Here is a 57,671-nt window from a genome sequence, read left to right as displayed (position 1 = left end):
CGTCGGGGAAGGCACCCGCGCTCAACCCGAGCTTCGCGTACGCCGCGCGGGTGGGCTCGTCGAGGCGGGTGTTGGGGTGGTCCAGGAAGAGAAGGTCCTCACCCTTGACGTTGAAGATCAGCGCCTTGGCGTTGACCGCGTCGCCGCCCAGCACCCCGGAGCGGAACACCGAGTAGAGCAGGAAGGTGGCGAAGCTGGTCTTGGTGGCCACCCCGGAGATGCCGGAGATGGAGACGTGCGCGCCCCGGCTGCCGTCGAGGAAGTCGGCGTTGAGGTAGACCGGCACCCCGTCGCGACCCATGCCCATCGGGATGCGCCGCTCCATCCGGTCGAAGTGCAGCGCGCGCGCCCGCGCGTCGCCCTCGGCCCGGTGCACAACGGCCCCCGGCGTGGGCGGCACGTAGAGCTCCGGGTCGACCCGGGTGGTGGTGATTTCGGCCGCCTCCTGCACCATCGCCGGCAGTGTGCCGTCGGCGATGGCGAACACGTCGGAGTCGAACTGGGCGCCCTCGTGCCGGGCGCGGACCTGGGTGACCACCCCGGCGATCGTCACCGGCTCGCGGTCGGGCAGGTCGCGTCGGGTGACCACCACGTCGTCGAGCTGCAGGTAGCTGCCGGGCGCCACGGCCGTCCAGAACTGCAACGGGGTGGCGTCGGCGGTGCCCAGCACCCGCCCGACCGCCTCGCCCGGGCTGTCGAGGTCGGCGTCGGTCATCGGGCGACCCCTGTCGCTCGGGCATCACGGTCGGCGCGCATGACGTGCATAGTGCCCGAGGAGTACGACAGGTCGCCACGCGACGCGGCGGACGACACCATGCCCCGTCACACTCATGACGCTGGGTGTTCGACCGAGCGCACCAGGTGGGCGCGAGCGTGTCGGGTGCCGCGCGAGTCCTGGCCGCCGGTGTAGGGAGCTACTGGCGGGCGTGGCGGAGCATCAGGACGCCGTCCTCGGTGGCGAGCACGTGCCGCAACGGTAGGTGCCGGGGCGCGGTGACGTCGCCGGCGGTGATCCGGCCGGGGCCGGGCCCGGCGAGCAGCGGCGAGACGGTGAGGCACAGTTCGTCGACCAGGTCGGCGGCGGTGAGCGCGCCGAACAGGTGTGGGCCGCCCTCGCAGAGCAGTTGGGTGAGCCCGCGTCCGTGCAGCTCGGCGAGGCCGGCGGCCAGGTCGACGCGCCCGGTGCCGCAGCGCAGCACGTCGGCGACGTCGGTCAGCCCGGGCGGCGGGTCGGCGTCGGCGTGGGTGAGCACCACCGGACGGGTCGGTGCGTCGGCGAACGCGGCCTGCGCCGGGTCCAGGTCCAGCGATCCGGAGACGACCACCAGCGTCGGGTACGCGGCCAGACCGTTGGCCTGACGCCAGGCGCGGCGGCGTTCGTCGAGGCGGACCGCCCGGTATCCCTCGTGGCGCAGCGTGCCGGCGGCCACCACCAGGGCGTCGCAGGCCATCCGCAGCAGGCCGAACACCCGCTTGTCCGGCTCGCCGGAGAGCCCGGCGGAGTAGCCGTCCACGCTGACCGCACCGTCCAGGCTGGTCACGAAGTTCACTCGCAGCCGGGGCTGGTCGGCGCGGCCGTAGAGGGCGGTCAGCTCGGTGTCGTCGAGTGGCTGCGTCGACGGCTCGGGCCAGAGCCGTCGGATCGGAATTCTGACGGTCATTCGCCGGCCGGACCGGTGACCGGAGGGGTCGGTTCGGCGGTACGGTGCTGGCAGTCGCACCAGTTCCGGCCCGGGCACTCATCGTGTCGCCGGGCCCGGCACGCTCGGCAGATCATGCTGGCAGCCTAAGCCGCGGGAGGACAGGACAGCATGCCGCGTCAGATCTTCCAGCTGAAGATGTCCCTCGCCGGGACCCGGCCGCCGGTGTGGCGCCGGGTGCTCGTGCCGGCCGGTTACACGCTGGACCGGCTGCACCGGGTGGCGCAGCACGCGATGGGTTGGCGGGACTGCCACCTGCACTCGTTCGAGATCGACGCGATGCAGTACGGCGAGCCCGACCCGGACGGTGAGTTGGCGCTGCACGACGAGTTGGACGTGCGGCTCGACGCGGTGCTCGGCAAGGGCAGCCGGTTCTCCTACACGTACGACTTCGGCGACTGGTGGGAGCACGACCTGGTCGTGGAGGACGCGCTGACCGCCGACCCGGACGAGCGGTACCCGGTCTGCCTGGCCGGCGAGCGGGCCTGCCCGCCGGAGGGCATCGGCGGGCCGGTGGGCTATCAGGCGCTTCTGGAGGCGCTGGACGCCCAGGCCGACCCGGGTGACCTGGTCAGTTCCCGGCACGCGATGCTGCGCGACTGGGCGGGTGCCGCCTTCGACCCGTCGGGCTTCGACCCGGACCGGGCAACCACGCTGCTGCGCCGCTTCTGCTGAACCGCCAGTTGCGGGAGGTGTCGCTGGGGCTCCTGTTACCCGAGTGATCAGCGGTAACGATCTGGGAACGCTCCCATCGCCCTATTGACACTCCCGTTACCCGCCGGCAATCTCATGGGAGCGCTCCCGGAGGTGGCGTGGCTCACTCACGAATCCCCGGCCTGGCGCGACGGGCACCCCCCACCACACCCATCCAGCCTCACCACCGGAAAGAGGGGTCAGCGCATGAGTGTCACCACGCGGCGTACCCGCCTGGCAGCCGCCGCCCTGGCCGCGATCACCGCAATCAGCGGTCTCGCGGCCTGTGGCAAGGACGACGAGAAGCCGGCGGCCGGCGAGAAGCCGGCCAAGCTGGTCGTCGACACGTTCGGCGAGATGGGCTACGACGAGCTTGTCAAGCAGTACGAGAAGGACACCGGCATCAAGGTCGAGCTGCGCAAGACCGCGCAGCTCGGTGAGTACCGGCCGAAGCTGGTCCGCTACCTGGCCACCGGCAAGGGCGCGGCGGACGTCACCGCGCTGGAAGAGGGCATCCTCAACGAGTTCAAGCCCAACGCGCGCAACTGGGAGGACCTCGCGCCGCTGGTGGGGGACCACTCGAAGGAGTACCTGCCCTGGAAGTGGGAGCTCGGCAAGGCGCCGGACGGTCGGCTGATCGGCCTGCCGACCGACGTCGGCAGCCTCGCCGTCTGCTACCGCAAGGACCTGTTCCAGGCGGCCGGCCTGCCCACCGAGCGCGACCAGGTGTCGGCGCTCTGGCCGGACTGGAAGGGTTTCCACGACGCCGGTCTGAAGTACAAGCAGGGCAGCGGCGGCAAGGCGTTCATCGACTCGATCACCGCCGTCTCCAACGGTGTGCTCTTCCAGGGCAACGGTGATCTGTTCTACGACAAGGAAGACAACATCATCGCGGACACCAGCCCCGCGGTGAAGAACGCCTGGGACACCGCCACGTCGATGGCCGACATCTCCGCCAAGGCGTCCACCTGGTCGCCGGAGTGGTCGGGTGGCTTCAAGCAGGGCACCTTCGCGGCGACCTTCTGCCCGTCCTGGATGCTCGGCATCGTCTCGGACAACTCCGGTCCGGCCAACAAGGGCAAGTGGGACGTCGCGTCCGTGCCGGGCGGCGGCGGTAACTGGGGTGGCTCGTGGCTCGCGGTTCCGGCGCAGAGCAAGTACCCGAAGGAGGCGGCGAAGCTCGCCGAGTACCTCACCAACGCCAAGAGCCAGGTGGATGCCTTCAAGCTCAAGGGCCCGCTGCCGACCAACCTGGAGGCGCTGAAGGACCAGGCGTTCCTCGGTTACACCAACGAGTACTTCAGCAACGCGCCGACCGGCAAGATCTTCGGTGAGAGCGTCGCCAAGATCCAGCCGATCCACCTGGGCCCGAAGCACCAGGCGGTCAAGGAGAACGCGCTCGAGCCGGCTCTGCGGGCGTTCGAGAACGGGCAGGCCGACAAGGCGAAGGCCTGGGAGCAGTTCACGAAGGACGCAAAGACTCAGGGTGCCTTCTGAGTGATTCCCTGCCGGTGGCGTTCGGGGCTTCCCGGACGCCACCGGCCGGTCCCCTCCGCGTAGCGCCCTGCGCGAGGGCCCCCGGGCCTCGCCGGAAAAGGAAATTCGCATGAGCCTGTCGGCCACGACGGCACGGCCGTCGCCAGCAGCACCGCCTTCTCCCGACGTCTCTCGGCGACGTCGCCGGGGGAGATTACTCAACCGCCTCGATGTCAAGTACTCGCCGTACCTCTACATCGCTCCGTTCTTCCTGATCTTCGGCATCTTCGGGCTGTACCCGATGCTGCGCACCGCCTGGATGTCACTGCACGACTGGGACATGATCGGCGAGCACACGTTCATCGGCTTCGACAACTACACCCGGCTGGTGTCCGACGAGTACTTCTGGAACGCGCTGGTCAACACGTTCGGCATCTTCGCCCTGTCGACCATCCCGCAGTTGTTGCTCGCCCTCTTCCTGGCGAACCTGCTCAACCGGACCTTCCTGCGCGCCAAGACCTTCTTCCGGATGGCCATCTTCATGCCGAACGTGGTGTCGGTGGCAGCGGTCGCGATCGTCTTCGGGATGCTGTTCCAGCGGGAGTTCGGCCTGTTCAACTGGCTGCTCAGCTTCGTCGGTGTCGACCCGGTCGACTGGGACGGGCACAGGTGGAGCTCCTGGACGGCCATCTCCTCCATGGTCAACTGGCGGTGGACCGGGTACAACACCCTGATCCTGCTCGCCGGCATGCAGGCGATCCCGAAGGACCTCTACGAGGCCGCGGAGATCGACGGCGCCAGTCCGTGGCGACAGTTCTGGCAGATCACCCTGCCCATGCTCAAGCCCACCTTCATCTTCGTGGTCATCCTGTCCACGATCGGCGGGATGCAGCTCTTCACCGAGCCGCTGCTCTTCGGCAACGGCAACATCATCGGCGGCAACCAGCGGGAGTTCCAGACGCTGGCAATGTACATGTACGAGATGGGCATCGTGAACCTGAACAGCGCCGGCTACGGAGCCGCGGTGGCCTGGGCGATCTTCATGATCATCATCGTGGTGTCGCTGTTCAACTTCCTACTCGTCCGCCGCTCGGCGAAGTGAGGAGAGATCGATGATCTCGGCTTCCCAGCGCCTGTGGCGCACCAGCCCGCTGACCTACGTGGCGCTCGTCCTGGCGGCGCTGCTGTCGATCTACCCGTTCTACTACATGCTGGTGATCGGCACCCGCAGCCTGGACAACATCAACGACGTGCCACCCCCGCTGACTCCCGGCGGCGCGTTCGGTGACAACTTCGGGCGGGTGCTCGACAACGACGCCGCCAACTTCCTCACCGGCATGATGAACTCGATCATCGTCTCCTCGGTGGTCACCGTCTCGGTGGTGCTCACCGGTTCGCTGGCCGGGTTCGCCTTCGCCAAGCTGAAGTTCCGCGGCAGCAACATCCTCCTGCTGGCGATCATCGTCACCATGATGATCCCGACCCAGATGGGGCTCATCCCGCTCTGGGGCATGATGCAGGACCTCGGGTGGTACGACACCCTCTACGCGGTCACCGTGCCGTTCCTGGTCACCGCCTTCGGCGTGTTCATGATGCGGCAGTACGCCAGCCAGGCGATCTCCGACGAGCTGATCGAGGCCGGCCGGGTCGACGGGGCGAGCACGTTCCGGATCTACTGGAGCATCGTGCTGCCGGCGCTGCGGCCCGCCGCCGGCGTCCTCGGTCTGCTGACCTTCATGGAGACCTGGAACTCGTTCCTCTGGCCGTACGCCATCCTCACCCCGGAGAACCCGACCCTGCAGGTCTCGCTCTCCTTCCTCTCGTACGCCTACTACACCGACTACTCCCAGGTGTTCGCCGCCACGGCGATCGGCACCATCCCCCTGGTGATCGTTTTCCTCGTGTTCGGCCGCCAGATCATTGGCGGGATCATGGAAGGTGCCGTCAAGTCGTGAGCAACCCCGCCAGCCCACCCGCCGTCGACGTCCTCGACGAGCGCCCGGGGCTGACCTTTCCACCCGGATTCCTCTGGGGGGCCGCGACGGCGGCGTACCAGATCGAGGGGGCGGCGGCCGAGGACGGCCGCGCCCCGTCGATCTGGGACACCTTCAGCCACACCGAGGGCCGGGTCGTCGCCGGGCACACCGGTGACGTGGCGTGCGACCACTACCACCGCCTCGGTGAGGACGTCGCGCTGATGGCCGAGCTGGGCCTGAAGTCGTACCGTTTCTCGGTCTCCTGGTCGCGGGTGCAGCCCGCCGGCAGCGGCGCGGTCAACCCGCAGGGGTTGGACTTCTACCGCCGGCTGGTCGACGAGCTGTTGGCCAACGGCATCGAGCCGTGGCTCACCCTCTACCACTGGGATCTGCCGCAGCCGTTGGAGGACGCCGGCGGCTGGCCGGCCCGGGACACCGCGGCCCGCTTCGCCGACTACACGACGGTGATGGCCGACGCGCTCGGCGACCGGGTGCGCTACTGGACCACGCTGAACGAGCCGTGGTGCTCGGCGTTCCTCGGCTACGGCTCCGGGGTGCACGCCCCCGGCCGCACCAACGGAGCGGACGCGGTGCGCGCCGGTCACCACCTGATGCTCGGGCACGGCTTGGCCGTGCAGGCGCTGCGGGCCGCCCGGCCGACCGCCGAGGTGGGCGTGACCGTCAACCTCTACCCGGTCGACCCGGCCAGCGACACCCCCGCCGACCGCGACGCCGCCCGGCGGATCGACGGGTTGGCCAACCGGTTCTTCCTGGACCCGCTGCTGCGCGGGTCGTACCCGGAGGACCTGGTTGCCGACCTCAGCACGGTGACCGACTTCGACCACGTGCGCGACGGCGACCTGGCGACCATCTCCACGCCGTTGGACCTGGTCGGGGTCAACTACTACAGCCGGCACGTCGTCGCCGCGCCGGTCGAGGGCGTCCCGGCCGACCCGGCCCCCTCGTGCTGGCCGGGCAGCGAGGACGTCCGGTTCGTCAGCCGCGGCGTCCCGGTCACCGACATGGGCTGGGAGATCGACGCCCCGGGCCTGACCGAGACGCTGCGTCGGGTGCACGGCTACACCGAGCTGCCGTTGTACGTCACCGAGAACGGTTCCGCGTTCGTCGACTCGGTGGTCGACGGGCAGGTCGACGACGTCGATCGGTTGGCCTACTTCGACGCCCACCTGCGCGCCGCCCACGAGGCGATCGACGCCGGGGTGCCGCTGCGGGGATACTTTGCCTGGTCGTTGATGGATAATTTCGAATGGGCCTGGGGTTACACCAAGCGGTTTGGCATGATCCACGTCGACTACGACAGCCAGGTCCGCACCCCCAAGTCCAGCGCCAAGTGGTACGCCTCGGTGATCCGGCGCAACGGTCTGGCCGCACAATAGGCTCGGGCCAGCCATCAGGACGGCCCCGGCGTCCACCTCCCGCAGGTGGCGCCGGGTCCGCCCGCCGTCGGAGGAGCAGACGATGACAACGCAGCGCACCCGGTCGCTCGGGCGCCCGACCCTCGACGCGGTCGCGGCGCGTGCCGGCGTCGGTCGGGGCACGGTCTCCCGCGTGGTCAACGGCTCGCCCCAGGTCAGCCCGGAGGCCCGGGCCGCGGTCCAACAGGCCATCGCCGAGCTGGGGTACGTGCCGAACCGGGCCGCCCGCGCGCTCGTCACCCAGCGGACCGACTCGGTCGCGCTGGTGGTCTCCGAATCCGGCGAGCGGGTCTTCACCGAGCCGTTCTTCGCCTCGATCGTGCGGGGGATCAGCTCCGGGCTGCTGGAGACGCCGATGCAGCTCTGGCTGGCCATGGCCCAGTCGCCGGTGGAGCGGGAGCGGGTCGAGCACCACCTCACCAACCAACACGTCGACGGCGTCCTGCTGCTGTCGTTGCACGACTCCGACCCGCTGCAGACGCTGCTGGAGGAGCGCGGCCTGCCCGCCGTGCTCGGCGGTCGGCCCGCCCGGATGCTCCAACCCGGCGCCCAACCGGCCTGGTTCGTCGACGTGGACAACGTTGGCGGGGCCCGGCAGGCGGTGGAGTACCTGACGGGGCAGGGGCGGCGACGCGTCGCCACCATCGCCGGTCCGCAGGACATGGGCGCCGGTCTGGCCCGGTTGGCCGGCTACACCGAGGCGGTCAAGGCCACCGGGGCCAGCGTCAACCCCGACCTGATCGCGTACGGCGACTTCAGCGAGGGCAGCGGCGCGGCCGGCATGCGTCGGCTGCTGGACGTCTGCCCGGACCTGGACGCGGTGTTCGTCGCCTCCGACCTGATGGCGTTCGGCGCGCTGCGGACCCTGCGCGAGGCCGGCCGGCGGGTGCCACGGGACGTCGCGGTGATCGGCTTCGACGACGCGACGATCGCCCGTCAGGCGGAGCCGCCGCTGACCACCGTTTTCCAGCCGGTGGAGGAGATGGGCCGGCAGATGGCCCGCCTGCTGGTGGCCCGGATCCGTGGCGAGGAGCTACCCGCCTCCCACATCCTCCTGGACACTCAACTGGTCCACCGAGCCTCCGCCTAACCCCACGCCCCCAGGACCCCGCACAGCGCGCACCCCGCGCCCCGCGCGCACCCCGCGCCCCGCACAGCGCGCACCCCGCACAGCGCCCCCCGCGTCGATCATGAGGTTGGCCTGGACATTCCCGGCATCTCGACTCGCCAACCTCATGATCAAGAAGGCCGACAGGGCAAGATCGTGCTCGATCCTGGATCGAGTGGCCTCCCGGCGACCGCACACCACTACATCCAGGATCGAGCGCGATCTTCAGGTGTCGGGGCGTGCGGCGCGTGCGGGCGGGTTGCGCGGGGCGTGCGGGCGGGTTGGGCGGGGCGTGCGGGCGGGGCGTGCGGCGTGCGGGGCCGCGGTGGGCGTGCGCGGGGCGGGTGAGTGGGGCAGGGTTGGTGCCCGGCGGTCAGGCGGAGGTGGGGGCCCAGCGGCGGAGTTCGCGCTTGGCCAGGGAGTTGCGGTGGACCTCGTCGGGGCCGTCGGCGAGGCGCAGGGTGCGGGTCTGCGCCCAGAGGGCGGCCAGTGGGGTGTCCTGGCTGACGCCGGCGCCGCCGTACCCCTGGATGGCCTTGTCGATCACCCACTCCGCCATCGCCGGAGTGCCGATCTTGATGGCCTGGATCTCGGTGTGCGCGCCCTTGTTGCCGACGGTGTCCATCAGCCACGCCGTCTTGAGCACCAGCAGCCGGGCCTGCTCGATGCGGACCCGGGACTCGGCGATCCACTCCCGCACGACGCCCTGCTCCGCCAGGGGCCGGCCGAACGCGATCCGGTCGTTGGCCCGGCGGCAGAGCAGCTCCAGTGCCCGTTCGGCCATCCCGATCAGTCGCATGCAGTGGTGGATGCGGCCCGGGCCGAGGCGGGCCTGCGCGATGGCGAAGCCGGTGCCCTCGGCGCCGATCAGGTTCTCCGCCGGCACCCGGACGTCGGTGAAGTCGATCTCGGCGTGCCCGCCGTGGGAGCCGTCGGTGTAGCCGAAGACGGTCATCCCCCGGCGCACCGTCACACCGGGGGTGTCCCGGGGGACCAGCACCATGCTCTGCTGGCGGTGCCGGTCCGCGGTGGGGTCGGTCTTGCCCATCACGATGAAGATCTCGCAGCGCGGGTCCATCGCGCCCGACGACCACCACTTCCGTCCGTTGATCACGTACTCGTCGCCGTCGCGGGTGATCCGGGTGGCGATGTTGGTGGCGTCGGAGGAGGCGACGTCCGGCTCGGTCATGCAGAACGCCGAGCGGATCTCACCCTCCAGCAGCGGCATCAGCCAGCGCTGCCGCTGCGTCTCCGAGCCGAACTCGGCCAGCAACTCCATGTTGCCGGTGTCCGGTGCCGCGCAGTTGACCGCCTCGGGCGCGAGGTGCGGGCTGCGCCCGGTCAGCTCGGCCAGGGGAGCGTACTGGAGGTTGGTCAGGCCGGCGCCGTAGCGCGGGTCGGGCAGGAAGAGGTTCCACAGGCCGCGCTTGCGGGCCTCCGCCTTCAGCTCGGCCAACACCGGGGTACGCGACCACGGGTCCCCGGCGGCCACCTGCTCGGCGTGCACGGGCTCGGCCGGGTAGACGTGTTCGGTCAGGAACCGGGTCAGCTCGTCGCGCAGCTCCTCGGTCCGGCTGTCGTATGAGAAGTCCATCACCGCTCCCTGGCGGCGGTCAGCCCGTGTGCGACCAGCGGTGCCACCATCTCGCCGATCCGGTCGAAGCCCTCGCCGAGCGTCTGCCCGAGCGTGTGGCGGTAGTGGATGCCCTCGCAGATGACAGCGAGTTTGAAACAGCCCAGCGCCACGTGCCAGTGCAGTGGTCCGACGTCGACGTCGCTGCGCCCGGCGTACCGGTCGATCAGCTCGCTGCCGGTGGGGAAGCCGGCGCGCGGGCCGAGCCCGTCCGCGACGGGGTTGCCCTCGGCGGTGTCGCTGCCGCCGAGCACGTCCCAGTACGTCAGCAGCAGCCCCAGGTCGGCGAGGGGGTCGCCGAGGGTGGCCATCTCCCAGTCGAGCACCGCGTGCACGGCGACGGGGTCGGCCGAGGCGAGGAGGTTGTCGAGGCGGTAGTCGCCGTGCACGATCCGGCCGGCGTTCGCACCCTCCGGGGCGGTCGCCGCGAGCAGGTCACGCAGCTCGTCGATGCCGGCCAGCGGGCGGCTGCGGGAGCGGTCGAGCTGACCGGCCCACCGGCGCACCTGCCGGGCCAGGTAGCCCTCGGGGCGGCCGAAGTCAGCCAACCCGACGGCGGACGGTTCGACGCTGTGCAGCGCGGCGAGGGTGTCCATCATCGCCATGGCGAGGTGGTGGCGTCGTTCGTCGCCCAGCGGGTCGGTCTGCGCGCGGGTGCGGAACACCTCGCCGGGCATCCGTTCCATCAGGTAGAACGGTGCGCCGATGACGTCCGGGTCGGTGCAGAGCAGCAGCGCGCCCGGCACCGGCACCTCGGTCGGCGCGAGCGCCGAGATGACCCGGAACTCGCGCCCCATGTCGTGCGCGGTGGCCAGCACGTGCCCCAGCGGGGGGCGGCGCAGCACTACCTCGCGGTCGCCGAGGCGCAGCAGGTAGGTGAGGTTGGACTTGCCGCCGGCGATCAGCTGGGCGCGCAACGGCCCGACGAGCAGCTCGGGTCGGTGCTTGGCCAGGTGGTCGGCGAGACGGTCCAGGGGCAGACCCGCGGGTGAGGTGGGGACGGCCTCCGGCCGCGACGCATCGACGGCCGGATCACTCATCCGACCAGTTGATGGCAGCCCGTTCACGTTGTCAAGGTCAGATTCACCGCACGTCTCGTCGGGAGGGCTTCGGCCAAGCGGGCCAGCGCCGCCGCCGGGGCGCGTCTCAAGGGGAACAACCCACGCCTTTCATGGCAATTGCCCCGATATGGTCTTGATGGTGGGCTGCGGAGGCGGCCCCCGGAGCGACGGGGGTCAATCGTGGTGAAGGCGAGCGGGGGCACGACGACGGTGGGTGAGCTGTTGCTCAGCCGGCTCTACGACCTCGGGGTGCGCCATGTCTTTGGGTTGCCAGGCGACTACAACATGGATTTCCTCGACCAGATCGAGGCGTTCGACGGGATCGAGTGGGTCGGCAGCTGCAACGAGCTCAACGCCGGCTTCAGCGCCGACGGGTATGCCCGCCTCGCCGGCGTCGGAGCGATCCTCACGACGTTCGGTCCCGGTGAGCTGTCGGCGGTCAACGCGCTGGCCGGGGCCATGGCGGAGTCGGTACCCATCGTCTCGATCGTCGGCGGTCCGACCGAGGAGATCATGCGACAGCACACCTCCATGCACCACTCGCTCGCCGACGGCGATTTCGACCACTGGGTACGGGTGGCGCGAGAGGTGACTGTCGCCCAGACCTCGCTGACCCCGCAGAACGCCCTGGGGGAGGTCGACCGGGTGCTCACCGAGTGCTGGTCGCAGCAGCGTCCGGTCTACGTCCGGATGCCCGGCGACGTGGCCCACGCCGAAATCGCCCGGCCGGGGCGACGGTTCACCCGCCCCGAGCCGGTCGTGGCGGCCGGGCAGCTCGACGCCTTCGCCACGGCCGCCCGGCGGCTGCTCGACGGTGTCGAGCGGCCCGCCATGCTCGTCGGGAACCTGCCGATCCGCTTCCACCTCGGCGCCGCCGTCACGGCTATGGCCGCCGAACGGAACTGGCCGGTCGCCGCACAGTCGCTGGGACGTGGACTGCTCGACGAGTCCGACCCCCACTACGTGGGCGTCTACAACGGCGGTGACAGCGTCGACGAGGTCCGCGCGGTCGTGGAGGGCGCGGACGCGCTCGTCTGTCTGGGCACCACGTTCTTCGACTGGGACGGCCTGTTCACCGCCGACATCACGGTGGACCGGGTCATCAGCCTGCACCGGGACGCCGCAGTCGTCGCGGGCACCCGCTTCGCCCCGGTGGCCCTGCCGGCGGCGCTGCGCTGCCTGCACGAGATCGCCCCGAACCGTACGGCGCAGTGGTCACGCGCGCCGCTGCTGGCGGCCGATCCGCCCGCACTCGACCCGTCGAACAACGAACCGATCCGACAGGCCCGGCTCTGGCCGGCGATCCAGAGCATGCTGCGTGAGGGGGACATCTTCGTTCCGGAGACCGGCACCCCGTCCTTCGGCGCGGCGACGATGCGACTGCCCGCCGACGTCACGGTCGTGTGGCCGCCCATCTGGGGCTCGATCGGCTACGCCACCCCGGCCGCCTTCGGTGCCGGGGTGGCGGCACCGGATCGACGGACGGTGCTCGTGACCGGCGACGGATCTCTCCAACTGACAGTGCAGGAGATCAGCCGGATGCTCGCCACGAACCAACGTCCGGTCATCATCGTGGTCAACAACGGCGGTTACACGGTCGAACGGGCCGTCGACGGGCGGCACCAGCCGTACAACGACATCGACAACTGGCGGTACACCGAACTGCCCGCCGTGTTCGCACGGGAGCAGGGCTTCACCGCCCACGTGGCCCGTACCGAGGGTGAACTCGCGACCATCCTGGCCGGCATCGACGGACGGCCGGCCCAGCTGACACTCATCGAGGTGGAGACCGACCCACTGGACCTGCCCACCGGAATGCCGCAGTGGGGTCGGGAGACGTCCGCCGCCGACTACCACGCGCAGCTCGCCTCCACGCCGGTCCTGCCCCTGGGTGGGCTGCCGTAGCGCCCCGGCCGGGCCCTTCGCCGGCCGTCAACCCGCAAATTTCCGCTCGGGACATGCCCCTGCAACAGGGACGAAATGGTCAACGACCAGGCTGTGACCAGCCTGCCGGCCGCCGCCGGCCGCCGAGCGGAGGGACAGACATGTTGCTGCGAGTTCGGGTCACCCTGCCGGACCGTCCGGGCACCCTCGGCCAGGTCGCCCGCACGCTCGGCGTCTCCGGCGCGGACATCGTCCAGGTGGTGGTCCTGGAGCGGCTCGGCGGGCGCGCGGTGGACGACTTCACTGTGGTCTGGCCTGGCGCCGCCCGGGTGGAGGGACTGTTGGCAGGGCTGGCGGCGATCCCCGGCGTCCGCGTGGACGGGGTGTGGCGGGCGATCGGCGCGCCCACCACCACCGGCCAGGACGCCGAGCTGCTGGCCCAGGTGGCGGCCAACCCGGCCGACGGGCTGGCCACCCTTGTCGACGCGGTGCCCGGTCTGCTGGCGGCCGACTGGGCGGTGGCGGCGGTGGTCCCGCTGGACTGGGCCTCGCGGTCCGGGGGTGGCCCCGGGGCGACCGTGGGGCACGCCAGTTGGCGGGCACCCGTACCGCTGCGGTTGCCCGAGGTGACGCCGCTGCGCGGCCGGTCCCTGACCACGGCGGACGGCACCCACCACGCGGTCGCGCCGTTCGGACGGGCCGGCCTGGTCCTGGTGGTGGCCCGGGAGCACAGCGACACGCTCAGCGCCGCCGCGTTCCACACCACCGAGGTGGACCGGCTCTCCCAGCTCGTCCGGGCCTGCGCGGTGATCCTCGGGGACCGGCTGGACCTGGTCGGCGTACCGCCGGTCACCGTCAATCCCTGAGCCGCCACCCACCGGGGTTGGGTGGTCGGCGAGGCCCGACCCTGTTGATCTAGCCTCTCCGGAATGGACCTGGCTTTCGATGGATATCGCTGGGAGGCAGCCGGCGGTGGCGCGATCCCGGCGGGCGCGGTACCGCACGGGTACGCGGCGGACGGTGAGCCCCTGTGGGTGTGCCGCGTCCGGATGCGTGGCGGCGTGCACCCGGGCGAGGTCCGCCCGGCCTTCGGCGCCGCCAAGACCACCTGGGCCGGCGCGGAGGTCCGCGTCGACGAGTACGAGGTGCTGATGGACCACGGCGTCTGGGGCGTCGCGTCCGGTGGGGCGGTGCCCGCGGACGCGCTGCCGGCGGGCCACGAGGCTGACGGCGAACCGCTCTACGTCGCCCGCGCGGCGGTCGGGCCGGGCGCCCTGCACATCGGCAAGGTGCGGTCGGCCTTCGGCGCCGCCAACATCGGATACGGCAACGCCGAGCGGACCGCCCGGTCCTACGAGGTGCTGCTGCGGTCGCCGGCTGCCGCGCCGGCGAGCGGGCGGCGGCCCGGGATCCAGATGGACCCCACCTACGCCGACTTCGGCACCGAGCCGCCCCGCGTCGGGAACGTCACGATCACCGGCGTCGACCGTTCCTCGGCCGCCGGCGACCACCTGGCCATCGGGGCCGGCGGGTCGGTCGAGCTGGAGTTCGACGTGCCCGACCCGGCCGTCGTCGGCGAGGCCTGTGTCGCCGTCCGGGCACTCGCGTCGATGCTCTCCCGGGCGCCCGGGTACGCCCCGCTCACCGTCCGCCTCAACGGCAGGCCACTGGCCAACCGGCTGCGGATCCCCAACGGCGGCGGGCTCCCGCAACGGCTGGTCTTCGCGGTGCCGGCCGAGGAGTTGACGGCCGGCCGGAACACGCTGCGCATCGAGAGCGGTGTCGACGCCCGCAGCATGCTGTGGCTGTACCGGGTGACGATCGACCCGATGCACGCACACGACCAGGCGGGACTGGCCCTCGAACGGCGGGCGATCGCCGAGCCGGTGCTGCGGTACGCCAGCGACGCCGGCGACATCACCATCTTCATCGACCGCGGCGAGCAGGCCGTTCTCGAGCAGGTGGCCTGGGCCGACGAGTCCGGCGCCGAGTACGCGATCACGTTCGAGAAGCAGCAGGCCGCCTTCTACGGCTGGCGGCGGCAGCCGGGCGGAGAGCCGACGGAGTTCCGTGGCCGGCTGACCCAGCGCGACACCGTCGCCAAGGAGGCCTGGCGCTTCTCCACCCAGGAGGGCTGGGCCGGTGGGTGGCACCGCTCGGGTGACCTGCACCTTTCGGTGGCCGCTGCCGGCCGCCCGGTCACCAGGCTGGCCTGGCGGGACCTGCGCGGTAACAACGGCACTGTCGCCTTCGGCGACGGTGGGTTCCTGGGTACCTACCAGCGGGTCGGGGAGGGCCCCATCGGCTACCGCGGCCGCACCGCGTAGCGGAACACCCGGGCGGGGACATCGGCCTGAGCGCTACCCGTCACCGCCGGGCAATCGGGAGGCAACAGCGGGAGACGAGGGTGGTACCCGGTGAAGGGAGCCAACCATGACGTTGTGGCGGATCCGAGCGACGGTGGACGACCGGCCGGGTTACCTGTCGGTGCTCACGGCCAGCCTCGCGCTGCGCGGGGTCAACATCCTCACCGTGCAGGTGCAGCCCACCGAGCAGGGCGCGGTGGACGACTTCCTGGTCGACGCACCGGACACGCTCGACGAGGCCGACCTGGTCGCGGCCGTCGAGCGTGGTCGCGGGCGGGACTGCTGGGTGGCGCGCAGCGAGGCGCGTGGTCTGGTCGACCAGCCCACCCGGATGCTCGGTCTCGCCAACAGGCTGGTGCGGGACCCGGATTCGACAGGTGAGGCCCTGCGGACGCTGCTCGGCGCCGACTCGGTGAGCTGGCGACCGGCGTCGACCGGCGTCGACCGGGGCATCGCCGGCACCGGCATGTCGTTGGCCGATCCGGCGGGCGGCGCGTTCACGCTGGGCCGGGCGGCGCCCGCGTTCACCCCGGCGGAGTACGCGCGGGCGCAGGCCCTTGTCGAGCTGGCCGCCACGGTGGCGCGGCGGGCCGCCGAACAGGTCACCCTGGTGCTGCCCGACGGCGCCGAGGTGTCCGTCCGGCCGGCGTGCGCGGACGACCTGTCGGGAGTTCTGGAGTTGCACGAGGGTTGTTCCCCGCGAAGCCGGCAGCGGCGTTACCTGGGCGGAGCGTCGCTGCCCCAGCCGGCCCGGCTGCGCCGGGTGCTGGAGCCGGAGCGGGGGTTGACCCTGCTGGCCACGACGGTGGCCGTCGACGGCGCGGCGGAGTCGGTGGTCGCCATGGCGAACCTGCTCGGCGAGGGCGACGAGGCCGAGGTGGCGCTGCTGGTGCGCGACGACTGGCAGCGGCGGGGCCTCGGCACGGCGTTGCTGCGCCGGCTGGTGCGGCACGCCGACGCGGCCGGCTACGCGGCGCTCGTGCTGCACGTGCAGGCCGAGAACGCACCGATGCTGCGTACCCTGCGCCGGCTGGACCGGCCCGCCGCCACCGAACGCGACGGCACAGTGCTCAGCTGCACCGTGCCGCTCGCCGCCCCGGCCGCGGTGACCGGACCGGGCGGCTAGCGGGGGCCCTCGGGCGGCTCGCGGTGGCCCGACACGCAGAACCGGTTGCCCTCCGGGTCGGCGAGCACCACGTACGGGGGCTCGGTCGGGAGTGGATCGGTCGGGTAGTGCCGCCAGTCGACACGCTGGGCGCCGAGGGCCAGCAACCTGTCGACCTCCTCGTCGAGGGTGCGCTCACCGGCGTCCAGGTCGAGGTGGACGCGGGGGAACTCCTCGGCCGGGCTCTCGCTGAGGTCCATCGCGATGGCAGCGCCGGGCATTCCGGGCGGCGGCTCCAGCACGATCCACTCGTCGCCGGGATGGCGGGGCGGGCGTCGACGGTAGCCGAGGGCGGCGGCCCAGAATGCCCCCGCCCGGTCCGCGTCGGACACTCCCAGCGAGAGCTGCGCGATCATGGCCATCACTGGACGGTACGCCAACGGCACGTCGCGGCGAGAGCCCCCTGCCTGTCGACGGAGGGCCCTCGCCGCGCACCTCGATCAGGTGGCGGGGTAGCTGCTGTAGTCGGGGAAGTTGCCGTAGAGCCGGCTGTCGCTGCCGACGGTGACGGCCTGTACCAACAGGTCGCCGCCGACGAACGCGCCCTTCCAGGAGGCGCCCCGGCCGCCGAACGGTTCGTCCCGGTCGCCGCGTGAGCGTGGCTTGTTGATGCCCACCTTGAACGCCTGGAGGTCCACGGCGAGCTTGCCGGCCTCGTCGGTGTCGTCACAGGCCAGCGAGGCGACGAGCGCGCCGTTGGAGGCGTTCATGGCGGCCAGCAGTTCGTCGGTGGTGTCCACCACGACGATGGTGTCGACCGGCCCGAACGGTTCGGCGTGCATCAGCCGGGACCGGCCGGGCGGGGCGAGCAGCACCGACGGCGCCACGTACGCGGACGTGTCCTGCCCGGGGAGGAACGGCGCGCCGGTGAGCTTGCCCCGGTGCAGGGGAATCGCGCCGCCCCGCATCGCCTCGTCGACCTTGCGGTGCAGCTCCTCGGCCTTGGCGGCGCTGATCAGCGGACCGAAGTCCAGCTCGGGCAGCGGGTCACCGGCGGCCCAGTCGTCGCCGACGGCGAGCGGGTGACCGAAGCGGACCGAGCGGACGACCGGCAGGTACATGTCGAGGAACTCGTCGACCAGGTCGCGTTGCACCACGAACCGGGGGTACGCGGTGCAGCGCTGCTTGCCGTACTCGAAGCCCTTCTTCAGGTGGGTGGCGAGCAGGTCCCACTGGGAGAAGTTCCAGATGCCCCAGGCGTTGAGGCCCTCCTGCTCGATGAAGTGCCGCTTGTCGCTGTCGAGCAGCGCGGCGGCCACCTTGCCGCCGTTGGACCGGCCGCCGACGAACGCCACCGCACCGATCTCGGGTGCCCGGACCAGCACCTCGGACAGCTCGGCGCCGCTGCCGGAGACGAGGGTGGCGGGCAGCCCGGCGCGGCGCATCAGCGCGTGCGCGACGGTCAGGCAGACCGCGCCGCCCTGGGACGGGGTCTTGGCGATGACCGCGTTGCCGGCCAGGAGTTGCACCAGTTCGGCGTGCACCAGGACGCTCATCGGGTAGTTCCACGAGGCGATGTTGCTGACCGGGCCGGGTAGCGGCTCGCGGCCGTCGGCGAGCATCCGGTCGATCTCGCCCGCGTACCAGCGGACACCGTCGAGCGCCCGGTCCACGTCGGCGCAGGCCAACCGCCACGGCTTGCCGATCTCCCAGACCAGCAGCAGGGCGAGCAGGTCGCGGTGGGCGGTGAGCGAGTCGAGGGCGTCGGCGACCCGGGCCTTGCGGTCGGCCAGCGGGGTCTGCGCCCAGGCCCGGTGCGCGGTGGCCGCGTGTGCGACGGCGGCGCGGGCGGTGTCGGCGTCGAGGCGGGGCAGGTTGACCAGGACGGTGTTGTCCACCGGGGTACGGACCGCGGCGGGCTGGCCGACTGCCCGCCATTCGCCTTCGACCAGGTTGTGCAGTGTGGTGACGCCGTCGACCTGGGGACCGAACGCCTCCGGGGTGGCGGCCACCGCGCGGGCCAGGATGTCGGTCCAGGCGGTGCCGTCGGCGAGTCGTAGTGCCATCGCGTTCTCCTCAGGGTTGACCGGGGAGCGGCGGCGTCGACGGCACCGCTGATGGTCGGTACTGTCCCGCGCGCGGTAGTCGGTCAGCAACCGTACGTTTGTCTGGCTGGGCGCCGGCCGGCCGAAGTCGTCCGGTGTTCGACTCGCGACGAAGGGCCGTGACCAGCGGGTACGGCGGACAATTCATCGAAATACATGAATGTTGTGACGTTGTTGGCTTGGTTACCCGTCAGTACGAAAGGCGGGCCGGGGGACCTCCGATGTGGAGGAGCGAGGCATGCGAAACGCCCACGACCGGCCCCGGAGCGATGTCCGGAACCGGTCGTGGGTGTTCGTCGGTCAGCTGGTGAAGGTGATTCGGTCGCGTCGGCGACGCATCATCAGCAGGGCGCCGCCACCGATCAGGGCGACACCGCCGAGGGCGATGCTGGTGACGGCCACGCCGGTGAGCGGGAGGCTGCCCCCGTTGTCGCCGCCGCCAGCGCCTCCCGGGGTCGAGGCTGATCCGCCGGGCGCCACCGACTCCGACGGCGAGAGCGAGCCCGTCGGCGTCGACGTGACCGGAGTGGTCGGCGTCGGGGTGGTCGGCGTCGGCGAGTCGGTGGTCGGCGCCGGCGTCGGCGTCGGCGTCTCCGTGATCGGCGTGGTCGGCGTGGTCGGCGTGGTCGGGGTCGGCGACGCGGTGGTGCCGGCGCCGGCGCACGTGTGGCTGAGGTTGAACTTGTCGCCCTCGCCGCTGACCTGGGCGCTGCCGCCGGTCAACGTCCATCCCGCCGGGGTGAAGAGGTAGGCGTGCTTCACCTGCTTGTCGCCGCCGCCGTTGGCGGACAGGAAGTCGGTGTACGGATCCGTGGGGTTCGGCACCGTCACCGTCACCGAGACGCCCGAGGTGTCCTTGAAGGTCAAGGTCAGGCTCTGGAAGTCACCGGCGCGCCTGGTGGGCAGCACGAAGTGCCAGCCGTCCTGGTTGGTGGGTCGCGTGCCGAACTTGGGGTCCTGGCACTCCTGCTGGAACGTCCCCGCCGTGGCGCCCGCGTGGGCGGGGTTGAGGGGGACGGTGCTCGATGCCGAGGCCGGGGAGGCGATGGCGAGAACGGCCGTGACGGTGGCCGTGCGGACGGCCGCGCGCGTCAGGCGCCGACGCAGTGGCATGAGGAATCCTTCGGGATTGGTCGAGGGGGCCGCCCATGATCCCATGCGGGGGGCCTGCCGACGGCATCGGCCAACCGGCCTGAGCTGGGACGACGTCGTGGACGGGAAGTGCCTTCCGGGTCGACCTTCCGGGCTGGCGTGCGCGTGTCGCCGTAACGCTCGCGAGGGCTGCGGCGCTGGCGCGCAACGCGGGCTTCCCATTCGACGACGTGCACATTACATTGTCGACTATCCATGGGAGCGCTTCCACGGCCCATGGTCACACCGCCACCCCCGCTGTCGCCGGTGGCCGTGCCGCCCGTACGCCGTCCCGCGTCGGTGCGACCGCCGGCGGCGCCTCCGACAGGAGCCCGCCATGCGCCACCTGACCCGGCCGTTCAGCGGCCAGCCCGGCCGGTCACCGGCCGCCGACCAGCCCTGGCCACGGCGACTGCTGGCCATCGGCGTCGCGCTGCTCACCGGCGCGTCCCTCGCGGTGACCGCGCCGCCGTCCGCGCCCGCCTCGGCCGCGCCAGCGGCGACCTACAACTACGCCGAGGCGTTGCAGAAGTCGCTGCTCTTCTACGAGGCGCAGCAGTCCGGCCGGCTGCCCGACTGGAACCGGGTCTCCTGGCGCGGCGACAGCGCGCTCACCGACGGTGCCAGCGCGGGTGTCGACCTCACCGGCGGCTGGTACGACGCCGGCGACCACGTGAAGTTCGGCTTCCCGATGGCGTTCAGCGCCACCATGCTCGCCTGGGGTGCTGTCGAGTACCGCAGCGGCTACACCGCCTCCGGACAACTGCCGCACCTGCTCAACAACCTGCGCTTCGTCAACGACTACTTCATCAAGGCGCACCCCTCGGCTAACGTCCTCTACGGACAGGTCGGCAAGGGCGACGACGACCACAAGTGGTGGGGCCCGGCCGAGGTGATGCCGATGGCGCGGCCCGCGTACAAGATCGATGCGAGCTGTGGCGGCGCGGACCTGGCGGGGGAGACGGCGGCGGCGATGGCCGCCTCCTCGATGGTGTTCCGGCCCACCGACGCCGCGTACGCGGACAAGCTGCTCGGGCACGCCCGGCAGCTCTACACCTTCGCCGACACGGTGCGCAAGGCCTACCACGAGTGCATCACCGACGCCACGAGCTTCTACCGGTCCTGGAGCGGCTGGCAGGACGAGCTGGTCTGGGCCGCGATCTGGCTGCACCGGGCCACCGGCGAGGCCAGCTACCTGACCAAGGCCGAGAGCGAGTACGACAAGCTCGGCACCGAGAACCAGACCACCACCCGCTCCTACAAGTGGACCATCGCCTGGGACAACAAGCAGTTCGGGGCGTACGTGCTGCTGGCCAACCTGACCGGCAAGCAGAAGTACGTCGACGACGCCAACCGGTGGCTGGACTACTGGACCGTCGGGGTGAACGGGCAGCGGGTGCCGTACTCGCCGGGCGGGATGGCGGTGCTCGACTCCTGGGGCGCGCTGCGCTACGCCGCGAACACCTCGTTCGCCGCGCTGGTCTACAGCGACAAGACCACCGACACCACCCGTAAGGCGCGCTACCACGACTTCGCCGTCCGGCAGATCAACTACGCGCTCGGCGACAACCCGCGCAACTCCAGCTACGTCATCGGGTTCGGCGCCAACTCACCGAAGAACCCGCACCACCGCACCGCGCACGGCTCCTGGTGGGACAGCCAGACCGTGCCCGTCGAGACCCGGCACACCCTCTACGGCGCGCTGGTCGGCGGCCCGTCCTCGCCCAACGACGCGTACAGCGACAGCCGGTCGGACTACGTGATGAACGAGGTGGCCACCGACTACAACGCCGGCTTCACCTCCGCGCTGGTCCGGCTGACCTCCGAGTACGGCGGCACCCCGCTGGCGAACTTCCCGGTCGCCGAGACGCCGGACATCGACGAGCTGACGGTGGAGACCACTGTGGCGCAGGCCGAACCGCGGGCCACCGGGCTCAAGGTGATGGTCTACAACAAGTCCGCGTTCCCGGCCCGCGCGCTGACCGACGGGAAGTTCCGGTACTACTTCCGGCCCGACGGCACCGGCCCGGTGCAGGTGACCGCCGGTTACACCCAGGGCTGCCCGTCCCCGACCACCGCCAAGCAGTTCAGCGGGGACATCTGGTACGTCGAGGTGGACTGCACCGGGTACACCATCGCCCCGGCAGGTCAGTCGCAGCACCGGATGGAGGTCCAGTTCAAGGTGGGCGTGCCGGAGGGCGGCACCTGGGACCCGACCAACGACCCGTCGTACCAGGCCACCGCCGGGCCGAACCGGAAGGTGCCGCTCTACTCCGGCACCACCCGCGTCTGGGGCGAGGAGCCCGGCCCGGCCGTCCCGGACACCACCGCGCCGACCGTCCCCGGCACACCCGCCGCGTCCGCCGTCACGTCGAGCGGACTCACGCTGACCTGGGCGGCGTCCACCGACACGGGCGGCAGCGGCCTGGCCGGCTACGAGATCACCCAGTCGCAGACCGGCAGCGACGCGCTGGTGCTGCGGACCGCCACCACCAACACGCTCGCGGTGACCGGACTGCTGCCGGAGCGGACGTACCAGTTCACCGTGCGGGCCCTCGACGGCGCCGGCAACCGGTCGGCGTCGTCGGCTGCCATCAGCGTCACCACGCCGGCCGGACCGGCACCGGACACCACCGCACCGACCGCGCCCGGCACCCCCGTCGCCTCGACGGTCACCGCGACCGGACTCACACTGAGCTGGGCGGCGTCCACCGACAACGTGGGCGTCACCGGGTACCGGGTCTACCGCGAGGCCGGCACCACCGACGCGCTCGTCGGCTCACCCACCGGCACCACTGCCGCGGTGACCGGGCTGACCGCCTCGACCGCCTACCAGTTCTACGTGGTGGCAGTCGACGCGGCGGGCAACACCTCCGCGGCGTCCGCGCCGGTAGCGGTGACCACCGCGGCCCCGCCGGTCGGTGGCACCTGCTCGGTGGGGTACGCCACCACCGACTGGAGCACCGGCTTCACCGCCAACGTGTCGATCACCAACACCGGCACCACCGCGATCAACGGCTGGACCCTGCGGTTCAGCTTCGCCGGCGGGCAGACCGTCAGCCAGGGCTGGTCGGCGACGGTCAGCCAGACCGGCACGGCGGTCACCGCCACGAACCTGTCCTACAACGGCACGATCGCGCCGGGCGCGTCGGTGAGCTTCGGCTTCAACGGCAACCACAACGGCAGCAACCCGAAGCCGACCGCCTTCACCGTCAACAACACCACCTGCACCATCGCCTGACCCGCATCGCGAGATCGTGGGTGGTTGCCGTTCTCGCCGCGGAACGGCAACCGCCCACGATCCCCTTTTGTCGCCGAAAACCGGCCGCTGGCGGGACCAGCCGGTTGCCCGCCCGCACCGACCCGGTGATCTCGTCCGAGGGGTCGGGGATAACGCGCCGCGATTCAGGGCATCTTGGCGTGGTGGCGCAGTTGTTGACCGTCGGGCACGGCGCAGCCGACCGGGTGCGGCTGGGGGAGTTGCTGACCGGGGCCGGGGTGGCCCTGGTGGTGGACGTGCGGCGGTACCCCGCCAGCCGCACCAATCCGGACGTACGGCGGGAGGAGCTTGAGCGGTGGCTGCCCGAGTACGGGATCGACTACCGCTGGGAGCCGCGCCTCGGTGGACGCCGACACATCCCCGCCGGGGAGCCCGAGCCGGACAGTTGGTGGAAGGTCGCGGCGTTCCGGGCGTACGCCGCGCACACCCGCACGCCGGAGTTCGACGCGGCGCTGACCGGGGTGCTGGCGGACGCGGCCCAGCGGAGCACCGCGGTGATGTGCAGCGAGAGCCTGTGGTGGCGCTGCCACCGCCGGCTGATCGCCGACGTCGCGGTTCTCGGTCACGGAACGCCGGTGGCGCATCTGCTGCCGGACGGGCGGCTCAGCCCTCACCAGCCCGCCGAGGGCGCCCGCAGACTCCCCGACGGGCAGCTGTGCTGGGACGGTTGAGACTTCCACTCACTCCACGAGATCGTCGGCGAGCAGGTCCATCAACAGGCCGTCGTGCCAGCGGCCGTCCGCGCCGCGCTCGTAACGGCGCAGCACCCCCACCGGCCGAAAACCGACCTTCGCGTACGCCCGGATGGCGGCGCTGTTCGCCGCCGCCGGATCGATGGTGAAGCGGTGGTGGCCGTACTCGTCGATCAGGTGCCGGGCCAGGGTGCGGATGGCGTCACCGCCGAGGCCGGCACCGCGTACCGCCGGGTCGAGGAAGACGTCCAGGCTGGCGTGCCGGTAGTCCGGGTCCGACTCGGCGTACCACTGGATCGCGCCGATCACCCGGCCGTCGTGCTCGATCGCATACACGTGCAGGTCGTCGTCGGCGAGGTCGGCGCGCACCGAATCGGCCAGGTCGTCGCCGCCCCGCCACCACCGGCGTACCTCCGGGTCGGCCCGGATCGCCGTGAGGGCTGGCACGTCCGCGGCCGTCGCCGGTCGTAGGGTCACCGCCCGCCCGCGCAGCACCGGCTCAGCCCCGGATCTCGCCGTGCTCGACGCAGACCGCCGACCAGCCCACCGGCAGCACCTGCACCTTCATCCGACGTCGGCAGTGCTGGCAGAACCGGGGCGGCTCCAACTGGCGGGCCGACGCGCAGCCCGGGTGGGCGGTGGCCGTCGCCGCCTCACCGCACCGGTCGCACCACAGCTCGGTGGTCGTCATGGTCGTCACAGCGTGGCGGAGAGAGCCTTGACCGGCATCTTCAGCTCGTTGAGCAGCTCCAGGTCGGCAGTGGCCGGTCGACCCAGCGTGGTCAGGTAGTTGCCGACGATCACCGCGTTGATGCCGCCGAGCAGACCGTCGCGGGTGCCGAGGTCGCCGAGGGTGATCTCACGACCACCGGCGTACCGCAGGATGGTGCGCGGCATGGCCAACCGGAACGCGGCGATGGCCCGCAGCGCGTCCTTGCCCTCGACCACCGGGCGGTCACCCAGCGGGGTGCCGGGGCGCGGGTTGAGGAAGTTGAGCGGCACCTCGTGCGGGTCCAACTCGGCGAGCTGCGCGGCGAACTCAGCCCGCTGCTCGACGGTCTCGCCGAGGCCGAGGATGCCGCCGCAGCACACCTCCATGCCGGAGTCGCGAACCATCCGCAGCGTCTCCCAGCGCTCCTCCCACGAGTGGGTGGTGACCACGTTGGGGAAGTACGACCGGCAGGTCTCCAGGTTGTGGTTGTACCGGTGCACACCCATGTCGACCAGGTCGTCGACCTGCTCCTTGGTGAGCATGCCCAGCGACGCGGCGACCTGGATGTCGACCGCCGCCTTGATGGCGGCGACACCCTCGCGCATCTGCTTCATGAGCCGGGCGTCCGGACCACGGACAGCGGCGACGATGCAGAACTCGGTAGCCCCGGTCGCGGCGGTCTGCTTCGCCGCCTCGACCAGCGACGGAATGTCCAGCCAGACCGAGCGCACCGGTGAGGTGAACAGGCCTGACTGCGAGCAGAAGTGGCAGTCTTCCGGGCAGCCGCCGGTCTTGAGCGAAACGATTCCCTCGACCTCGACCTCCGGGCCGCACCAGCGCATCCGCACCTCGTGGGCGAGCTGGAGGGCGGCGGGCAGGTGCTCGTCGGGCAGGTTCAACACGGCGAGGACGCCGGCCTGATCGAGGCCGACACCGTCACCCAGGACCTGGGTCCGGGCCTGGTCGAGGATCTCTGGCATGGCTCGTACCCTACTAGGCCTGTGCCAAAGCCCTCGGTCGCTGCCGGGGCCCGTCGCAGGCCTCGGCTCTCCGATCAGCCGGAATGACCTGGCAGCCCGGTCGGCACCGCACACCGAGTGGAATCGCCGGGCCGGTGGCGGCGGGTGGTAATTTCGCCCGGCGGGTGTCGGGCTGACCGGCAGGCAAGCGGGGGAGGGTGACGGTGGCGGACTGGCTCGCGGCGCTCGACCGCCGCGCCGAGCTGCGGGCGAAGGCCGGGCTCACCCGGCGGCTGCGCCCGCGTCCGGCCGACGACCAGATGACCGATCTGGCCGGCAACGACTATCTCGGCCTGGCCACCCACCCGGAGGTCACCGCCGCGGCCACGGCGGCACTCTCGGCGTACGGGCTGGGGGCGACCGGGTCGCGCCTGGTGCGGGGCTCCACCGACGCGCACCGGGCGCTGGAGGAGGACCTGGCCCGCTGGCTGGGCACCGACAGCGCCCTGGTCTTCTCCTCCGGCTACCTGGCCAACCTCGGTGCGCTGCGGGCGCTCGTCCAACCTCGGACGCTGCTCGTCTCCGACGCGCACAACCACGCGTCGCTGATCGACGGTTGCCGGCTCTCCGGCGCCGAGACGGTGGTCACCCCGCACGCTGACGTGGACGCGGTCGCCGCCGCGCTCGCGTCCGCTCCCGGTCGTCCGGCGGTGGTGGTGACCGAGTCGATCTTCTCGGTCGACGGGGACCTCGCCCCACTGGCTCGGCTGCACTCCGTGGCCCGCCGGCACGGCGCGTTGCTGCTGGTCGACGACGCGCACGCGCTCGGCCTCACTGGGCCGGCCGGAGCGGGCGCGGTCGCGGCCAGCGGGCTGGCCGGCGAGCCGGACGTGGTGGTCACCGCCACCCTGTCCAAGGCGCTCGGTGGCGCGGGTGGTGTCGTCGCCGGCCCGGCCGAGTTCGTCCGGCACCTGATCGAGACCGGGCGCACGTTCATCTTCGACACGGCACTGCCGCCGGCGGTCGCCGCCGGTGTGCACGCCGCGTTGCGGCTCGCCCAGGCCGGTGACGACCTGCGCGCCGAGTTGTCCGACCGGGTGGCGCTGGCGGTCGGTCGCCTGCGGGCGGCCGGGCTGACCGTCTCCGCCCCGGACGCGGCGGTGATCTCGGTGACCGCCCCCGGGCCGGAGGCGGCGACCGACTGGGCCGCTGACTGCCGGGACCGGGGCGTCGCGGTGGGTTGTTTCCGGCCGCCGTCCACCCCGGACAGCCGTTCCCGCCTACGCCTCACGGTCAGCGCGGGGGTGCCGCGCGCGGCGTTCGAGCGGGCGCTGGACGTCATTGTGGACAGTGCACCGTGAGCGCGAGGAGTGAGCCGGGTTTGCGAGCCCCGCAGTCGCGAACAGGGGTGGTCCGGTGAGCGCGAGGAGTGAGCCGGGTTTGCGAGCCCCGCAGTCGCGAACAGGGGTGGTCCGGTGAGCGCGAGGAGTGAGCCGGGTTTGCGAGCCCCGCAGTCGCGAACTGAGGTGTCGCCGTGAGCGGGTGGGCGGGGCCGGTTCTGGTGACCGGGACGGACACCGAGGTCGGCAAGACGGTGGTGACCGCGGCGATCGCGGCCGCCGCGCAGGCGGCCGGGTTGCGGGTGGCGGTGATCAAACCGGGTCAGACCGGTACGGCCGGTGGTGAGCCCGGTGACGTGGACTCGGTCAACCGGTTGGCTGCGCCGTTGACCGGTCGGACGTTGGCGAGTTATCCGGATCCGCTGGCACCGTTGGCTGCCGCGCGGGTTGCCGACCTGCCGCCGCTGGAGTTGTACACGGCGGTGGACGCGGTGCGTGCGGAGGCGGACAAGCACGACCTGGTGTTGGTCGAGGGCGCGGGTGGGTTGCTGGTGCCGATGGGGCTGCGGCCGTCGGGTGAGCCGTGGACGATGGCGGACCTGGCGGTGTCGCTCGGCGCGCCGGCGGTGGTGGTCGCCCGCGCCGGGTTGGGCACGCTCAACCACACCGCGTTGACGCTGGAGGCGCTGGACCGTCGGGCGGTGCCGGCCGGCGTGGTGATCGGTGCCTGGCCGACCAGGCCGGAGCTGGTGCACTGGACGAATCTCACCGACATGGTGCCGAACCTGCTCGGCGCGCTGCCCGACGGCGCGGGGGCGATGGATCCGGGTGTGTTCCGGCGGTCCGCGCCGGGTTGGCTCACCCCGGCCCTGCACGGCGTGCTCGACGACTGGCGGGTCTGGGCCGAGGAGAGCAGCTGAACACCTGACCGTCGGTGTCCGGGCGGGCCGGGGCTCCGCCCCGGTTGCCGGCCGTGGTCGGCCCGCAACCGGGGATGCCGGACGTCAGAGCGCAGAGGGCTCCGGACGTCGGAGCGCGGCGGCAGTGGTCACGCGGCGGACAGGAACCGGTTGACCTCGCCGGCGAACTCGTGCGGGTACTGGAAGAGGAACCCGTGGTTGGCGTCCGGGTAGATGATCAGCTCGGCGTTCGGCAGGTGCCCGGCGAGCAGGTACGAGTTGGCGGTGGGCACCAGGATGTCGTGGTTGCCGTTCGCCACCAGGGTGGGCTGCTGGATCGCGGCCAGCCGGTCGAGCAGGGCGGCGCTGGGGATGCCCCAGTCGGCGATGGCCTCGGCCTGCGCGTCCCGTACGGCGAGTGTCGTGGGGGCGTCGCGGTCCTCCTGGCGGGTGAAGATGCGCCCGACGTACTCCATGCCCTTGGCCCGGCTCTCCTCGGTCGGGGCGAAGAAGAGGTAGAGCAGGTCCTCGGCGTCCTGTGCCTCCCGGTAGGCGTGTCCGCGGGTCTCTTCGGACCAGGCGTGGAAGCCACGTCCACCCTGCGGCCCGGTGCCGGCGAGGATGAGCCGACGTACCAGGTAGGGGCGCTGCAGGACGACGCTCTGTGCGACGAATCCGCCCAGTGAGAAGCCGAACAGGTCGACGGTGGTCAACGCGAGCGCGTCGATGAACGCGATGGCGTCCCGGGCGAACTCCCGTACGGTCGTGGGCACCTGCCCGGTCGATCCGCCGACCCCGCTGGCGTCGAAGAGGATGACCTCGCGCTCGGCGGCGATGTCGTCCACCAGTGCCGGGTCCCAGATGTCGATGTTGCCCCGGAAGCACTGCAGGAAGACCACCGGCGTGCCGCCTGCCCTGCCGAATCGCCGGTATGTGTAGGTCGTCCCGCTGTCGGCCTGCACGGTCTGGTTGGGCGCGGTGAGCATTGACATGGTCCTTCTCCCGTTCGGATCTGATCCAGCTGAGGTCGGTGGTCGCCGGGTTCGGCGCTTTCCGGGGCGCTCGCCATCCGGCGGACTCCGACCGGTTCTTTAGATGACGGACATAATCTATCACCGCCAGTAAGATTGGCTACGTAATCTAAATCTCAGCTGTGCGGGCGATGCGGCAGGTGACCAGCGCAGGCGGCCATCGAGGGGTGGCACGCAGGGGGTGTGCGAAGCGGCGGGGGCGCGCGGCAACCGAGCCTCGGGGCGGTGGTCGCCGGCCGGGCTCTGGATCGAGCGGGGTTGAGCTACCGCGTGAGGGCGTCGCGGACGACGTCGAGGATCTCGTCCGACAGTGGTGTCCCACTCGTCGCCCGGGCCAGGGTGAGTGCCCCGACCATCGACGTCAGATCGACGATCGCCCGGCGTCGGGCCTCCTCGCCCTCCGTGTCCTGGTACTCGGCAACCTGGCCGAGAATGGACTCCAGCCCGGCCACGTACGCCTTCCGCAGCGGGCCTTCGGCCGGCCCTCGGGCGGCGTCCGAGGCCAGCGCCGTGATGGAGCACCCGTCGCCCGGCGAGTCGCGGTGGGTGGCGGCGAGGTACTGGGCGAGGAGTTCGGCGCGGGCCTCCGTCCGGTCCGGGAACTCGCCGAGGAGCTTGTCCAGCAAGCTCTGGATCTCGTGGTGCGCGGTCCCGGTGGCGATGCCCACCAGCTCTTCCTTGGAGCTGAAGTGCTTGTAGAAGCCGCCGTGGGTGAGCCCTGCCGCCGCCATGAGGTCCTGCACGCTCACCCCGGCCGCGCCGCGCTCCCGCAGCAGCCGGGACGTCGCGGCCACCACCTCTTCGCGATGCTTCGCCGCGTCGGCACGTGACGATCTACCCATCGAGCGTCTCCTTCCGTGCTGTCCGTCGGGCGAACCCGCACCGTTTAGATTAGCTCGCTCATCCAAAGGTGGGTCGACGACTGGCAGGTCACGGCCGGGGAGAGCTGCCGAACACCTGACTTTCGTCGGTGTCCGGGCCTGGTGCGCGTGGGTAGCCTGGCCGCCGTGCGGATCCTCCACTCCGCGCCGCCGGGTTGGCCGCACCGGCGGCGTCGCCTGCTGCTGGACGTGCTGCTCTGGGCGGTGGTGGCCGCCCCGGTCGGCTACGCCGGGATCAGCCCGCCCTATTCGCGGTACGCGTTGCCGCTGCTGGTCGGCAACCTGCTGGTGCTCACCGCGGCGGTGGTGGCGAGTCGACGTCAGCCGTTGGTCTCCCTGGTGCTGGTGGTGCTCGGGTCGTTGGTCGACGGCAACTTCCTGTTCGCCATTCCGGTCTTCAGCTATCTCGCGGGGCGGCGCAGCGCCACCGCCGGTCCGTCGATCATGGTCTTCGTACTGATCACGGCCGGTGGCACGGTGCTCAACCTGGGACTGCTCGGTGCCGGCGCGGCCACCTGGTTCCTGCTCGCCTCGGTGCTGCTCTTCGCCGCCGTGTTCCCCTGGCTGGTGGGCCGGTACCGCCGCCAGCAGCAGGAGCTCGCGGAGGCGGGTCGCCGGCACGTCGACGCGCTGACCCGCGAGCAGCGCGGTGCCGCCGAGCGGATCCGGCTGCGGGAACGGGCTCGGATCGCCGGGGAGATGCACGACTCGCTCGGTCACGACCTCAGCCTGATCGCGTTGCGCGCCGCCGCCCTGGAGGTCGCCGCCGACCTGGACGACAAGCACCGGACCGCGGCGAGCGAGTTGCGGGCCAGCGTCTCCGCGGCCACCGAGCGACTGCACGAGATCATCGGCGTGCTCCGCGAGGAGGGTGGCGCGTCGCTGCGTCCGAGTGGGGAGACCGTCGCCGACCTGGTCGAGGGTGCCCGGGAGGCCGGCATGGCGGTACGGCTGGACGCCGCCCCGGCGGTGGCGCAGCTGCCGGCGATGACCGGTCACGCGGCGCACCGGATCGTCCGTGAGGCGCTGACCAACGCGGCCCGGTACGCGCCCGGCGCGCCGGTCGACGTACGCCTCACCCGCGACGGTGACCGGGTCGAGGTGACAGTGGTCAACGACGCCCCGGCGGCCGGCCCGCTGCCCGCCCCGCCGTCGCAGGGCAGTGGGCTGCTCGCCCTCGCCGAGCGGGTCCGTCTAGCCGGCGGAACGCTTGCGGCCGGCCACCGGGCCGAGGGTGGTTTCGCGGTACGGGCGGTGCTGCCGGCCACCGCGCCGACGCCGGAGGCGATCGGGTCGGCCGTGGAGGTCGGGCCGACGGCGTCCTCCGACGAGCGACAGGGTCCGGCGGAGGGGCCGGTGGACGCCGAGCGGCGGCTGCACGACGCCCGGCGGCGGGTCCGGCGCAGTCTGCTGGTGGCGCTCGTCGCACCGGTCGGTTTCGCCCTGGTGCTCTCGCTCGTCTACTACCCGGTGGCGACCGCCGGCACGGTGCTGGACCGGGCCACCTTCGACCAGCTGCGCGTCGGCGCACAGCGGTCGGAGCTGGTCGGGCTGCCCCGGCGGCAGTTGGAACGCCCCGCCGCCGCCGCCGACCGGGCCGGCTGCGAGTACTACACCGACGGCAACTTCCCCCTCGCGGAGCCCACCTGGCGACTCTGCTTCACCGATGACCGGCTGGTCAGCAAGGAGTGGATCGCGTAGTGGACACCGACACGACGGGGGCGCCGCCGATCCGGGTCGTGCTGGCCGACGACGAGGCGATGATCCGGGCCGGTGTCCGGGCCATCCTCGCGAGTGACCCCGGCATCGAGGTGGTCGCCGAGGCCGGCGACGGGCACGCGGCGGTGGAGCTGGTCCGGGCCCACCGGCCCCGGGTCGCGCTGCTGGACATCCGGATGCCGCGACTGGACGGGTTGGCCGCCGCCGCCGAGATCCGCCGGGTCGTGCCGGACACGTCGACGATCATGCTGACCACGTTCGGCGAGGACGACCACGTGGCACGGGCGCTCGGGCACGGTGCCAGCGGGTTCCTGCTCAAGGCCGGCGACCCGCGTGAGCTGATCGCCGGTGTGCACGCCGTCGCCGACGGCGGGGCGTACCTGTCGCCGGCCGTGGCCCGCCGGGTGATCGAGCTGGGGGCCGGTCGGTTGGCCCGCCGGCCGGCGGCCCGGGACCGTACGGCCGGGCTGACCGAGCGGGAACGGGAGGTGCTGGCCCTGGTCGGGGCGGGCCTGTCCAACGCCGAGATCGCCCGCCGGCTGCACCTCGTGGAGGGCACCGTGAAGAGCTACCTGACCAGCATCTTCACCCGACTGGACGTGCGCAACCGGGTGCAGGCGGCGATCCTCGCGTACGAAGCGGGGTTGGTCGACGGCTGAGCGGGGGCCGGTCGGCCCCCGCTCAGCGCGCGGGTCTCAGGCGTCGCGGCGGCGCAGCGCGGCCCGGCCCAGCAGCAGCGCGGCGCCGGCCCACCCGGCGAGCACGAGCAGCCCGACCACCGGTGGGTACGGCTCGGTGTCGCCGGCCAGGAAGTGCCCGCCGGCCACGCCGGGGAACACGTCGGCGATCCGGTTCAGCACGTCGATGTCCGGCTCCTGCAGCGACAGCGGCACGATCATCAGGGTGGCGAGGAGCACGGTGAGGGTGAGCACCGCGCTGCGCAGCGCCGCGCCGAGGCCCAGGGCGAGGACGCCGACGAGCGCCAGGTAGGCCGCCACCGCCACGATGTCGCCGATCGTGTCGGCGGCCGGGGCGCTGCCCCACTCGCCGAGCACCGGCCGGGCGACCAGCGCGCCGACGCCGCCGAGCAGCAGCCCGAGCGCGAAGGTGACGGCGCCGGCGACAGCGGCCTTGGCCAGCAGTACCCGACCGCGGGACGGGGTGCACTGCAACGTCGTCCGGATGGTGCCACTGGTGAACTCCGCGGTGATCGCGAGCAGACCCAGCGCCAGCACCACGTACTGGGTCAGCTCGACCGAGTCGATCAGCACGCTGCCGACGGTGACGATCCCCCGGTCGTCGGTCGGGTCGTCGTTGGTGTTGTCGTTCGCGGCGTAGATGGCCAGTTGCCCGGCGCTGGCCGCCATCACCAGCAGCCCGGCCAGCGCGGTCCACCAGGTGCTTCGGACGGAGGAGAGCTTGGTCCACTCGGACGCCACGACGCCGTGTCGGCTGAGGGTGCTCATCGCGCCGCACCTCCGGCGTACTCGATGCTGTCGGCGGTCAGCTCCATGAACGCCTGCTCCAGCGACGCGGCCTGCGCGCTCAGCTCGTGCAGGCGTACGCCCAGCTCGTGGGCCAGGTCCCCGACCTGGTCCGCGGTGACGCCGGTGACGGTCAGCTCGTTGCGGTCGGCCGCCTCGACATCCGCCCCGGCGGCGCTGAGGCGCGCGGCGAGGGCGGCCAGCCCGTCCGGGTGCGGGCTGCGCACCCGGACCGCAACGGTGCCGCGGGCGATCACGTCGCCGATCGGCGCGTCGGCGAGCAGCCGTCCCCGGCCGATCACCACGAGTTGGTCGGCGGTGAGCTGCATCTCGCTCATCAGGTGGCTGGAGACGAAGACGGTGCGCCCCTCGTCGGCGAGTGACCGCATCAGGTGCCGCACCCAGCGCACCCCGTCCGGGTCGAGGCCGTTCACCGGCTCGTCGAACATCAGCACCGGCGGGTCGCCGAGCAGCGCGCCGGCGATGCCGAGCCGTTGGCCCATGCCGAGGGAGAGTGTCCGCCCCGGCTTGCCGGCGGCCCGTCCGTCCAGCCCGACGGTGTCCAACACCTCGTCGACCCGGCGGATCGGGATGCCGTTGCTGTGCGCCATGGCCCGCAGGTGCGCCCGGCCGGACCGGGCCGGGTGGATGGCCCGGGCGTCGAGCAGCGCGCCCACCTCGTGCAGCGGCCGGCGCAACTCGCGGTACGAGCGCCCGCCGACCAGGGCCTGCCCGGCGGTGGGACGGTCCAGCCCGAGGACCATCCGCATGGTGGTGGACTTGCCGGCGCCGTTGGGGCCGAGGAAGCCGGTGACCCGGCCGGGTGCGATGTCGACGGTCAGCGCGTCGACAGCGACCGTCGACCCGAACCGTTTCGTCAACCCACGTAATGTGATCATGCGCTGACGCTAGGCGAGCGGGCTGTCGCCGCACCGCGCCCGAACGGCACCACCCACCCCCGACTTTCGTCAGGTCGTCGGTGGTTTGATCACCGTACGTACTGCTCCAACAGCGCCGGGGTGAGCCCGGCCCGGTGGATCGCCTTCAACGCCGCGAGCAGGTCGTCCATCAGCGCCGGCCGGAAGTGCATCAGCAGCACGTCGCCGGGTTGGACCACCTTCTCCGGGGTCTGGTAGCGCACCTTTCCCTCGTGGACGGTCTCGGTCCAGTGGAAGACGGCCTTCGCGCCGCAGTCGTGCGCGGCCTTCAGCGTGGTGCTGTCATGCTCGCCGAACGGTGGCCGGAACAGGGTGGGCCGCTTGCCGAACAGCCCCTCCAGCCGGTCGGCGGCACCGCAGATCTCCTGCCGCTGGTAGTCGTACGACCGGCCGGCCAGCGAGTTGTGCGCGATGGTGTGGTTCTCCACCACCCCGCCCACCGCCTCGATCTGCCGGAAGTAGTCGGTGTGCTCGGCCGCCGCCGGTGAGTTGAGGAACATGGTGACCGGGATGCGCGCCTCCCAGATGAAGTCGATCACCTCGGGCGGGCGGGCCAACCCACCGTCGTCGATGGTGATGAAGGCGACCTTCTGGTCGGTCGGCAGACGGTGCCAGAACGGGGCCGAACCGGTCGCCGGCAGCGGCACCGGCTGCGGCAGCGGCGCCTCGGGAAAGGTCGGCACCTGGGACACGTACCAGGCCAGGCTCTTGAACGCGGGTGTCGCCGTCACCGACGGCGACACCGACGGGGTCGCGGCGGACGCGGACGCTGTCGCCTCGGCGGCGGTGACCTGCCGGGCGTGGGCCGGGTGGCCGGGGCCGACCGCGCAGCCGGTCAACGCCAGCAGGGCCAGAAGGGTTACGACAGCAGGGATCCGACGGGTGGGGGTGGCTGACACGCCCGGAAACATACCGAGCTGGTGTCAGGATCCGGTCAGCCCGGTGACAGTGCCGCGGCGGCGGACCACGAACGCGTCCGGCATCCGGAAGGTGAGATTGTCCGGGCACCAGGGCGGACGCAGCACCGTCACCCCGTCCAGCAGCGGCGCCGCCTCGGCCACCACCACCGCCGCCTCCATCCGCGCCAGCACGTCCCCGACGCAGCGGTGCGCGCCCGCCCCGAACGCCAGGTGCCGGCGTGACCCCCGCTGGCCCGGACGGAATTCGTCGGGCGACTCCACCACCGCCGGGTCCCGACCGGCGCGGCCCAGCCACAACACCAGGCTGCTGCCCGCCGGCACCACCGTCGCGCCCAGCGTGCTCTCCGTAGCGGCCACCCGTCGCCAGGTGACGATCGGTGGTTCCAGCCGCAGGCCCTCCTCCACCACGTCGGCCACCGCCACCGCACCGGTGCGCAGCCCGGCCCGTACCGCGGGCTCGCCGGCCAGCCGGTGCAGCAGCAGGGTGAGGAACTGCGAGGTGGTCTCCTGCCCGGCGACCAACAGGAAGAACAGCGCGCCGACCACCACGTCCGGCGGGTGCCCGGCCGCGCGCAGCTCGGCGGCCAAACCGCCACCGACGGCCGCGAAGTCCCGCAGTACGTGGTGGAACCGGCCCACCTCTTCGGCGAGCGCCACCTGCCGGTCGGCGTCCAGCGGTGCCCAGAACAACTCCAGCGCGGCGCGGGCGAACTCCTTGACCGCCGCCACCGGCGCGTCCGGCAACTCGACCAGCCGGGCCAGCACCAGCAGCGGCAGGTCGGCGGCGAGGTCCGCGTACAGGTCGACCGGCGCGCCGGCGTCGAGCGCGGCGCCGATCCGGGCGACCCGGTCCCGGACCAGCGTGGTCAGCCACTGCCGCTGCGCGGCGACCCGGGTGGGATGCAACGCCGCCGCGACGATCGCCCGGATCTGCGGGTGGCTGACGCCCGAGTTGTTCGCCAGGGTCGGCGGCAGCCGGAACCGGTGCCCGGCGAGCACCCGCAGCGCGGTCACCGGCATCGGCGTCACCGCGTCCAGGGCGTTGTCCGGCCGGTAGGTGACCGGGTCGGCGAGGACCTGGCGGACCAGCGCGTGCCGGGTCACGACCAGGTGGGTGCCGCCGACGTGGTCCGGCACCCGGGCCACGTCCGGCCATGCGGGGTCGGCCACCTGCGCCCAGCTGCGGAACAGCACCCGGACACGCTAGCCGGAGGCCCCCGGCAGCCCGGTCCGCAGCCGCCAGACGGTGGTGCGCTTCACCCGCACGCTCTCCAACGCCTCCGGCACCGGCACGTCGTACGCGGCCAGCTCGTCGAACCGGTCCCGGGGCAGGAACGCCCGGCCGGGGTCACCGACCAGCGCCGGCGCGCCGGCCCGCGCGGCGCGCAGCAGGAACCGCAGCACCCGACGGGCCATCGCCTCGCTGTAGAAGACGTCACCGGCGAGCACCACCTCGGCGTCCCCGGCGTCGCCGTCGAGGATGTCGCCGAACTCGGCGTCGACGCGTACCCCGTTGGCCTCGGCGTTGAGGGCGACCGCCGCCACCGCCAGCTCGTCCACCTCCACCGCGCGCACCGACGCGGCGCCCGCGCGGGCGGCGGCGATGGCCACCAGGCCGGAGCCGGAGGCGAGGTCGAGCACCCGGCGGCCGGCGACCAGCTCCGGATGGTCGGTCAGGTAGCGGGCGAGGGCCTGCCCGCCGGCCCACGCGAACGCCCAGAACGGCGGCGGCCGGTCACTGGAGAACTCGCCCTCGGTCAGCTCCCACAGCCCGATCGGCTCATCCGCCTGGTGCAACAGCACCTCGGGCACGAAGGGGACCGGGGCCAGCCGCGCGTGCAGCCGGACGAAGGTGCTGGAGAGCTCGGACACCGCGTGATTCTCCCAGCGGCCCGACTGCCGGCGTGTCGCGGGGGAGTGGTGAGCGGTTCACCACTGTCGGTGAAAACCCACCCCGTCCTTGCCGTCCGGTGCGAACACACCCGTCTGGTCCGGGCGTCGTCCCGCTTCTAGCGTTGCCAGGTGGAGGCGACCGAACGGAGGACGGCGGTGGTGACGGTGTGGCGGTACGCGCTGCGGGCAGGGGTGGTGCTGGCCTGTCTGAGCGGGGTGGAGCTGGCGGCGGCCGCCCCGGCACAGGCGGCCTTCACCACCGAGATGAGCGGCCTGCCGGGCCGGTTCACCGCCGGTGAGCAGGTGCGGACGATCTCCGCGGTGGTCTCCCAGACGGACCGGCGCGGCGGGTGCGCCAAGGTGCGCTGGTCGATGGTGCTCACCGTGCAGGGCCTCCGACTCGACCAGGTGAAGATGGACCGGGTGGAGGAGACCGGCGACTTTCCGCTGGAGATCCGTACCGAGGGTGACGTGGCCCGGTTGACCGACCGGCAGCTCGACCCGGGCACGCTCTGCCCGGGGCGCACGGTCACCGCCCGCTACCGGGTGGCCTTCGACGAGGACGTCACCCAGGGGCGGGTCACCCTCGCCGCCGAGGCGTACGACGCCAACCTGCGCCTGCTGGCCCGGCAGACCGCCACCCGTTCGGTGGTGGGGGTGGGTGGCGTCCCGACCAGCAAGCCGAAGCCGACGAAGAGCCCGCCGGAGCCCACCGAATCCGCGAGCGCGCCGACCGACGACGAGAGCGCGGCAACGGAGGAGCCGGCCGCCGACTACCCGGCCGACGCCGTACCACCGTCGGCCGACCGCCCGGTGTCGCAGTCCAGCGCGTTCGGCGTGGTGCAGGTCGCGTTCCTGCTCGGCGGGCTGCTGCTCTTCCTCGGGGTGGGGCTGCTGCTGCGGTTGCGGCAGCTGACCCGGGCCGCCGCCGGGGAGACCGGCGACGCCGATGACCCCCCGGTGGACCGGCGCTGGGAGCGCCCGGCCGTCGCCGACCCCTGGCGCCGCGCACACCGCTGATCGCGGCCGGCGTGGGGAGCCGTCCGGCGGTGTCTGGCCCTTGGCGCCGGGCGCACCGCTGATCGCGGCCGGCGTGGGGAGCCGTCCGGCGGTGTCTGGCCCTTGGCGCCGGGCGCACCGCTGATCGGAGGCAGTGGGGCCGGCGGAGTACCGCCGGCCCCACTGGGTCACTTCCAGAACGTCTGGAACGTCACTTCGAGAACGCCTGGAACTCGGCGATCCTGACCTGGCTCCGGGCCGGGCTGGCGGTCGCGCAGTCCGTCGTCGTGGCCGGGTCGTCGTCCTGCTCACCCGCGTAGTGCGGGCCACCGGTGCACTGGCTCGCCAGCACCTCGAGTCGCAGGTGGGTGGCGAGGGTGGTGGGTACCGCGAACGTCCGGAGGTTGATGTCCCGGCTGTACGCCCGGTACGCCCCACCGGGGAACGCGTCCGCCGCACTGGTGTAGATGCGCTGCCAGCGCGCCGGATCCGCGCAGTCGGTGGTCGTCGCGTTGCAGGCGGACACCGCGAACGAACGCAGCGCGGTGAGCGCGTTCTGCGCGCCGGTGTCGGCGTCGCCGGTGATCGCCGGGCGCAGCATCGCGCTGACGTTCACCCGCTTGACCGTCTGCGGGGTGCCGCCGGGCAGCGCCACGGTGAGCTGCCGGCCGGCGACCCCGTCCAGGGACGCCCAGTTCGTCGCCTCGGTGTCGTCGACGACCCGGTCCAGGTTGACCCCGTCACCGCTGATGGTGGCGCCGGACGCGGCGGAGGCGAGGTTGCGGCTCATCCGCAGGTCGACGTACCCGTCCTGGCCGGCCTTGGCGACCACGCTGAGCCGCTGGTGCCCGAAGCCGGGGGCCACGGCGAGCAGGTCGTAGGTGCCGGCCACCATCTCCACGGTGTCCGGGATCGGCGTCGCCGGGTCGGTGTCGGCCACCGGCACGGCCCGCGCCTCGTACGCCCCCACGTACACCCGGATCGGCGCGTCGGCGCTGTCTCCCCGTGGGCGCAGGGTGAGCGTCGCGTTGCCGCCGCGCGGCGAGGCGAAACTCGGCGTCGGGTCGGTGTCGCCGGCACCGTTGGTGGCGGCGTCGCGGCCCATCCCGGAGCGGGCGAACTCGGCCCAGATCAGGTCCTGGTTCGCGCCGCCGAAGCGGAGCAGGTCGGCGGTGAGCATGTTGTCCCGCATGTCGAGCATGCTGACCTGGCTGGCGGCCTGCAACAGGAACGAGTCGAAGACCAGCTGCGACCAGCGTCGGTTGCCCGGGCACTGATCCGCCGCGACCTTCCCCAGTGCGCAGTCGAGCTGCCGTTGCGGGGTGCCGAGGCCGTACCGTTTGACCAGGGCGGAGCGGACCCGGAAGTTGGTGGCGCCCCAGATCTCCCCGTCGGCGTGCACGGCCGGGCCGGCGGTGTTGTAACCGATGTCGGAGTAGTTGAGCGGGCTGCGGCTCAGGTCGTAGTTGCGGATGCCGCTGACCAGGTTGCCGGTGACGTAGCCACCGGTGATGAAGGGCGTCTCGCCGGGTGCGCGCAGCCCGTGCTGGAAGAGGTACTCGGCGGCGAGCAGGTCGCCCCACGACTCACCCATCGACCCGCCCTGGTGGCCGCTGATCCCGCTGTCCGGGCCGGCGATCATCCGGTTGGTGATCGCGTGGGTGTACTCGTGGCCGATCACCGTCATGTCGTAGTCGCCGTCCACGCACGGCGGGTACGGCCCGCCGGCCTGCGGCTGCCAGAGGTACATGTTGGTGGTCGGCGGCAGCCCGTCGCGCGGGGTGCCCTGGTTGGCGTTGTTCCGGTTGCCGCTCAACGCGCCCTGCTGGGCACGGCCCTGCTCGGCGTCACCGCCCAGCCCGGACGGGGTGAGGTTGACCGCCTGGAGGTTCCACGCCGACTCGGTGAAGCCCAGCTGGTACGACCAGTCGTGCATCCGGTTGTGCATGGCGAAGAGGTTGGCGATCGACGCGTCCGCGTCGTTGCGCTGGGCGGAGGTGAACACCTCCGGGTTGCACTTCGCCTGGTGCCACTGGTCGGTGAAGGGGTACTCGTAGCGGCGTTCCGGGCTGGTGGGGGCCGGCACGACCGGGGTGTTGGCGCCCCAGGACAGCACCGTGTTGGCCGAGTTGCCGCGCGAGGTGAAGGTCGGCGTGCCGGTGGCCGCGTCGACGTCCCACGGTTGGCCGGTGGCCGGGTCGCGCCAGGCGGCCTGGCAGCCGGGGGTCGGGTCGCCGCACCAGCGCACCCGGGGATCCTGCCCGGGGCCCAGGTCACGGGGCGGAGTGGCCGGGAAGACCGCCCAGCTCGGGTTGTCGGAGTCGTAGTCGACCAGGTCCTCGCGAACCAGCACCTGCCCGGTGCTGCCGTCCACGTAGCTGGTGAACGCGGCCGGATGCTCGGTGTCCGCCCCGATCATGGTCACCTCGTAGGCGGTCCGGGGCCCGTCCAGCGGGGTGGGCACCGCCACCTGGCGGATGGTGTGGCTGGCCACCGCGTCGGCGGTCAGCTTGGCGTCGGCGAGCGCGGCGGCGTACGCCTGCTCGGGTGTGCGGGTTGCCGGGGCCGGCGTGCCGGTGTCGCGGGCCAGCGAGGAGCTGACCGAGAGCACCGCGCCGTCGGCGACCGCGAGGGTGACCAGGCCGTCCGGCCCTGCGGGCAGGTCGCCGAAGCGTTGCCGGAGGGTGACGACGGTGCCGCTGCCGATCGGTCGGACCAGCACCCGTTCCATGCTGGCCACCGTGGCGGCGTCCATGCCGAACAGGTCCTGGTTGGCGGCCAGGTAGGCGCGGGCGGCGGCCTCCGGGTCGGCGGGCAGCCCGCTGGCCAGCGGGGTGCGGCCGGGGCCGAGCGCCTGTGGGGTGCCGAGCCGGTTCCACCGGACGTCGGGGTCGACGACGCGGGCCAGGCCGCGTTGGCGGGCGTCAGGTGCCGCCGTACCGGCGCGGTTGTCGGCGTCGGCGGGGGTGTGCCCCTCGGCGAAGGGCCCGGACCGGCGCTCGGCGGATGTCGCGCCGCCGGTGGGGGCCGCGGTGCTCACGCCGGTGGGGAGCAGCGCGGCGACCGTCGCCGTCGTCGCCAGGATGGCGATGAGCCGGCGTCGACGCCGGCTCATCGGGGGTGACCACTCCGGTTGTGGCACGGGACCTCCTCGTGGGAGCGGGATGGCCGGCGAGCCGCCGACCACAGATGCGCGGTGACGCATGCGCATCTGTGGATATCAGTCTCCCGAGGTCACGGCAAGGTCCGCAGCCGCTGTCACACGAACAGATCGAGATTCGCTCAGGCGCTCGGCGCCCAGTCGGGGTCGCGGCCGAACGCGGCCAGCAGGTGGTCCTGCTCGTCGGCGTCGTCGGGCACCCGTACGCCGGTGTGCACCAGGTTGTTGCGCTGGTAGGCGTCGATCTGGCCGGCGAACCACCGGGCGGCGGCGTGCACCACGTCCGGGTCGAGCTGCGGCTGCGCGCCGATCGCCACCGCCACGTCCCAGCCGTGCACGAGGTGCTCGGCGAGGAGTTGCTGGAGGTATTCGGCGGCCGGTGTGTCGCCGCTGGAGAGGTGCACGGTGCGGTCGATCGTGCCGGGGTGGGTGGCGGCGATCTCGGCCTGCGCGGCGGCCTCCCGCGCGGTGGCGATCGGGTCGGCGCCGAGTTGGTCACCGTCGAGGCGGTCGCCGACCTCCTCGATGGTCCGCCCGGCGAGCAGTGGAACGCTCCACCGGTCCTCGGTCACCACGTGATTGACCAGCGTGCGGACGTCCCAGTCCGAACACGGTGTCGGGTCGGACCACTGGCCGGGCTGGATCTGGTCCACCCGGTCGATGAATTCGGCCAGGCTCCGGCGGTACGCCTCCAAGAGGTCCATGCCGCCGATTGTTCCGGTCGACGGGGCGGACTGAGTCCGTTTTGCCCGGCTCGGTGCGGGGACCGGTGCTCAGTCGAGGTCGGCCGGGTCCAGGCCGAGCTCTCGGGCGGTGACCAGCCGGACCCACTCGCCGAACTGGCGGCGGGAGATCACCCGGTCGTGCACGGCGAGTTGGACGGCGAGGCCGTCCATCACCGCGCTGATCCGCCACGCGGCCCCGTCGGCGTCGGCGCACTGGAAGGTGCCGTCGGCCACCCCGGCGGTGATCACCGCGGCCAGGTCCTGTCGCCAGCGCAGGTCGAGGCGGCGGGAGACCTTCTCCAACTCCGGGGTACGCAGGGATTCCGACCAGCCGTCGATCCACATGGACCAGGAGGTCGCCCTCCCGGCCGGGGTGTAGAGCTTGAGGATCCGGCGGAGCTTGGTCAGTGGCGGGGCGGAGGAGCGGGTCACCGCGTCCAGCCGGGCCAGGTCCTGTTCGACCGCGTACGCGAAGGCCTGCGCGAGCAGCCGCTCCTTGGTGGCGAAGTGGTAGAAAACCAACGCCTGACTCACGCCCGCGGCGTTCGCCACGTCCGCTGTCCGGGTGTTGGCCAGACCGCGCTCCACGATCACGTCGCAGGCGGTGCGCAGCAGGGCATCCAGGCGGATCTCGGCCGCACGTCTCGTCACGACCGTTACCGTAGCCCATCCGACTGAACACGAACAGTTACCACCGCGCGCCGATCCACACCGTGGCAGTCGGAAGCCGGACACTTCTTTTGGGTGTCGTCGGTCGTTCCACGGAGAGTGTTCACCGAGGTCCGCTGCCCAGTGCCGGGGCGTCGAGACGTCGATGGTCAGGTATGCGACGCGATGGTGACGATCATTGCCGAGGAATGTCGGAGTGTGACGGTCGGTGCTGGATTCAGACACCAGGCCAGCCACCTAGGAAGCCTGCCGCAGGTGACTCCGCTCCAGCCCCGGCCACCCGGGACGCGCCGAGGCGACCCCGAGTTGGCAGTCAAACACCTACTCGGCTAAAGTTCTCATCCGTCACCCGGGAACGTCCGGGGGCGTGCGGACGTAGCGCAGCTGGTAGCGCATCACCTTGCCAAGGTGAGGGTCGCGGGTTCGAATCCCGTCGTCCGCTCGGAGCTGCCGCCACGTATGACGGGGGCAACCTCGGTGGGGTGGCCGAGAGGCGAGGCAACGGCCTGCAAAGCCGTGTACGCGGGTTCAAATCCCGTCCCCACCTCGGCAACAAGCACGGGCGATTGGCGCAGTGGGAGCGCGCTTCCTTGACACGGAAGAGGTCACTGGTTCAAACCCAGTATCGCCCACCAGAGGAGAACGGCTCGTCACCGGAAGACCCGGTGACGAGCCGTTTCGCTTGTGATGCTCCTGACGTGGGAGCGACGCGGAGCCCTGGCCCTTCAAAAGGTAGGTGGGCACCGCTGGGCGCATGTTGTTGTCCGGCCCTCTTTCACGGTCGGAAGTGCTCCCGCTTGCTGGGTGTGCGGCAGGCAGTTTGCTAATGCGTTAAAAGCTCTCATATTAGGCGCTTAGGCCCATGCCTCTCGAGGCGACTGAGATGGGACCCGGTGGCCAATGGAAGAGGCCAGCACTAACTGTGAATAATTGACAACCTTCGGTATTGACGGCGATAACGGCGCTACTTAAAATGATCAAGCCGTAGCGGTCTGACACACGGGGGCTTCAATGTTCGGTCGCGGTCGCTGGTTCCTGCGTGCCCGTCGTACGGCTCCTCGGGCCGCTGGATGTGCGCTGGTCGCGTTTGTGGTGGTGGCCACGTCGGTTGCGCTGCCGGTGTCCCCGGCGTCGGCGCGACCCGCCCCACCAGCTCGCGCGTCCTGTGTGGATGTTTCCGCTGATGCGTCAGCGGCCAGGAAGATGGTCGATACCTGTGGTCGTCGAGTGGAGATTCTCGCTGAGCGTACGGAGTACTCGCAGACGTTCTTGAACGTTGACGGGTCGCGGACGTTGGAGGAGGGAATCGAGCCGGTTCGGGTGCGGAAGGGTTCGTCGTGGGTGCCCGTGGACACGGCGTTGAAGGTGACCGCGGAGGGTGTGGTGCCGCGGGCGACGGTGTTGCCGGTGGTGTTCTCGCCGGGTGGTGACGGGGTGCTGGCTCGGGTTCGCGATGGTGAGCGTGAGTTGGGTATGTCCTGGCCGGGGAAATTGCCGGCGCCGGTGGTGAAGGGCGATTCGGCGGTGTATCGAAACGTGCTGCCGGACGTGGACCTGCGGGTGACGGCCTTGGTGTCGGGTTTCTCCGAGGTGTTGGTGGTGCGTACGCCGGCGGCGGCGGCGCATCCGAAGTTGGCGGCGGTGCGCTTCGGTCTGTCGACGAAGGGTGTGACGGTCACCGCGGCTGAGGGTGGCGGGCTCGCCGCCCGGGATGGCAGCGGTAAGAAGGTCTTCGAGGCGCCGGCTCCGTTGATGTGGGATTCCACGCCGCTGCCGGAGGCGGCCACGTCACCGGGACCGGATCAGACGCCGGCGAAGAAGTCGGACGCGGCACGGGTCGGCCCTGATGGGGCAGGCAAGCCGTCCTCAGCGCCAGACGCCGCGGCGAAGATCCCCTCGTCACCGGCCGGAACCGCGCCGCAGGGGGCGCGGCAGGCGGTGATGCCGGTGAAGGTGACCGGCGGTGAGTTGACGGTGGTGCCGGACCGGAAGCTGCTCACCGATCCGGGCACCAAGTATCCAATCTTCATCGACCCGTCCTGGACGGGCGGCATCGCCGGCGGCGAGTGGACGTCGGTGTGGAGCAAGCATCCGACCAGTTCGTTCTGGAAGAACTCGACCGCCCTGACCAACGGCGGGACGAACGGTTCCGCGGGCGCGGGCCGGACCGAGGACTGCTCCGGCTGCGCCGACCACATCGTCCGTTCGATTTTCCAGATGGACACCAGCGCGGTGCGCGGGAAGTACATTCTCGACGCGAAGTTCCGGATCGAGCAGCGGCACTCCTGGACGTGCAGCCCGGCATCCAACGCCAAGTTGTGGATGACGGGGCCGATCTCGTCGGGTACGACGTGGGACAAGCAGCCGGTCTGGGACGGTAACTACACCGCGCAGACCGCAGCGAACCGGAAGAACGGCGCGGTCCACGGCTGCGCCGGGCCGGGCACTGTCGAGTTCAACGCCACCGCGATGGTGGCACATGCGGCGGGTGCCAACTCGTCGCGTTTGACCATGGGGTTGCGTGCGGTGAGCGAGGGGACGTTGAACCAGTGGAAGCGGTTCAACCACTCGTCGCCGAAGCTGGCGATCACGTACAACACCAAGCCGGGCGCGCCCTCCGATCGGTTGTCGGACGGTAAAGCGTGTGGCACCGGTGCGAATCGGCCGTATGTGTTGACACAGACGCCGATCCTGGCAGTCAGGCATTCGGATCCGGATTCGTCGCAGCAGTCGTTGACGACCTGGTTTCACTGGTGGCCGTTGGGCGGGGCGCGTAATGACACGGACAAGGTGTCGCAGGCGTCGGGTAACCCGTCGTCGGTGTCGAAGGCGATTCCGGCAGGAAAGCTGACCGATGGTGGGACGTACGTGTGGCAGTCGCGTACGTATGACGGGTCGCATTATGGGGACTGGTCGGGGACGTGTGAGTTCACTGTCGACGCGACGCCGCCGCCGACACCGGGGCCGGTGACGTCGTCCCAGTATCCGGCGGATGGTGCGCCCCGGGGTGGGGTCTCGTTCGCCGGGACGTTCAACATCGCGCCGCCGTCGACGCGTGCCTATGAGGTGAAGGAGTATGCGTACACACTCGATTCGGGTGTGTTGACCGCGGCCGCAACGGTGCCGGCGCGAACCACGGACTACGGGGCGTCGGTGACGCTTTTCCCGCGTCACGATGGTGTGAACGTGTTGTGGGTGTGGGCGAAGGATCACGCTGGTCGATTCTCGGCGACGCCGGCCACGTACACGTTCTCGGTGCGCGCGGGCAGTGGTCCTGCGGCGCAGTGGGAGTTCGACGAGGCAAATGGTACGGCCACCGACGTGACCGGGCACGGTAACACCGTGTCGCTGTCCGGGTCCGGGGCGGACCGCGTGACCGGGCGGGCCGGTGTCGGCAAGGCGCTGGTGCTGGATGGCGCCCAGGGCAATGCCTCGACCGGGGGGCCGGTGCAGTATCCGCACCCGGATACCGGGGTGATCACCCCGGTTCGTACGGACAGCAGCTTCACGGTGACCGCCCGGGTGCGACTGCCTGCTATTCCGAACTGGCACAAGGCGGCCGTCGCTGCTGATGGCGCACGGACCGCGCCGTTCTGGTTGGGGTACATCATGGGGGCCAACCGGTGGGGCTTCCAGATGAACGAGGCCGATGCGGACCAGTCGGGCGGGCAGAACATCACATCCACCGCTGCTCCGGTCATCGGTAAATGGACCCACCTGGCCGGCGTGTACGACGGAGGTACGAAGACCTTCCGTCTCTACGTCGATGGTGTGCTGCAGCCGGGCACGGGGACGGTCACCGCAGGTTTCAATGCCACGGGCCCCTTACGCATCGGGGCGATGATGTATGCGGGGATGTTGGGGCACAACTGGCCCGGTGACATCGATGACGTGCGGATGTACAACTTCGTCGAGACGGCGGCGAGGATCGCGGAGCTGGCGGTGCCGTTGCAACCGGTGCTGACGTTCCCGAACGGCACGAATGCCACCGCTGGAGCGCAGATGTCAGTGACGTTCAGCGCCGGTGGTGACACCAACGTGACGAAATTCCGGTGGAGTGCCGACAACACGTCGCTGGCCAACGAGGTGATCGCGTCGGCGCCCGGCGGAACGGCGACCGTGTCGGTGCCGGTAGGCGCGATCACTGGTGAACGCCCGTTGTACGTGGTCGCGGTCGATGACGGCAACCGGGTCAGTGGCAGGACGCAGGGAAGCTTCGTCGTGAAGCCCGCCACGATCCTGTCCGGCGTAGCGATCGATGTCATGACGTTCATGCCGGTCGTCGGAGCCACGGTCAGGCTGGAACCCGGTGGCCTCCAGGTGGTCACCGGCAGCGACGGCGGATACTCGTTCTCCGGCTTCGCCCCCGGCACATACACGGTGTCGGGTGTCAAGGGTGGCCGGTGCGGGTTGTCGGGCAGCCAGCAGTTGCTGGTCGATGGACAGGGTGTGTGGCTGGACCTGTACCTGTTCCCGTACTCAGATGATTCGGGGTACACCTGCGCGGAGCAGGCGAACAGTTTCACAGCGGCGAATGACACAGTGGTCGGGTTGTCGGGGGACAACGCGGTGACCGCGGTCGGGTTGCCGTTCGCTTTCCCGTTCTACGGTCAGGCGTACCGGTCGGCGTGGCTGGATACGAACGGGCTGTTGTCCTTCACGGACCCCGGTGGTTCGCATCCGTACACAGGTGGGTCGTTGCCGGCGCCTGCCGAGCCGAACGCGGTGGTGGCACCGTTCTGGGACGACCTGGTGGTGGACGCCTCGGCGAGTGTGCGGACCGCGACCACGGGTACCGGAGCTAACGAACGGTTCGTGGTCGAATGGCGCAACGTGCACCGGAAAGCGTCGACCGCGCAGCGGGTGTCGTTCGAGGTGATCCTGGCGCCGGACGGCACGGTGACCACCAATTACGACAGTCTTGACGGCGCGGTCGAGCAGGGAGCGCAGGCGGCGGTCGGGATCGAGGCCCCGGCCGGTGCGGACGGGCTGCGCTACTCCACAGCCGAGGCGGTCCTGGCCAGCGGCCGGGCGATCGTGTTCGGCCGCCCGGAGACCGCCAGTCCGCTGGCGTTGCACGACCTGTCCGGCACGCTGGTCAACGCGGCCGGCGCCGCGGTGGTCGGGGCGAGGGTGACCCTGGACCCGTCCGGTATGTCGACCGTCACCGGCGCGGGTGGGGCGTGGGCGTTCGACGACCTGGTCGCTGACAGCTACGCCGTCTCCACGGTGCCGGACACCAGATGCGGGAGCAGGGCCCGGGTCCAGGTGGAGTTGAACGCCAACCTCGTCCGCAATCTGCAACTCGGCCCGGACTACGGCGGCCTCGGCTACGCCTGCACGGTCGGCGCCTCCGGCTACGTCGCGGCGTCAACGGTCATCCCACTGACCGGCGACGACGAGTCCACCTCCGTCACCCTGCCGTTCCCGATGCGATACCACGGCGGGACCTACTCCACGGCTGCCGTGTACACCAACGGACTGCTGAGCTTCCAACCACAGGACGATCCGTTCGGCTGGTACGGGTTCCTGCCAGACGGCGACGCGCCGAACGCCGTGGTGGCCCCGTTCTGGGAGGACCTGGTAGCCGACGAGTCCTCCAGTATCCGTAGCCAACTCACTGGTGTCGCGCCGAACAGGTCGTTCGCCGTGGAGTGGCGCAACATGGCCTTCTACGACGGATCTGACCGGACGACGTTCGAGTTGGTGCTCCACGAGGACGGGCGGATCGTCTTCCACTACGGCGAGATGACATCGCCGAGACAACGTGGCGATGCGGCCGTGATCGGCCTTGAGAACGGTTCCGGCACCGTCGCGGCGGTCTTCTCCGCCCATGAACCGTCGCTGACGTCCCACTCGTCGATCACGTACACGCCTGCGGCGTCGGGGACGATCACCGGCACGTTGACCACAGCGGTGACCTCCACGCCTGTCGCCGGGGCGACCGTGACCATGAGCACGACCGGAACGACCGTCACCACCGGCGCGGACGGCGGCTACCAGTTCACCAACGTGCCGGTCGGCGAGTACGTCCTGATCTCCTCGACCAGCGACAACCGCTGCGTCGGCCAGTCCGCCAGGCAGGTGGTCAACCATGCCGGTGGCACCTCGGATGTTGACCTCTCGGTGATGGTCGACGGGGACGAGTTCGGCTACACCTGCGAGACCGGACCACAGACCTTCATCCCCGGCACCCAGATCGAGGTAGCTCCCGAGGAGGATGAGGACCACTGGCAGGTGAACGCGCCGTTCCCCGTCAAGATCTACGGTGAGTCGTACAACTCGGTGTGGCTCACCTGGAGCGGTGCCGTCGTCTTCCGGCACCCCGGAGACCTCCGTCAAAGCCAACCGATACCGACCCCGGGGCCCAATGATGAGCCGGAACCCGTGGTAGCGGTCCTATGGGACGACTGGGTGGTCGACGAGTCGGCCGCCATCGCCACCGCCGCACGGGGCACGGCTCCGAACCGGCAGTGGGTGGTGGAGTGGCGCAATGTGCACCACTCCAGCGACCCGACGGTGCGCGCGTCCTTCGAAGTGATCTTCGACGAAGACGGCACCATGACCTTCGCCTACGCCGATATCGATCCAGCCAACATCATCGAGCGGGGAGGCAGCGCCACCGTCGGGATCCAGAACGGTGCCGGCACCATCGGCTTCCAGTACCTGCACCACGACACCCTGCTCACATCCGGTCAGGGTGTGGTGTTCCGGCCCAGCCCTCCGGGCACCGGTGTCGTCTCCGGCATCGTCAGCTGCCAGGGCGCCGCGGTACCGGGCGCGACCGTCACCACCGCGGGCCTGGCCGCGACGACGGCACCCAACGGCACATACCAGATCGAGGACGTGCCAGCTGGCACGCACGCGATCACCGCCACGCTGCACGCGGGTGCCTGCAAGGGCTCCTCCGTCGAGTCTGTCGACGTCGGCTCGAACACCCAAAGAACGGTGGACTTCCCGACCACGACGACCCCGGCCGGTGCCGGATACACCATCGCCGAGCAGCCGATGGTGCTCACCCCGGTCACCGGACCGGCGCTACCGCTGACGGGCGACGACGTCTATATCCCGATCACCCTGCCATTCCCGACCACCCTGTACGGACAGGGGTACGCCAATGGCTGGCTGGACATCAACGGCTATCTGAGCTTCGTCGATCCGGGCGAGTCCCACTCGTACCCCGACCGTCTTGCGGAGCCGGACGGCTACTACGGGCCCGACGCGGCCATCTATCCGTTCTGGCACGACTGGATAGTGGACGACGACGCTGCCGTGCGTGCGGAGATCCGCGGCACCGGGTCAAACCGCCAGTACGTCATCGAATGGCACAACGTCCTGTCCCACGTCGACGATCTGACCCGGGTCTCCTTCCAACTGATAATCCACGAGACCGGCGGATACTCGTTCGTCTATGCCGATCTCGACGGCACGTTCCAGGAAAGGGGCGGCGGCGCTGTCATCGGCATCGAGAACGCCGAAGGTACCCGCGCACTCCAGTACGTCTACCGCCAACCGGTGCTCCGACCTGGCATCGGTTTGCGGATCAACCCGCCCACGTCCTGATTCGTCCACCCGCCCCCAACCCGGGCCAACGCTCGGATTCGCACGGCCCGTGTCCGCACCTGGATCACGGACCTGCTGAGCCGAACGACTCCCGGGGCCACCGACGCTCGCCCTGAAAATGCACACGGCCCGCTCGTGAGCCGACCTACGAGGGACGATCACGAAAGACCTCGGCGAGCACTTGATGGACATGGCCAGAGGAGAACGGCTCGTCACCGGAAGACCCGGTGACGAGCCGTTTCGCTTGTGGTCCGTCGGTCGTCAGTCGACGCTGAGCCGGTAGCCGACGCCTCGTACGGTGTGCACGCGCAGGACGTCGTCGGCGGCGCGCAGTTTGCGACGTAGCCGCTTCACCGCCGAGTGCAGGGTCGACGTGTCGCCGAGGAACGCGCAGCCCCAGACCGATTCGAAGAGCCGCTCGTACGTCCAGACGCCGACCGGGGCGGTGGCGAGCTGGGTGAGCAGGTTGCGTTCGAGTCGGGTCAGGGCCAGCGGTTCTCCGCGCCACGTCACCCGGTGCTCAAGCGGGTCGATGGTGAGGTCGCCGAGGCTGATCTGACCGGCCGCGCCGACAGGTGCGCCGGCTGCGACGAGGGCGGGCGTGGGCGCGGCGGTGGAGGTGGCGACCCGGGCCGGGCCGCTGATCACCGGTCCGCCGATCATCGCCTGCAACTCCGCGAGGTCGGCGCAGATCACCAGGGTGCCCAGGCCGTTGAGGCGCCGGACCATCCGTTCACGCACCGACACGTCAGCGGTCACGCAGAACACGAGGGACACATCGTCGATCACTGTCGTACCTCCCCAGGCGACAGTAAAAGACAACGCTGTCTGAACCGCGTAGTCAATGGTTTGCGCCGGCCGGCGCCCGCTCGTCGTCAGAAGGTCAGCAGGCGGAACTCGCCCACCGGCCGGAAGCCGAGGCTGCGGTAGACCGACTCACCGACCGCCGACGAGGTGAGGGCGGCGGTGCGGACGCCCCGCTCGGCGGCCAGATCCAGGGCGGCCCTGGTCATGGCCGCACCGATGCCCCGGCGGCGCTGCTCCGGCTGGGTGCCGACGAAGTAGAGCGTGACCAGGCCGTGGCTGATCCAGGCGACGGCCGTCGCGACGACCCGGCCGTCATCGAGGTGGCCGGCCAGCCGGAGCAGCGTGCCGTCGCCGGTGAACGCCTTCTCCCGTTCGATCGTCGCCGCCACACCGTCCGCCGGAATCCCGGACACCCGGGCATAGGCCGGGACGAACGCGGCGAGGTCGGCGGTCTCGGCGATGTGCACGCCGGTGGGCGTCGGCACATCGGCCGCCTCCCCGATCTCCACCGTCATGATCGGCATACGGGCGACCTCCACCGCGCCGAGGGAGATCAGGGCGTCCGCGGTGCCGGCGTCGCTGTCCGGGCCGACCCACCAGATCCGGGGTACGCCGTGCAGGCGTTGCCGGGCCTCGGTGAGCGCGTCGTGCGGGGTGCGCCCGGCCACCCGCAGCACGCCGTTGAGCGGCGCGTGCGGCACGTCACTGCGGTAGGTCGGGAGGTCCGGGCCTCCGGTGACGCCGATGTTCCACCCGAGCAGGTACGCCCGGTGCGCGGCCAGCACCGTGTCGAGAGGCTCCATGATCTGGATCGTAACGCGGTGGCCGGCACCTGCCCCGAGCAGGGGAAACGGCCGGCCCGGCGGCTGTGACCGGCGGTACTTTGTCGATCGTTCCAGATAGTGGGTAGGGTTCGGTCATGGCACGTACCCGGGAGTTCGACCTCGACGCCGCGGTCAACGCTGCCATGGACGTGTTCCGGAGAAAGGGTTACGAGGGCACCTCCATGCGTGACCTCTCCGAGGCGACCGGCCTGGGCAGCGGCTCGATCTACGCCGCGTTCGGCAGCAAGGACGGCCTCTACCTGGCGGTGCTCGACCTGTACCGGCAGCGCTACGCCGCCCCGATGGTCGATCTGCTGCGCTCCGGCAACGACGCGCGAGCGGTCATCCGCGAGGTCTTCATCGGCGCGGTGGACGACATCACCGGCGACGGCCGGCACCTCTCCTGCCTCATCGTCGGCGCCTCGATGGAACGCGCGCACCAGGACGTGCGGGTCGCCGAGCGGCTCCGCTCGACCACCCAGTCCCTGGAGTTGGCGCTCTACGACCTGCTCGCCGAGGCCCAGTTGCGAGGTCAGATCACCACCGACCGCAGCGCCACCGACCTGGCCGGCTTCCTGGTGACCAGCCTCCAGGGTCTGCGCGTGATGGGCGCCATCACCCCGGACCGGGCGGCGCTGACGCGGTACGCCCAGGTCGCGCTCACCTGCCTGGACTGACCGCCCACCAGCGGGCCGCCCGGTAACCCGGACCTCGGCGAGGTCGGTGCGGGCACTGAGCAACGACCGGCCCCTTCGGTGGGTCACCACCAGGCCTGCCGCTCTTCGTCAACGCCCGGATCGACACGTTCCTCAGCGGCGCCGGGGGCGTCGACGAGACGCTGACCCGAGCGTATGCCTACCTCGCGGCCGGCGCGGACGGCATCTTCGTGCCCGGGGTGGTCGACCCGGCGACCATCCGAGAGCTGGTGCGACCGGTGCCGGCGCCGCTGAACGTGCTGGCCGGGCCCGGTGCGCCGACAGTGCCGGAGTTGGCCCGGCTGGGGGTGGCCCGGGTGAGCCTCGGCTCCTCGGTCGCGGAGGCCGCGTACACGGTCGCCCGCCGCGCGGCGGATGAGGCGCTCGGCGCGGGCACGTACGGCGCGCTGGCGGACGCCCTCGACTACGGCACCCTCAACGCGTTGATGCGCTGAGCGGTGTGGCTGCGCCGCGCGCTGTCCGGCGTATCCAAGGTCGTCGTGCGCCGAGCCGGCCGTCCCTCAGCGGGGCGGCCGGCTCGGCGTCACGGTGATCCGGGCGGCGCCGTCAGCGGCGCCGGGGGGCCGGGTCACAGCGGCGGCGCGATGTCCCGCCGTTCCTCGACCTGGCGGTACTCCACCGGCTGTTCGGTGGTGGTGACCACCTGACGGCGGCGACCCCAGATCAGCGTGGTCATGATCAGGCCGAGCAGTCCGGCGCCCATCAGGATCCAGCCGACCACGTCGAGGTTGATGCCGCCGACGCTCGCGTCCAGTGCGAAGGTGAGGATCGCGCCGAGCGCGATCAGGAAGATGCTGGTGCCGATACCCACGACAGCCTCCTTAAGGGGGTGTGGTGCGCTGTCGAGCCCTTCAGTACCCCGGTGGCGACCAGCGCAACCGCCGACCGGCCAGGGTGCTGTGCCAAGCGATCTTGGCATCGGGTAGAGTTCACCTGTCGCCGACGCGAGTCGGGGACGTGCGGACGTAGCGCAGCTGGTAGCGCATCACCTTGCCAAGGTGAGGGTCGCGGGTTCGAATCCCGTCGTCCGCTCGCGATCCGCCCCCCACGGGGGGCCACCACGGGCGATTGGCGCAGTGGGAGCGCGCTTCCTTGACACGGAAGAGGTCACTGGTTCAAACCCAGTATCGCCCACCATCTCCACCGGCACATCGACTGGCCCGTTACCGGACATCCGGTGACGGGCCTCGGCGTTCCGGCCCGCACCACCGGGGGCGTCTGTTCACTCGCCGGCGCGGAGCACCTCACTGAGCCGGTCGCGTCGCCGCAGCGCCGACTCGACCGGGACGACAGTGGCGGCCACCGCCAGCAGCACCACGCCCACCAGGCCGAGCAGCCACCACGGCAGGACCGTCGCCGGGTCGCCGGGCTGGCCGGTGAGCACCCGCAGGTCGAGCGGGCCGAGCGTCAGGCGGGCCAGCAGTGCCCCGAGTAGTGGGCCGTACCCGGCGGTGACCACGACCGGCGGCAGCAGCTCTCCGGCGGCGACCCAGCGGGCGTCGCGGGGCCGCAGGCCGAGGGTGCGCAGCCGGACCAGTGTGTGCCAGCGCTCCGACGTACCGGCGGCGGCAGCCAGCAGGAGGCCGAGCAGCCCCAGCGCCACCAGCACCGCGGCGGCCGTCCACGCCAGCCGCAGCAGCCCCGCGGTCAGCGGAGCCACCCGCTGCGCGCGCAGGACGTCCGCACGCAGCACGACGTCGGCGGCGACGCCGCTGTTCGACACGGCCCGCGCCGCGCCGGGACCGGTCACCCAGACGGTGTTCGCCACGGCGGGCAGGCCGGCGGCGGCGAGGGCCGTGGCGTCCACGACGACGACGTCGCCGGCGCCGCCGACGGCGGGCGCGGTACCGACCGCGGCGAGACGGATCGCCGGGGCGTCGTCGCGGGGTAGCTGCAGCCGGGCGCCGGTCCGCAGTTCGCTGTCGTTCGACAGGACCAACGCCGGTACGTCCCCGGGGGTGGGAGCCGGTGCGGTGAGCCGGGCCAGCGCCGGCGCGTCTGGCAACGGGGTGGTGGCCAGCAGGCGCTGGAACGCGGCGGCGTCCACGACGACCAGGCGGGGCGTGAACAGCGTCGATTCGGCGAAGACGCGCGCCGATTCGGTCACCTGCGCGACGACGACCTGCTGCACGCCGGGTGCGGCGGCGACGCGTTCGGCCAGTGCGGGCGTCGCCGCCTGCGCGTCGGTGCCGAGGTCGAGGCGGGCGTCGGCGCCGACGGTGCTCCACGCGCCGTCGGCCAGACCCCGGGTGACGGTGCTGCCGAGGATGAGCGCGAACGACGCGAGCGCCGTGGCGCTGACGAGAACCAGCAGCGGCAACGCGCGCCCGGCCGTGGTGGCCACCCGGGCGGCACTGAACACGGCCAGCGGGCGACGCGAGCGCAGCGCCTGGCGGAGCGCGAACCGCGCCCCGAGGGGCAGCAGCCGGAGCAGGACCAGCGCGCCGACGAGCCCGCCCAGAGCGAGGGCGCTGATCGGCAGGACCAGGTCGCCGGTCAGCTCACCGGTGTCGCCGTCGGCGGCGTCGGGCAGGAGCCCACGCTGGTGCAGTGTGACGAACCCGGCGACCGCGGCGATCAGGACAGCCGCCTCCACGGCGGCGCGGCGCAGCTGACCGGTGACCCGGATCCAGCGCCGAGCGGCCGGGTTGGCGGGCTGACGTCGGTCGCGGCTGGCGCGGGCGGCGGCGAGGGTGCCGAACGCCGGCCCGGCGACCGCGCCGGCCAGGACCACGGGAACGGCCCAGGTCCAGGAGACGCCCGGAGTGACCGCGCGGGCGAGCGCGAGCCCGACGGCGGCGGCCGACACCGACACCACTGTGGACTCGATGGTCAGCTCCGCGGCCAGGTCGGGTAACGCCGCCCCGCGCTGCCGGGCGGCGCCCAACGCCGGAGTGCGGCGGTGGACCAGTAGCGCGGCGGCGAGCAGCAGGACCAGTACCGTGACGGTCAGGATCCCGGTGAGCAGGACGGCGGCCTGCGCGGAAGCGGCGTTGCCGCGCGTACGGGCGTCGCGCAGTGTGGTGTCGAGCTGCGATTCCCAGCGCAGGGACCCGTCGCGGGCGCCTGATGAGCCGGAGGCCGCCTTGAGCGCGACCACCTGGTTGGCGAGCGCCGCCGTGGTGTCCCAGGTGAGCGCGCCGGGTTCGGGGGCGAAGTGGACAGTGCGCCGCAGTTGGTCCTGGTCGACGGCGAGCCGGGCGTCCGGTAGCGACTCGCGTGACAGCAGGCCGGCGAACCGGGTGATCCCCACACCGTCGGCGCCGGGCAGGGGGCCCAGGAGCGCCGGGGCGAGTCGCCAGGTGCTGTCGGTGCTGTCCGCGGGCCGGTAGATCCCGCTGATCCGCACGTCCCTGTCGCGTCCCTGGCCGTCCTTGACCGGGAGCCGATCGCCGGGGCCGAGGTTGAGTGCGGCGGCGGCCGTCTCGGCGAGGCCGACCTGCACCGGCCAGGGCGGCCCGTCGTAGGGGGCTTCGACGGGCTCGTCGGGGAAGGGCGAACCGGGCGCACTGCCGGCGATCCAGGTCACCGCCGGGCCGTCGCGATCGTCGGCCAGGTAGGTGAACTGGAAGGTACGCGGCACGCTGCCCTCGGTGACGCTGAGGATCGGGCCGCTGACGACAGCGACGGGCGGGAGCAGCGCGGCGTCCAGGTCGGCCCCGAGCGCGTATGTCGCCCGGGCGCGGAAGTCCTCGACGTCGTCGGCGAGACCGGCGGTCCGGATCCGCCCGCCGTTCGGGCCGTCGTCGCGTTCCCAGTCGGCGTGTACGAGGACGTTCGCGTCGTTGCCGGCGCGGCGGACCGCGTCCTGGACGGCGTCGTCGGCGGCGGCGCGCAGCAGCGCCGGCACGGCCCCGGCGAGCAGTGCGACGGCCGCGATGACGGCGGCGGTGAGCAGCAGCGGACCGGCGTCGGCACGGGCCCGGCCACGGATGCTCGGCCAGTGCGGCGCCGGCCACCGGCGGGTCAGCCACCGGTTCACGGTGCCACCCGCAGGTGCGCGGCGTCGGCCCGGCGGACCTGGACGGTGACCACGACGGCGACCGCCAGCAGGCAGCCGGCCAGCAGTACGGCGAGCAGTGCGGCCTCGGCTGGCCACGGCCAGTGTGGCTGGGCGGCCGGGATGGGCGCGGCACCGGTGTCGGAGCGTACGAGCAGGGGAGCGACGACCCCGGTGGCGAGCGCGCCGACGGCCGCGCCCGCCGCGAGCAGGGGCAGCAGCACGCCGGCGTGCTGGCCGAGCAGCACGGCCCGGATGCCGCGCCGGGACATTCCCAGGCCGCGCAGCCGCGCCACCTCGACGGCGCGGACCTGCAGGTCGCAGGTGACGTGCAGGACGACGCCGGCGAGCAGCAGCAGGGCCGCGGCCGGGACGATGAGCCGGAGCGCGCCCGGCACCCCGGCGCGCAGCGGACCGCCGATGAGGCGGGCGGTCTCCGACTCACGGGTCGCGACGGTGCCCAGGTGCAGGGCGGTGGCCCGCTCGACGGCACCGGGGCCGGCGGGGTGGCCGACCCACCAGGCGTCGACCGGGAACGTCAGGTCGCCGGTGACGGCGCGGGCGCGCGACAGCATGTCCAGGTCGGCCAGGACGGCGACGGCGCCCGGGGCGGACGGCACCGTCGGCACGACCTCGGTGACGATGACCGGGACGGGCGTGATGCCGACGGTGACGCTGAGCGTGCTGCCCGGGTGCGCACCCACCTCGCTGGCGAAGCGGGCGGAGACGGCGACGGGCACCGGGCCGGGGTCCGGGAAGGCGGTGGCGACGAGGGTCCGGGCGGCGTCCGGGGCGCCGTCGAGCTCGACGGTCGCGGCCATCCGCAGCGCGGTTCCGGCCGGTGTGGCGGACAGCGTGATGCTCGGGTCGGTCACCTTGTTCGGCACCGGCGGCGCGGACGTCGCGGTCCAGTCCGATCCGTCAGCGGGTGTCTCGGTCGACCCGGCGGACGGCACGGTGAGCGTGACGGCCACGGCGACGGTGCCGCCGGCCGGGTCGGCGACGACCGGCAGGGCGACCGCGACGAGGCGCAGCCCGTCAGCGGTCGCGCAGCTGGGCAGCCGCAACTCCCGGCCGTCGAGCGGGAGGGCGGGACCGGTGCAGGACGTGCGGAGGCCGGTGGCGTCCTGCAGCAGCAGCCGGGGCGTCACGGCGAGCGGGGTGTCGCCGGAAGCGGTTCCGCTCAGGACGAGCGGGGCGTTGGCCGCGACGGCGAGGCCGGTGACGCGGGTGGGTGGGGCCAGCGTGGCACCCAGCTCCGCCCAGCCGCGGTCGCCGTCCAGCCGTCCGCGCAGCAGCGCGTCGGCGCGGGTGGTGTCCACGGCGACCAGACGTGCCGGATCGCCGGCGGTGCCGAGCCACTGACCGACGGCGGTGCCGCGGTGCAGGACCGGGCTCACCGCCCCGGCGGTGGCCGCGCTGACGACCGCGCCGTCTCCGGGCACCGGTGCCGTGCTGAGGGTCAGTGCCAGGTCGGTGCCGACGGACAGCGCCCCCTGGTCGCGCTGCGACTGGTGCCACGTGCTGTCGAAGGCGACGCCGAACGTTCCGGCCGCGCAGGCCAGCCCGACGAGCAGCCCGGCGGCGACCGCCTGCGGCCGGCGGGCGGCCTCGGAGAGCGCCAGCGGAAGCGCCAGCCCGCGGGCGCGGTACGCCAGCCGGTCGGCGCCGCGCAGGGCGGGTAGCACCACCCGGAGCGCCAGTGCGGCGCCGGCGGTGAGCAACAGCGCCGGCGCGAGCACCCGGACCGCGTCGGCGCGGGGGCTGGCGGCGGTGGGCTGCGCGT

45 protein-coding genes and 5 tRNA genes (1 of these 50 running past the window's edge) are annotated in these 57,671 nt (G+C 71.8%); 25 read left to right on the top strand and 25 right to left on the bottom strand.

Annotated features, from left to right (window positions below; all coding sequences use genetic code 11):
• Together KBX26_RS23550 and KBX26_RS23545 are read right to left on the bottom strand one after the other, a co-directional pair.
• Positions 1 to 715 carry the beginning of an ATP-binding protein gene (locus KBX26_RS23550; protein ID WP_030336172.1) on the bottom strand. Its footprint begins 1,040 nt before the window's first position, so only the first 715 of its 1,755 coding nucleotides appear in the window; its start codon is at positions 713 to 715; its stop codon lies beyond the left edge, outside the window.
• Between the two features lie 199 nt (positions 716 to 914).
• Positions 915 to 1,661: a pyrimidine reductase family protein gene (locus KBX26_RS23545; RefSeq protein ID WP_030336171.1), complete on the bottom strand. Its 747-nt coding sequence runs from the start codon at positions 1,659 to 1,661 to the stop codon at positions 915 to 917.
• Positions 1,662 to 1,811: 150 nt separating this feature from the next.
• Between KBX26_RS23545 and KBX26_RS23540 the strand changes: the two genes are divergently transcribed.
• The 6 genes from KBX26_RS23540 (at position 1,812) to KBX26_RS23515 (ending at position 8,371) form a co-directional block, all read left to right on the top strand.
• Positions 1,812 to 2,375 carry a plasmid pRiA4b ORF-3 family protein gene (locus tag KBX26_RS23540; protein ID WP_030336170.1) on the top strand — a complete coding sequence of 188 codons (564 nt, stop codon included), beginning with the start codon at positions 1,812 to 1,814 and terminating at the stop codon, positions 2,373 to 2,375.
• A 225-nt stretch (positions 2,376 to 2,600) separates the two neighbouring features.
• On the top strand, positions 2,601 to 3,890 hold the full coding sequence (locus KBX26_RS23535) for an ABC transporter substrate-binding protein (RefSeq protein ID WP_210866444.1): 1,290 nt from the start codon (positions 2,601 to 2,603) through the stop codon (positions 3,888 to 3,890).
• 109 nt (positions 3,891 to 3,999) lie between these two features.
• A complete protein-coding gene (locus KBX26_RS23530) occupies positions 4,000 to 4,971 on the top strand; it encodes a carbohydrate ABC transporter permease (RefSeq protein ID WP_210858043.1) in 972 nt (323 codons plus the stop codon).
• Between the two features lie 10 nt (positions 4,972 to 4,981).
• Positions 4,982 to 5,824, top strand: a complete 843-nt coding sequence (locus KBX26_RS23525; RefSeq protein ID WP_030336164.1) for a carbohydrate ABC transporter permease — start codon at positions 4,982 to 4,984, stop codon at positions 5,822 to 5,824.
• Positions 5,821 to 7,242 carry a GH1 family beta-glucosidase gene (locus tag KBX26_RS23520; protein ID WP_030336162.1) on the top strand — a complete coding sequence of 474 codons (1,422 nt, stop codon included), beginning with the start codon at positions 5,821 to 5,823 and terminating at the stop codon, positions 7,240 to 7,242. The genes KBX26_RS23525 and KBX26_RS23520 overlap by 4 nt, the downstream gene beginning before the upstream one ends.
• Positions 7,243 to 7,324: 82 nt before the next feature.
• Positions 7,325 to 8,371, top strand: coding sequence for a LacI family DNA-binding transcriptional regulator (locus KBX26_RS23515; RefSeq protein WP_210866443.1), 1,047 nt, complete (start codon positions 7,325 to 7,327; stop codon positions 8,369 to 8,371).
• 391 nt (positions 8,372 to 8,762) lie between these two features.
• On the opposite strand, the gene KBX26_RS23510 is transcribed toward KBX26_RS23515, so the two are convergent.
• Together KBX26_RS23510 and KBX26_RS23505 are read right to left on the bottom strand one after the other, a co-directional pair.
• Positions 8,763 to 9,983 carry an acyl-CoA dehydrogenase family protein gene (locus KBX26_RS23510; protein WP_030336158.1) on the bottom strand — a complete coding sequence of 407 codons (1,221 nt, stop codon included), beginning with the start codon at positions 9,981 to 9,983 and terminating at the stop codon, positions 8,763 to 8,765.
• Complete coding sequence (locus KBX26_RS23505) at positions 9,983 to 11,062, bottom strand: phosphotransferase family protein (protein WP_210866442.1); 1,080 nt, start codon at positions 11,060 to 11,062, stop codon at positions 9,983 to 9,985. The genes KBX26_RS23510 and KBX26_RS23505 overlap by 1 nt, the downstream gene beginning before the upstream one ends.
• Positions 11,063 to 11,263: 201 nt before the next feature.
• On the opposite strand from KBX26_RS23505, the gene KBX26_RS23500 reads away from it, so the two are divergent.
• The 4 genes from KBX26_RS23500 (at position 11,264) to KBX26_RS23485 (ending at position 16,459) form a co-directional block, all read left to right on the top strand.
• The gene (locus tag KBX26_RS23500; protein ID WP_374224323.1) at positions 11,264 to 12,988 is read left to right on the top strand and encodes an alpha-keto acid decarboxylase family protein; all 1,725 of its coding nucleotides are present in this window, start codon (positions 11,264 to 11,266) and stop codon (positions 12,986 to 12,988) included.
• Between the two features lie 140 nt (positions 12,989 to 13,128).
• Complete coding sequence (locus KBX26_RS23495) at positions 13,129 to 13,833, top strand: amino acid-binding protein (protein WP_030336152.1); 705 nt, start codon at positions 13,129 to 13,131, stop codon at positions 13,831 to 13,833.
• Positions 13,834 to 13,896: 63 nt separating this feature from the next.
• Complete coding sequence (locus KBX26_RS23490; RefSeq protein WP_210866440.1) at positions 13,897 to 15,294, top strand: DM9 repeat-containing protein; 1,398 nt, start codon at positions 13,897 to 13,899, stop codon at positions 15,292 to 15,294.
• A 106-nt stretch (positions 15,295 to 15,400) separates the two neighbouring features.
• Complete coding sequence (locus tag KBX26_RS23485) at positions 15,401 to 16,459, top strand: GNAT family N-acetyltransferase (protein ID WP_210866439.1); 1,059 nt, start codon at positions 15,401 to 15,403, stop codon at positions 16,457 to 16,459.
• Here KBX26_RS23485 and KBX26_RS23480 read toward each other — a convergent pair.
• The 3 genes from KBX26_RS23480 to KBX26_RS23470 form a co-directional block, all read right to left on the bottom strand.
• A complete protein-coding gene (locus KBX26_RS23480) occupies positions 16,456 to 16,860 on the bottom strand; it encodes a VOC family protein (protein ID WP_247680989.1) in 405 nt (134 codons plus the stop codon). The two genes, KBX26_RS23485 and KBX26_RS23480, sit on opposite strands and share 4 nt — an antisense overlap.
• A gap of 78 nt (positions 16,861 to 16,938) precedes the next feature.
• Complete coding sequence (locus KBX26_RS23475) at positions 16,939 to 18,504, bottom strand: aldehyde dehydrogenase family protein (RefSeq protein WP_210866438.1); 1,566 nt, start codon at positions 18,502 to 18,504, stop codon at positions 16,939 to 16,941.
• Between the two features lie 339 nt (positions 18,505 to 18,843).
• Positions 18,844 to 19,656 carry an LPXTG cell wall anchor domain-containing protein gene (locus tag KBX26_RS23470; RefSeq protein ID WP_210866437.1) on the bottom strand — a complete coding sequence of 271 codons (813 nt, stop codon included), beginning with the start codon at positions 19,654 to 19,656 and terminating at the stop codon, positions 18,844 to 18,846.
• 355 nt (positions 19,657 to 20,011) lie between these two features.
• Here KBX26_RS23470 and KBX26_RS23465 point away from each other — a divergent pair, with 355 nt between their 5' ends.
• Together KBX26_RS23465 and KBX26_RS23460 are read left to right on the top strand one after the other, a co-directional pair.
• The gene (locus tag KBX26_RS23465) at positions 20,012 to 22,915 is read left to right on the top strand and encodes a glycoside hydrolase family 9 protein (protein WP_210861378.1); all 2,904 of its coding nucleotides are present in this window, start codon (positions 20,012 to 20,014) and stop codon (positions 22,913 to 22,915) included.
• 182 nt (positions 22,916 to 23,097) lie between these two features.
• Positions 23,098 to 23,625 (top strand): DUF488 family protein, encoded by a 528-nt coding sequence (locus KBX26_RS23460; RefSeq protein WP_030336138.1) that lies wholly within the window; start codon positions 23,098 to 23,100, stop codon positions 23,623 to 23,625.
• Between the two features lie 9 nt (positions 23,626 to 23,634).
• On the opposite strand, the gene KBX26_RS23455 is transcribed toward KBX26_RS23460, so the two are convergent.
• Genes KBX26_RS23455 through bioB form a run of 3 tightly spaced genes read right to left on the bottom strand, consistent with a single transcriptional unit; the run spans position 23,635 to position 25,338 of the window.
• Entirely contained in the window at positions 23,635 to 24,141 is a 507-nt protein-coding gene (locus KBX26_RS23455; protein WP_030336137.1) for a GNAT family N-acetyltransferase, read from the bottom strand.
• Between the two features lie 4 nt (positions 24,142 to 24,145).
• Positions 24,146 to 24,337 carry a hypothetical protein gene (locus KBX26_RS23450; protein ID WP_030336135.1) on the bottom strand — a complete coding sequence of 64 codons (192 nt, stop codon included), beginning with the start codon at positions 24,335 to 24,337 and terminating at the stop codon, positions 24,146 to 24,148.
• 5 nt (positions 24,338 to 24,342) lie between these two features.
• Entirely contained in the window at positions 24,343 to 25,338 is a 996-nt protein-coding gene (gene bioB / locus KBX26_RS23445; protein WP_030336132.1) for a biotin synthase BioB, read from the bottom strand.
• Positions 25,339 to 25,541: 203 nt separating this feature from the next.
• Between bioB and KBX26_RS23440 the strand changes: the two genes are divergently transcribed.
• Positions 25,542 to 26,678, top strand: coding sequence for an 8-amino-7-oxononanoate synthase (locus KBX26_RS23440; RefSeq protein WP_210866436.1), 1,137 nt, complete (start codon positions 25,542 to 25,544; stop codon positions 26,676 to 26,678).
• Between the two features lie 173 nt (positions 26,679 to 26,851).
• A complete protein-coding gene (gene bioD / locus KBX26_RS23435) occupies positions 26,852 to 27,577 on the top strand; it encodes a dethiobiotin synthase (protein ID WP_030336129.1) in 726 nt (241 codons plus the stop codon).
• Positions 27,578 to 27,705: 128 nt separating this feature from the next.
• On the opposite strand, the gene KBX26_RS23430 is transcribed toward bioD, so the two are convergent.
• Both KBX26_RS23430 and KBX26_RS23425 read right to left on the bottom strand, forming a co-directional pair.
• The gene (locus KBX26_RS23430; protein WP_030336127.1) at positions 27,706 to 28,548 is read right to left on the bottom strand and encodes an alpha/beta fold hydrolase; all 843 of its coding nucleotides are present in this window, start codon (positions 28,546 to 28,548) and stop codon (positions 27,706 to 27,708) included.
• A gap of 302 nt (positions 28,549 to 28,850) precedes the next feature.
• Complete coding sequence (locus KBX26_RS23425) at positions 28,851 to 29,429, bottom strand: TetR/AcrR family transcriptional regulator (protein ID WP_210866435.1); 579 nt, start codon at positions 29,427 to 29,429, stop codon at positions 28,851 to 28,853.
• A gap of 165 nt (positions 29,430 to 29,594) precedes the next feature.
• Between KBX26_RS23425 and KBX26_RS23420 the strand changes: the two genes are divergently transcribed.
• On the top strand, positions 29,595 to 31,169 hold the full coding sequence (locus KBX26_RS23420; protein WP_307857890.1) for a histidine kinase: 1,575 nt from the start codon (positions 29,595 to 29,597) through the stop codon (positions 31,167 to 31,169).
• Positions 31,170 to 31,228: 59 nt separating this feature from the next.
• Positions 31,229 to 31,846: a response regulator transcription factor gene (locus tag KBX26_RS23415; protein ID WP_030336123.1), complete on the top strand. Its 618-nt coding sequence runs from the start codon at positions 31,229 to 31,231 to the stop codon at positions 31,844 to 31,846.
• A 36-nt stretch (positions 31,847 to 31,882) separates the two neighbouring features.
• Here KBX26_RS23415 and KBX26_RS23410 read toward each other — a convergent pair whose 3' ends face one another.
• From KBX26_RS23410 to KBX26_RS23390, 5 genes are all read right to left on the bottom strand, one after another.
• Complete coding sequence (locus tag KBX26_RS23410; RefSeq protein ID WP_210866434.1) at positions 31,883 to 32,653, bottom strand: ABC transporter permease subunit; 771 nt, start codon at positions 32,651 to 32,653, stop codon at positions 31,883 to 31,885.
• The gene (locus tag KBX26_RS23405) at positions 32,650 to 33,570 is read right to left on the bottom strand and encodes an ABC transporter ATP-binding protein (RefSeq protein ID WP_210866433.1); all 921 of its coding nucleotides are present in this window, start codon (positions 33,568 to 33,570) and stop codon (positions 32,650 to 32,652) included. The genes KBX26_RS23410 and KBX26_RS23405 overlap by 4 nt, the downstream gene beginning before the upstream one ends.
• A gap of 89 nt (positions 33,571 to 33,659) precedes the next feature.
• Positions 33,660 to 34,508: a polysaccharide deacetylase family protein gene (locus KBX26_RS23400; RefSeq protein WP_245233730.1), complete on the bottom strand. Its 849-nt coding sequence runs from the start codon at positions 34,506 to 34,508 to the stop codon at positions 33,660 to 33,662.
• Positions 34,509 to 34,532: 24 nt separating this feature from the next.
• Positions 34,533 to 35,723, bottom strand: coding sequence for a cytochrome P450 (locus tag KBX26_RS23395; protein WP_210866432.1), 1,191 nt, complete (start codon positions 35,721 to 35,723; stop codon positions 34,533 to 34,535).
• Positions 35,724 to 35,732: 9 nt separating this feature from the next.
• Positions 35,733 to 36,401, bottom strand: a complete 669-nt coding sequence (locus KBX26_RS23390) for a methyltransferase (RefSeq protein WP_030336114.1) — start codon at positions 36,399 to 36,401, stop codon at positions 35,733 to 35,735.
• Between the two features lie 150 nt (positions 36,402 to 36,551).
• On the opposite strand from KBX26_RS23390, the gene KBX26_RS23385 reads away from it, so the two are divergent.
• A complete protein-coding gene (locus tag KBX26_RS23385) occupies positions 36,552 to 37,442 on the top strand; it encodes a hypothetical protein (protein ID WP_307857889.1) in 891 nt (296 codons plus the stop codon).
• A gap of 190 nt (positions 37,443 to 37,632) precedes the next feature.
• Here KBX26_RS23385 and KBX26_RS23380 read toward each other — a convergent pair whose 3' ends face one another.
• The 3 genes from KBX26_RS23380 to KBX26_RS23370 form a co-directional block, all read right to left on the bottom strand.
• The gene (locus tag KBX26_RS23380) at positions 37,633 to 40,563 is read right to left on the bottom strand and encodes a M36 family metallopeptidase (RefSeq protein WP_210866431.1); all 2,931 of its coding nucleotides are present in this window, start codon (positions 40,561 to 40,563) and stop codon (positions 37,633 to 37,635) included.
• A gap of 140 nt (positions 40,564 to 40,703) precedes the next feature.
• On the bottom strand, positions 40,704 to 41,285 hold the full coding sequence (locus KBX26_RS23375; protein WP_030336109.1) for a TIGR03086 family metal-binding protein: 582 nt from the start codon (positions 41,283 to 41,285) through the stop codon (positions 40,704 to 40,706).
• Positions 41,286 to 41,354: 69 nt separating this feature from the next.
• On the bottom strand, positions 41,355 to 41,957 hold the full coding sequence (locus tag KBX26_RS23370; protein WP_030336107.1) for a TetR/AcrR family transcriptional regulator: 603 nt from the start codon (positions 41,955 to 41,957) through the stop codon (positions 41,355 to 41,357).
• 387 nt (positions 41,958 to 42,344) lie between these two features.
• Between KBX26_RS23370 and KBX26_RS23365 the strand changes: the two genes are divergently transcribed.
• From KBX26_RS23365 to KBX26_RS23350, 4 genes are all read left to right on the top strand, one after another.
• A tRNA-Gly gene (locus KBX26_RS23365) sits at positions 42,345 to 42,417 on the top strand.
• A gap of 34 nt (positions 42,418 to 42,451) precedes the next feature.
• Positions 42,452 to 42,522, top strand: a tRNA-Cys gene (locus KBX26_RS23360).
• 13 nt (positions 42,523 to 42,535) lie between these two features.
• A tRNA-Val gene (locus KBX26_RS23355) sits at positions 42,536 to 42,610 on the top strand.
• A 706-nt stretch (positions 42,611 to 43,316) separates the two neighbouring features.
• The gene (locus tag KBX26_RS23350; protein ID WP_307857888.1) at positions 43,317 to 49,538 is read left to right on the top strand and encodes a carboxypeptidase regulatory-like domain-containing protein; all 6,222 of its coding nucleotides are present in this window, start codon (positions 43,317 to 43,319) and stop codon (positions 49,536 to 49,538) included.
• Between the two features lie 261 nt (positions 49,539 to 49,799).
• Here the strand turns inward: KBX26_RS23350 and KBX26_RS23345 are convergent, their stop codons facing one another.
• Together KBX26_RS23345 and KBX26_RS23340 are read right to left on the bottom strand one after the other, a co-directional pair.
• Entirely contained in the window at positions 49,800 to 50,267 is a 468-nt protein-coding gene (locus KBX26_RS23345; protein WP_210866465.1) for a winged helix-turn-helix domain-containing protein, read from the bottom strand.
• A 146-nt stretch (positions 50,268 to 50,413) separates the two neighbouring features.
• Positions 50,414 to 51,148: a GNAT family N-acetyltransferase gene (locus tag KBX26_RS23340; RefSeq protein WP_210866430.1), complete on the bottom strand. Its 735-nt coding sequence runs from the start codon at positions 51,146 to 51,148 to the stop codon at positions 50,414 to 50,416.
• Positions 51,149 to 51,264: 116 nt separating this feature from the next.
• On the opposite strand from KBX26_RS23340, the gene KBX26_RS23335 reads away from it, so the two are divergent.
• Together KBX26_RS23335 and KBX26_RS23330 are read left to right on the top strand one after the other, a co-directional pair.
• Positions 51,265 to 51,846 carry a TetR/AcrR family transcriptional regulator gene (locus tag KBX26_RS23335; protein WP_210866429.1) on the top strand — a complete coding sequence of 194 codons (582 nt, stop codon included), beginning with the start codon at positions 51,265 to 51,267 and terminating at the stop codon, positions 51,844 to 51,846.
• Positions 51,847 to 51,941: 95 nt separating this feature from the next.
• Positions 51,942 to 52,319, top strand: coding sequence for an isocitrate lyase/phosphoenolpyruvate mutase family protein (locus KBX26_RS23330; RefSeq protein WP_081883999.1), 378 nt, complete (start codon positions 51,942 to 51,944; stop codon positions 52,317 to 52,319).
• 134 nt (positions 52,320 to 52,453) lie between these two features.
• On the opposite strand, the gene KBX26_RS23325 is transcribed toward KBX26_RS23330, so the two are convergent.
• Positions 52,454 to 52,696, bottom strand: a complete 243-nt coding sequence (locus tag KBX26_RS23325) for a DUF6458 family protein (protein ID WP_030336096.1) — start codon at positions 52,694 to 52,696, stop codon at positions 52,454 to 52,456.
• A gap of 148 nt (positions 52,697 to 52,844) precedes the next feature.
• Between KBX26_RS23325 and KBX26_RS23320 the strand changes: the two genes are divergently transcribed.
• Both KBX26_RS23320 and KBX26_RS23315 read left to right on the top strand, forming a co-directional pair.
• Positions 52,845 to 52,917: transfer RNA gene (locus tag KBX26_RS23320), tRNA-Gly, on the top strand.
• Between the two features lie 30 nt (positions 52,918 to 52,947).
• Positions 52,948 to 53,022: transfer RNA gene (locus tag KBX26_RS23315), tRNA-Val, on the top strand.
• An 85-nt stretch (positions 53,023 to 53,107) separates the two neighbouring features.
• Here the strand turns inward: KBX26_RS23315 and KBX26_RS23310 are convergent.
• Together KBX26_RS23310 and KBX26_RS23305 are read right to left on the bottom strand one after the other, a co-directional pair.
• Positions 53,108 to 55,867: an FtsX-like permease family protein gene (locus KBX26_RS23310; protein ID WP_210866428.1), complete on the bottom strand. Its 2,760-nt coding sequence runs from the start codon at positions 55,865 to 55,867 to the stop codon at positions 53,108 to 53,110.
• On the bottom strand, positions 55,864 to 57,671 hold a 1,808-nt coding region (locus KBX26_RS23305), incomplete at its 5' end, for an FtsX-like permease family protein (RefSeq protein WP_374224322.1). The genes KBX26_RS23310 and KBX26_RS23305, both read right to left, overlap by 4 nt.

The sequence above is a fragment of the Micromonospora sp. C97 genome, from assembly GCF_018070385.1.
Classification (GTDB): Bacteria; Actinomycetota; Actinomycetes; order Mycobacteriales; family Micromonosporaceae; genus Micromonospora; species Micromonospora parva.
Note: the sequence above shows the minus strand (reverse complement) of the source record. Positions and strands in the feature narration are given on the sequence as shown.

Coding starts and splice junctions, on each gene's coding strand:
- KBX26_RS23545 (WP_030336171.1), bottom strand. CDS start 1,661: ATGACCGTCAGAATTCCGATCCGACGGCTCTGGCCCGAGCCGTCGACG.
- KBX26_RS23540 (WP_030336170.1), top strand. CDS start 1,812: ATGCCGCGTCAGATCTTCCAGCTGAAGATGTCCCTCGCCGGGACCCGG.
- KBX26_RS23535 (WP_210866444.1), top strand. CDS start 2,601: ATGAGTGTCACCACGCGGCGTACCCGCCTGGCAGCCGCCGCCCTGGCC.
- KBX26_RS23530 (WP_210858043.1), top strand. CDS start 4,000: ATGAGCCTGTCGGCCACGACGGCACGGCCGTCGCCAGCAGCACCGCCT.
- KBX26_RS23525 (WP_030336164.1), top strand. CDS start 4,982: ATGATCTCGGCTTCCCAGCGCCTGTGGCGCACCAGCCCGCTGACCTAC.
- KBX26_RS23515 (WP_210866443.1), top strand. CDS start 7,325: ATGACAACGCAGCGCACCCGGTCGCTCGGGCGCCCGACCCTCGACGCG.
- KBX26_RS23510 (WP_030336158.1), bottom strand. CDS start 9,983: ATGGACTTCTCATACGACAGCCGGACCGAGGAGCTGCGCGACGAGCTG.
- KBX26_RS23505 (WP_210866442.1), bottom strand. CDS start 11,062: ATGAGTGATCCGGCCGTCGATGCGTCGCGGCCGGAGGCCGTCCCCACC.
- KBX26_RS23495 (WP_030336152.1), top strand. CDS start 13,129: ATGTTGCTGCGAGTTCGGGTCACCCTGCCGGACCGTCCGGGCACCCTC.
- KBX26_RS23490 (WP_210866440.1), top strand. CDS start 13,897: ATGGACCTGGCTTTCGATGGATATCGCTGGGAGGCAGCCGGCGGTGGC.
- KBX26_RS23485 (WP_210866439.1), top strand. CDS start 15,401: ATGACGTTGTGGCGGATCCGAGCGACGGTGGACGACCGGCCGGGTTAC.
- KBX26_RS23480 (WP_247680989.1), bottom strand. CDS start 16,860: ATGGCCATGATCGCGCAGCTCTCGCTGGGAGTGTCCGACGCGGACCGG.
- KBX26_RS23475 (WP_210866438.1), bottom strand. CDS start 18,504: ATGGCACTACGACTCGCCGACGGCACCGCCTGGACCGACATCCTGGCC.
- KBX26_RS23470 (WP_210866437.1), bottom strand. CDS start 19,656: ATGCCACTGCGTCGGCGCCTGACGCGCGCGGCCGTCCGCACGGCCACC.
- KBX26_RS23465 (WP_210861378.1), top strand. CDS start 20,012: ATGCGCCACCTGACCCGGCCGTTCAGCGGCCAGCCCGGCCGGTCACCG.
- KBX26_RS23450 (WP_030336135.1), bottom strand. CDS start 24,337: ATGACGACCACCGAGCTGTGGTGCGACCGGTGCGGTGAGGCGGCGACG.
- bioB (WP_030336132.1), bottom strand. CDS start 25,338: ATGCCAGAGATCCTCGACCAGGCCCGGACCCAGGTCCTGGGTGACGGT.
- KBX26_RS23430 (WP_030336127.1), bottom strand. CDS start 28,548: ATGTCAATGCTCACCGCGCCCAACCAGACCGTGCAGGCCGACAGCGGG.
- KBX26_RS23425 (WP_210866435.1), bottom strand. CDS start 29,429: ATGGGTAGATCGTCACGTGCCGACGCGGCGAAGCATCGCGAAGAGGTG.
- KBX26_RS23415 (WP_030336123.1), top strand. CDS start 31,229: ATGATCCGGGCCGGTGTCCGGGCCATCCTCGCGAGTGACCCCGGCATC.
- KBX26_RS23410 (WP_210866434.1), bottom strand. CDS start 32,653: ATGAGCACCCTCAGCCGACACGGCGTCGTGGCGTCCGAGTGGACCAAG.
- KBX26_RS23405 (WP_210866433.1), bottom strand. CDS start 33,570: ATGATCACATTACGTGGGTTGACGAAACGGTTCGGGTCGACGGTCGCT.
- KBX26_RS23375 (WP_030336109.1), bottom strand. CDS start 41,285: ATGGACCTCTTGGAGGCGTACCGCCGGAGCCTGGCCGAATTCATCGAC.
- KBX26_RS23345 (WP_210866465.1), bottom strand. CDS start 50,267: ATGGTCCGGCGCCTCAACGGCCTGGGCACCCTGGTGATCTGCGCCGAC.
- KBX26_RS23340 (WP_210866430.1), bottom strand. CDS start 51,148: ATGGAGCCTCTCGACACGGTGCTGGCCGCGCACCGGGCGTACCTGCTC.
- KBX26_RS23335 (WP_210866429.1), top strand. CDS start 51,265: ATGGCACGTACCCGGGAGTTCGACCTCGACGCCGCGGTCAACGCTGCC.